We start from the raw sequence: 57,671 nt of genomic DNA on the forward strand, positions 1-57,671 counted from the left end.
CGGCTGGCGTTATCGGGTACTGAAGCGGAGCTGGTGCAAGGGCTGAACAGCGGCTTGCCGACCACCTTGCAGCACGCCGATGTACTGGCCCGCTGGTTGAGCCAGCATATTGGCATTTTTGCGGCGCTGTTTGAGCCTCCGGCGATGTATATTCGTCTGGTGTCGTTGCAGCAGGCCATGTGCCCCCGCTTCCATGTCGACCATGTGCCAGCGCGCTTGGTAGCCAGCTTGTATGGCCCGGGTACGGAATGGCTGGCCGAATACGGCGCTGACCGGCAGGCATTGGGAGGTAATCCCCGCGACCCATGCCAGATACCCGAAGCGATCCAGCAGTTGTCGTGCGGCGATATGGCGCTGCTCAAGGGTGAAGGCTGGGAAGGTAACGAAGGACGAGGTCTGATCCACCGCTCTCCCGTGGTGAGCGAAGGCGATAGCCGGTTGTTTTTCAGTATCGATTTTGCCGCTGCCTGAGCGTTAACCCCTGCGGAAGCAGGGGTTGATTGGGGGCCTGGTGGCAATGCAGGGGCAACCGGGTGCTTACTCGACGCGATGCCGCAACAGCACCAGGTTATCCAGCACGACATTGTCAGACCAGATAAAGCTGGCCCCCGCTGCGCCAAATTTCTCGCGGAAATTCATATAGGCTTTTTTGTTGTTTACCCCTATTTCGTCTTCGGAATAGGTGGTTGCCGCGGGCCATGTCCGATATTCCTGGCTGGTTTGCCAATCGGTTGGGATATCCCAGTGGACAGAATAGGCGCCACGGGCGTTATCCCTGCTAGCGGTGCTGCAGCGTTCTGACACACGGCGGGAGCCGATCTCTTCAAGGCAGCTCAGATCAAAAACCGGTGCTGTGTAATAAGTCTGGGCATACCAGTCGGGGCTGGTGAGGGTGCCATCGGAAAAGCTGGCAATAAATCCGCCATCCCCGGGATGAAAGGGTTTGCCACGATTGCTCTCACTGCCGAGTCCGGCATGTTCTTCCCAATCGACCAGCTTGATCGCAAGCTCATAGGGTTTGCTGACCTTGAAGCGAACGATATTGGCGTTAAAGGGGGTAAAGGGCACCGGATCAACCGCCACCAGTTGGCCATTCACATAGAGTTCAAAATAGTTGTCGGCAAAAATGTAACCGGTCACGACCTCGCCGTCCGGATCAATGCTGACGATGGGCACATCCTCAACGGACAGCTCGGCCAATGAACGCGGTGTGACGCCAGAACATTCATTATAAAGATCGGCAGCAAAGTAGCGCTCGTCATACTGGACTTCGGCGGGCACAACGAACTGTTTTTGACCGCTGGACTTGATACCAACCGGAGACAGGCGTGAATGGCCTCGTTCGCAGCTAAACAGGTTGTTCTGCTCGACCGTGGCTGCGCCCTGAATGACAGTGCCGGAGCCGGAATAGGTGTCTGCGGTAGCGCAGCCACTCAGACTGGCCAATGAAAAAATAATAACTAACGGGTGTTTGATGTGCATTTTGATGTCCATGATATGGTTTGTAATAACGCCGCGGCTTGGTTCGATAGATAGATAGGTGCCAGAAATAGCCACGCAAGACGAAGATACCAGCATTGTATTGTGTTCTGGCAAGTACTTGGCTGGCATGAATAGTGGTTTGCGAATACCGGTTTGTGGGTGGCAGTTTGTGGATACCGGTGGTCCGGTTGTTCGATGGGCACGGGCGGTGATGGCTTGCCACCAACCGCCCGGAGAATTATCCGTTTCCTCTGTTAATGCGACTCACTGTGTAACTGCTGCAGCAAGGAACGACGACTGGCAAGCCAGGCCGGTATCACCGCCGTGAGCAGGGAAATCAGCAGCAACAATCCCAGCCAGCCCAGTAACCGGGCATCGATTTTCAGCAAGGTCAGCTGGATACCTGTGATATGAGCCAGCCATTGACCAGCGGCCAGCAGGCCCAGCTGGGTTGTCAGCAATGCCAACAGCAAGGCGCTGGCGGTAATCAGCAATACTTCGATTTCAATCAGCGCAAATACGAACCAGGGGCCAGCCCCCAGTGAACGTAGCGTGCCAAGCTCCTGTTGCCGTTGCTGGATTGACACCAGCAGCAGGGTAATCATGCCCAGCATGGACGACAGCAACACCAGCGCGGCAATCGACCTCAAGCTGGTTTCGATCCAGCCCAGGTTTTCCCACAGCAAGGACAATTCGACGCCAGGCAAAATGGCCAGCAGGGCTTCGTCGTCAAATTCGTTGATCTGGCGTTGCAAGGTAAAGGTCTGGATGCGGCTGTTGAGGCCAACCAGCAGGGCGCTGATGGACTCAGGGTGTGCGCCCGGTTTGCCACCATGAATCAGGTCCATGGCATCAAGGCCAATCAGCAAGGTCTGGTCAATGGGAGTGCCGGTGGGTTGCAGCACCCCGGTAATGGTAAACGGATGGTCGGTATGGCGGCTGAAACTGGTTCGCCCCTGGCCATGAGCCAGCACCAGACTGTCGCCGAGGTCATAGCCCAGTTGTTGCGCCACCGATGAGCCAATGACCACATCGCTGGCCGTGGCAAAGCCTTGCCCATGCTGCCACTGTAGCGGGTGTTTCTGGCCATAATGAAAGTGTGTGAAAAAGTCACTGCTGGTGGCCAGTACGCGAAAGCCTCGATGAGAATCTCCCATTGACAAGGGCACGACCCAATCAACCGCAGGCTGTTGCCGGATTGTTTCAACACTGTCCCAGCTCATGTTGCGGGTCGGGCTGCCGATACCAAACAGGGAGTACAGCAGCAGGTTGCTGGAGCCGGTACGGGCACCCACGATCAGATCCACCCCGGAGACGGTGCCGGTAAAGGTATCGCGCACCTCGTGGCGAATATGTTCTACCGCCAGCAAGACGGCAAACGCCAGGGTCAGTGCCAACACAATCAGGCCGATGGTGATGCGCCGATGCCAGAGGCTCAAGCGAGCAATACGCCATAACATCTCAAATATCCTCTCTAACGACAGTAAGATCCTGCAAGGCAACCGATTGATCAAACCAGTCGGCCTGTCGGTGGTCGTGGCTGATCATGATCAGGGTGGTGTCGGGGGTCAGGTTTTGCAGTAACAAGCGAATAAAAGCAGCGGCAGAATCTTCATCCAGCGCCGAGGTGGGTTCATCGGCAAACAGCAGCGGTGGCTGGTTGATCAAGGCGCGGGCTATGGCCACCCGTTGTTGTTGACCTTGACTGAGACGGCCTGCGGTCTGATGGAACAGGTTGGCGGGCATGTCCAGTTTTTCTAGCAATTGGTAAATGTTGTTATCCAGCGCGGCGCTGGATTTTTTGGCCAGTACCGCCGCCAGGCGAATATTGTCAGCAACGGACAAATACGGCAGCAGATAAAACTGCTGCGAAATCTGGCCAATATGGCGTGCCCGGAAACTGTCCCGCTGCGAAGCCGACATGGTCTGGATGTCTTCTCCCAGGATGCGTATCTGGCCTTGTTGCGGTAACATCATGCCGGTTAACAGACGCAATAGCGTGGTTTTACCGCTGCCAGAACGACCGTGCAAAAACAGTCGTTGGCCATGATCAACCTGCCAATGGGGAATGTGTAAAGCATGCTCTGGCGGGGCGGATGGGTAGTGGAATTCAACGTCCCGTAACTCAATTGCCAGCATAGGTTTCTCTGGGGTTTGTGGTTTGTTATATAGTAACAAGCAAAGAGCATTAATTCTTCAGAGTACTGAGTACTGACTATGAATACAGGTTTGTTATCCGGCAGTTTGCTATTACTGCTCTTTATGGCTGGGTGCTCTGATTCATCTCCCGCTTCTGCAGCACCCGTGGTGCAAGCCGTTAGCCAGGAGCTCCGCGAAGTGGAGTGGATCGATCTGCTGCCCGAGGATGATTTGGCAGCCTTGATGGATCGCCCGGCGATACTCGACGGTATTGTGGAAGGATCGGCGGCAGATGATATGGCAAGCGGACTGGCCAGCCAGATTACCAGCGACACCTCACTGGAAGACGCCGCCCAGATGCAGCGTTATCAGGCAGCACTGGAGTCGACCCGCACGCGTGCAGAGTTGAATGGTGTCAGGGTACGGATACCGGGTTTTATTGTGCCGATCAATTTTGATGACCAACAACGGGTGATCGAATTTTTCCTGGTACCGTTTTTTGGTGCCTGTATTCATGTCCCACCCCCACCACCGAACCAGATTGTCCATGTCGAGGTGGAAGACGGATTTGTGCTGGAATCGATTTACGACCCGGTCTGGCTGGAAGGTGTTCTGTTCCTGGAGCAAAACGTCAATGGTCTGGGCCAGTCGGCCTATTCTCTCCAGTTGGAAAAGCGCGAGTTGTATTATGACTAGCGTGGTTGCTTTTTCAGATTTTTCATAAAGCCTGAAAAGTGCGGCCAAAGGTCGGCAAACAGTGGCTCGGAGCGATGTTTCATCATAACGCTGCCAAACAGCTTGATGCCCAGCCCCAAAGGCGCTGCTTGTTGCGGGCTGATATCGGATCGGTGCTGCAGTGTGTCGATAATCGTCAATAACTCATCATGGCTGGCAAAGGTAAATTCGAACGCTTGTCCGGCGGTGTCTGAACCGTCCGGGCTGATGTGATCAATGCGTATACGGTACTGGTGCGCTGCTTTCATGGTCATGATTCCGATGAACAGATGAATAAACACGAGTTGAATTGTGGTTGTCGATGGCAGCCCTGATGGTTCAGGGCTTGTGGCCGGGTCGGATGCCAGATCTAGCTTTTCAGAAAGCGTTCAAGTTTGGGTTTGATCGTCAGCGACATCATCAACATCAATACCAGCCCCAAAGGCAGGGCGGCGAGAAAACCGTCGAGCCAGCCATGCAGCAATGCTTCGTTATCCGCAAAACCAGTCGTATTGACAGCAGTACTGAAGGCCAGGATGGATTCCATCAGGCAGGCCATGATGCTTCCGGCGAGCAGGTTGCGTGTTAATTCCGTCTTGTTGGGCAGCCATAGCCCAATCAGCTTGCTGACCAAGCCCATCAGCAGAATACCTACTGGCATAATGACCAGCGCTGAGAGAAAAGCCCCTCGCCAGGCGGCCAGAAAGTCATCGGAATAACCGACGTTCATATAAGTCATGACCGCTGTCAGTGAGCCGCCAATCACACTCATGATGGCCAGGACTGTCAGTATCTTGTACAGCAGGAGCGTTTTTTCAGGTGCTGCTGCCAGAGAGTCGGGTGCCGTTCGTGTATTCATGGTGGTCTCCTGGCTTGAAGCCAGTTTCAATGTAGTTGATAATGGCAACCATATTGGTTTTTTTGGTTGATTTTATCAACTACTTTTTAGCTGCTTGTCAGGAGTTTTCTGGTGTCAGAAGAACATTTGTCGGAAGAATATTTATTGGAGAGTCTTTTCCATCTGATGCTCGCCGTAAAACGCCAGCTGCACCAGCAGGCAGAACAACTCGATCTGGAAGTCACACCGATGCACCTCCGGGTGATCAAGATTATTGACAGAAAACAGCCTTGCACGGCGATTGATATTGCCAGCTTTCTGGGGCGGGACAAGGCTCAGATAACGCGGCTGATTAATACGCTGATAGATCAAGAGCTGATCAGTAAAGCGCCAAACCCCAATGACAAACGCAGTCAGTATCTGCTGACGACCGAGAGAGGGGTTGCGGTTGTGGAGGAGCTCAATCGTATGGATGAATGCATTGTGCAGCGCATGACCAGAGGTCTTCAGCCCTCAGAAAGGGCTGAATTCCAGCGGCTTGCTCGCTTGATGGCTGGTAATTTTCAGGGTGAGGAGCAGAGCTGACACCAGAGCCACCGAGGACGATGGCGTCAGCTGATGATCAGGCGGGTAGCCGGATTCAGGGCCGTGGCAGCAGGATGGGCTGGTCGCTATCGAAGCTGTCTGCGCCTTGTTGCTGTTCGGTTATCCACAGCAGCTGCAGTGTTTCGATACCGGGGAAAGTGGTGATCAGTTGGGAGTCCAGGGTGATGGCTCCGGTTGAGGGGCATTGGAAGTCCCAGACGACGGTCAGATCGCTATGGCCGTGTTCATCGTGGTCATGTTCGTCGTGGTCATGTTCGTCATGGTCATGCTCATCGTGGTCATGTTCATCGTGGTCATGTTCGTCATGGTCATGCTCATCGTGGTCATGTTCGTCGTGGTCATGCCCGTCATGGTCTGGCCAATCAAACGACGCCTGTTGCAACTGGCACTGAGGAGCCTGAATCATTTCCGAAGTAAAACGCTGCTTGACGTTAGCCAGAGCCTGGCGCTGCTCTTCGGTATTGGCGCGACCTTCAAATCCGGCGAGGTTCATCAAGGGTGAATGTAATTCAACTTGCAGCCTGGTGTCGGACAGGGCGACTTGCAGGGTCGCGACGCCATGTTGGTGGGCGGGGGCCGCGTGCGTCAGCCAGGCGGTGGTCAGCAGTATCCCGGCGGCATAATGTAGGTGTGGTTTCATGGGTTGGCTCTCCTGTAGTTTTGTTATGGTATAACAAAACCACAGGGTGGATAACTCTTAATCCTTTAAATCCCGCTGTCCTTTTATTCGTCTTTTTATAGGTTCTTTTACACGTTTTTTAATGCGCCGGTTTTTAAGGTGATCGTCGTCTGATTGGCTGGGTCAGCACGGCCCAGCAGCATCACGGCCTAGCGCTATTACCACTCACCACTGGTTGCGCTTTACGACGAGCAGCTCAACATCACCAGTCCTTTGGTGTCCGGGGCACGACGCCATTGCTCAAAACCAGGGTGTTCATCAAACGGGTTCTGCAAAATGGCGAGCCAGTCATTGAGCGGCTGGTAATCCCCTTCTTCAGCACGATCGATCAGGTGCTGGGCAACATGGGTACGCAGGGTATAGGCCGGGTTAACGGCCAGCATGGCGCTGCGCCGGTCGGCGGCATGGCGGCTTTCCTGTTGCAGCCGTTGGCGGTATTGCGGCAGCCAGTCGTTGAGCATGATTTGCCAGGGGGCGAGGTCGAGATGGTTCAGGCCGGGTTGGCCTTCGTCATCTTGCTGGGCTTCTGACAAGGCCCGGTAGAGCGGGTTGTAATCAGCCTGATGCTGGGCCAGCAGGTTGCGCCAGCGTTGAATCAGCTCGTCATCCCCTGGCTGGGGAGTCGCCAGTCCGAGGCGGGCAGACATGCGTTGCCGATAGGCTGTTTCATAATAACCAGTGAACTGTTCCAGTGCGTCTTTCAGGTCGTCGATTGGCACCAGTGGTGTCAGTGCCTGCCCCAGTGCAGACAGGTTCCATTGGATAATACCGGGCTGCTGGTCGAAGGCGTAACGGCCTTCCTGGTCGGTGTGGTTATAGACGGCGTTTTCTTGCCAGCGATCGATAAACGCAAAAGGGCCGTGATCAAAGGTTTCGCCCAGAATCGACATGTTGTCGGTATTCATTACGCCGTGCAGAAAACCATAGGCTTGCCAACCGGCGACCATCTCGGCGCTGCGTTGGCTGATTTGCAGAAACATGGCCAGGTAAGGGTTTTCGGCCGATTGGCAGTCGGGGTAATACCGGGCGAGGCAATAGTCGGCCAGTTGTTTCAGGCCATCAAACTGGCGGGTGTAATACAGGTGTTCGAAGTGACCAAAACGGATATGGCAACGGCTGACCCGTAAGATTGTTGCCGCCAGTTCGACCCGTTCGCGCTGGATCTTCTGGCTGCTGACACAGACCGCCAAGGCCCGGGTAGAGGGGATGCCGAGGTGTGTGAGTGCTTCGCCAATCAGGTATTCCCGCAGGCTGGAGCGTAAGACCGCCCGGCCATCGCCCATGCGGGAGTAGCGGGTTTGCCCGGCACCCTTGAGATGCAGGTCCCAGTAGTCGCCATCGACGGGCAGTTCGCCCAGCAGTAGACCGCGGCCATCACCCAGTTGCGGGTTGTAGACGCCAAACTGATGGCCGCTGTATTTCATGGCCAGTGGTTTGGCGCCTGGTGGCAAGGTGTGGCCACCGAGCCAGTCTGCCAGCGCTTGTGGGTCGAGGCTGCAGGGGTTGATCTTAAGTTGTTCGGCGACCATCGAGTTAACACTGATAATGCGGGGGTTCGGCAAGGGGGTTGGTTCGATGGCGTGATACCAGGATGCCGGCAGGTCGGCGTAATGGTTGGTCAGAGTCAGTTCGTCCAGATTTTGCCAGGTTTTCATGATGTTCTCCCCCAGGCGCTGGCCAGAATGGCCAGGCCTCGTGTGGTGTACCGGTTAGCGCGGCAGTTCAAACGGTGTCATTTGCTCACGCGGCAGGCGGTTGATGGGTTGCCAGTCTGGCACAGGGTCGCCCTGGGTAAACAGTAACCAAGGAACCTCGGCCTGTAAAATCAGGCGCTGATACAGCGCCTGGATTTCTGCCAGTGTCAGGGATTCGACTTCGCTGGCAATGGCGCGGCTGGTATCAAAACCGGTGCGCTGCAGGTCAATATCACGCCAGAACAGGTCGGCTTTTTCGCTCATGTTGCGAGCCGGTTGCAGCAACAGGTTGATCAGGCCGTCTTTGAAGGCGGCAAATTCATCATCACTCATATTGGCCAGCGAGTCTTGATAGCTGTTCCAGAAGGTCTGGCTGTGGCTGAGCAGGTCGCTGGGGGAGTGCTCCGGTGATTGTACAATAAAGACCAGTCCGGGCACGCTGCGCTGTGGATAAACGGTGGCAAAGACGATGTAACCCAGCTGCTGTTCGGTGCGCATGTACTGGTAATACGGGGCGCTGATCATCTGGCCGAGCAGGGCGATGCGGGCACGGTTGTGATCGCTGGTGTCTTGTCCTTGCAGGTACAGCACCATGACCTTGTCTTTGTGATCGAGATCGAGCGACTGCTGGAATTTACCCGCCGGGAGCTTGAGTACGGACAGCTCGGACTGTTGCTCCGGATTGGCCGGGTAGACTTCGGCTACCTGGTGGGCGACGGCTTCGGCGTCGGCCTTGCTCATGCTGCCGTGGATGTACATACGGGTGGCGGTCTGGCCTTTCAGGGCGTTGGCGAAGGCTTCGACATCGGCGCGACTGACGGAGCCCAGTTCAGCCAGCAGTTGCTGTTCGTTAAAGCTGGGGGAGTAAATCTGGCGTTTCAGCTCGGCGATGCCGCGTTCGTAGGGCTTGGCCTTGAGCTGGTTTTCCAGATTACGCTGCAGCGAGGCTTGATAGCGCTGGAACTGGTCATCGCTGATATTGACCTGTTGCATGCCTTCGAGTACCCGTTTGAGCAGCTCGGGCAGTTTATCCTGGTAGCCGGACAGCATCAGTTGCAGACCGCGAGTGTTGGCACTGAGGCCATAGCTCAGTCCGGCCAGATGTGCCGGGTAACTGTAGGTGTTCAGGGCTTCATTCACGGCGCGGGTATACAGCTGGGCCAATACCATACCGCGCGGGGTGGCGATATCGGCGTGTTGCAGCTCCAGGGTAATGCGGCTGCGTGGTTGCAGGAACTCGTGTTCCGGGTAATACCAGAGCTGTTGTCCGGGCTGGTCGATCAGTATTTCGGGTACGGTTTGTTCTGCTTCGCTGTTGAGGCTGAAGTCTTGCGGGATAAAGGGGTTGGGCGCTGGCAGGTGAAGCTGCTCAAGACCATCGGTCGCGACGTCGGTTGCGCGATAGTTGGATGGACGAATACGCATCGGGGTGTTGTACCAGGGGTCGACCATCTCGGTGGTAACGCCAGGGGCAATCAGGGTACGCAAGACGTTATCCATGTTCAGTGCATCGAGGAAAGGAGCAAGTTCGGGTTGCGCGATAGGCCGCCATAAATAATCACCATGGATCACTTGTTCGGGCGGGTAAACCTGCAGATTGCTGCTCAGGCGTACGGCGTAGTCTGACAGGCGGCCGTGTTGCTGGAAGCGGAATGACATTTCGCTCAGTTGCTGCTGTTCGGTCATCAGGTAGGCAGGAATCGGCTGCGCTTTCAGCAGGTCAACGTAGTGTTCGAGTATTTGCGTGATGTTGTCGACATGCAGCAGGCCGCTGCGGGTCAGCTCAATCTGGACGACCAGGTTGGATTCAAACCGGGTGCTGATGGAGCGTCCGGCACTGAGGCCTTCAGCCCAGCCTTTTTCTTTCAATAAGGCGAGGATGCTGCCTTCGCCTTCATGGCCAATCAGGTTGGACAGTAGCTGCAGCGGTTTGTATTGATACAGCGACTGGGTTTCTGGCATCGGGAAGGTAAATTGTAATCGGCGGATTTCTTTCACCGGCTCGATATTGACGTCGAGCGGTAACTGTTCCGGTACAAACATCGGCGGCCGTGAGTCGGCGAGCTGGATATCGCGCTTGGGGACGGCGCTGAAGTGGTTTTTGGCCCAGTCCTGCAGCTGTTGTAGCGGGTAGTTGCCTGCCAGTACCAGGGTCATCTGGTCGGCGCTGTAATGCTGTTGGTAAAACTCGATCAGGTCATCACGAATTTTGCGGTCAGGGCGATCTGACAGGGTGTCGAGATTGCCGGTCGCAAAACCAGCATAAGGGTGGGCCGGGTTCATGGCCTGTTTTTCAGCCGAGAAAATACGGCGGAAATCGTCTTTTATCTTGGCGCTGTATTCGGCATGAACGGCGTTTTTCTCACGATCGACATAGGCTTCGTCAAAGCTTGGGGAGATAAAAAATGGCGCAAAACGATCCAGCGCACCACTCATGGCGTCGTTGTCGATAGAGAAAAAGTAGGTGGTTTGCTGATGAGCGGTGAAGGCATTGTGGCTGCCACCGTGGCGGCTGATAAAGGCCTGGTATTCACCCGCTTCCGGGTAAGGCTCGGTGCCCAGGAACAGCATGTGCTCCAGGAAATGCGCCAGACCTTCGCGACCGTCAGGGTCGTCACCACTACCGGTGGCGACGGTCATGGCGGCGGCGGCCTTGTCGGTACCGGGCGTGGATACCAGCAGGACACGCAGGCCATTGTCGAGCTGGACGTATTCATATTTGAACGGGTCTGACGGGCTGACAATAGGACTGGTGTCCCCGTCTTCCCGGCAGTTCCAGGGAGTGGCGTCATTGCAGTCAGAGACGACGGCAGACGGTGGAGCAGAAGCGGGTTTGAGCATGGAATATCCGATGGCGGCCAGAACAATAACAATAAAAATCCAGTAACGGGGCGATAACATACCTGCTCCTACTACAAGTCGCGGTCAATCTGGGTGAGTTGCCTGAAGTCTGACTTCAGGCCCGTGGTCAGTGTGATGTGCCCCGGCTTTGGGCAATCGCCTGGGCATCGCCCAATGTGCTGGTGCCGGGATCCAGCTCACTAATGCGGTTAAGACGCGCGCGGCTGTCTTCCAGTTCCGTTAGTACCAGAGCAAATTGTTGCTGGAAAGCAGCATCAATGGTGCCGTATAGCTCGGAGATGGCATCCGAGCTGCTGGCGCTGGTGTTGCGCAGGGATTTCAGGCAGGCCAGAGCAATCTGGTGATAGGCTTGGTCTTTGTTCACAGGGGTTCCTCCGATTAGCCGCTCATCATACATGAGAAATCAGTCATTGATGGCAAACCAGTACAGTTGGGCGGCGTTCACTTTACGTGACAGGGCATCACCACTCATCCAGTCGATACCGCTTTGATGTGCTGCCGCCAGTGCTTCGGTCGAGTCGATGCCATGGGCATAGATAATGAGGCCATCCTGCTGCAGCCGCTGCAGTAAGGGCTGGCCTTGATGTAACGCCTGGCGGGCATGGGAGATCATGCAGGGAGGCAGGCTGAAACCGTCCACATCCATGGCCGAGAGGCTCTGATAGCCAGGCAGGCGTTGTTGATGTTGAGGGTCCGTGATTTCGAATATCAGCAGTATATCCAGTTGCCGCAATGCCTCCTCCAGCCTGGGGGTTGGTTCTTCTGGCGTCCATGGCAGAACAATACACCAGACCGGGGCTGGCTTTCCGGCCTGCTGGGGCCATGCGGCCAGGCAGCTGGTCAGGTGTTGCCTGCAGTGATCGGTAAGGTCGGCGACACGGAGAATAACGTACATCGGCTGGAGGAAATGTTGCTGCCAGGTGATGTGCATATCTTCCAGCCAGCGGTGACACAGATCGGGCTTGGCCATATATTCGGGCAGCAGCTCCAGTCCGGCGAGTGCGCCTTGGGAATCGAATATCGGGGTAGCGTGAAAATCACTTTGCTGGCGCTGTTGCGTTGGCAAGGTCGTGGCGGACAGAGCCGATTTGTACGGTTGTACCTGTTCGAGGGACGGGGTGTCGGGGCCTTCCAGCCCCAGATGCTGGCGGATATGTTTGAGTGATGTTGCTGCGTCCGGTGTGTGTTGTGTTGATTGTCCCCAGCTGCAATTAATGTCGGGGCTGAGCATGACGGCTTGCTCTTGATGCGACAGCGGCTGGAGGAACCCCTGGGCGATGGCTTGGCACAGGCCCTGGGTACAGGGGTTGGCAGGGTCGGCGATAACAGGAACCAGAAACAGATGATGTGCTGGCTGGAAGATCGGTGACGGTGAGGTAGTGGCTTCGGCAATGCGCTCATAACAGAGGCGGCTCAAGCCAGTATCAAAGACCTGATCCGGATCGAAACTGATCAGCAGGATACAGGTGATGCCATCGGACTGGGTCAGATAGCTCTCCATCTGATTCAGCTGGTGCAGACCGGCATAACGCTGGGTGTCGTTGTCGGGATTGGTGTGTCGTTCGGTCACGCTATCGAGCAGGCTGCAGATACAGAGCCGGAAGTCATCACTGATCGAGGTTATCGCCATCCAGGTGGGCTGGATGCGACGTTGCTGGACTATCAGGTTAAAGTAACCCAGCCAGGTTTGGTTGGCTTCGGTTTGACGGGTGATTTCTGCTTCCAGAGCGACCGGCATGTGGCTTATCGTGCCAGTAAACAGGTTGCGGCCGAGCAGTTGCTCTTCGTTTACCTGCAGGGCATCACAGATTGGTTGGTTGGCAAGGCGAATAACCCAGTTGCGATCTGTCAGTAATACGGGCTGCTGGGTATTGAGGGCGGACTGCAGAGAATGAGCCTGCTGCATCAGGTTGGCCTGTCGCGCGCCCTCGATAATATCACGTATCAGAACCAGGTTATTCCAGGGTGTGGCAATCAGTTTATGGATGGCACCTTGCTGGCGTGCCTGTCGCAGCCGCGCTGAATCCAGTTGGTTGGTCAGCAGGATGCGATAGCTGCCAGGGCTGATCTGCCGTGCTTGCTGGCACAGTGACAGTTCATCCAGCTCTGGTGTCTGGGAATCAATAATCAGTACGTGTACTGGGTAGCTGGCCAGATAATCAAGCGCTTCTGCTGTACCGGTTGTGGTCTGTACTGCGATGTGTTCACTGAGTAGTAATCTGGAAATTGAGTGCAAAATACCGGCTGCGTTACCAACCAATAATACCTTGAACGTCATTGTTATTCCTTTCCTGGGGCTGATCGTGTAAGAGTGCACTTTCTACTATCACGCTCCGGTGCCTTGGCGACAGCATACTGTTTCAGTCTTGCAATGGCCAAAGGCTATCTATACTGAAACCAATGTATTTATTGGTTGGGTGATGTTGTGAGAGGAAAACAGGTACTGACGACCGGTGAAGTGGCGAAATATTGTGGCGTCAACTTCAGAACGGTTATCCGCTGGATCGAGCGCGGTCATCTGGAGGCTTACAAATTGCCGGGACGAGGTGATAATCGTGTTCCTGTGGCCGGGTTTGTCCGGTTTTTGCAGAGTAACGAGATGCCTGTGCCGAATGAGTTGCAGGATCAAAGCCGCGGCTTGCTGATCCTGGCAGAATCGGAAGTGATGGCGGCGGAACTGGCTTCAGCCGCCCGGCGGGCGGGATGGGATCCACAGGTGGCTGTTGATGCGATGCAGTTTGGCTATTGCTATGCAGAGCAGATACCGGCTGCTATGGTGCTTTCCAGTGAAGTATGGATAGCTGCTGTCGATAGGATTCGCCGCGAAAACGTGTCGCAAGCAGTATTGTGTATAGTGGCAGGGGCCAATATCACAGAGAATGACAGCCATGACGGCTGGCACCGACTGTGTTGGCCAACAGAGCAGAAGCGTTTCGTTGAGTTGCTGAATATGAATGACTCGTCATGCTAGCCCAGGGTGTACCGGATAAGGGCTGGTTCTGCTTGCAAGGAGAGCTCAATAGCTCAATAAGGTGGCTATGGCAGATATTTTTTCAGAAAACAACATCGCATTATGGGTCATCCTGGTTCTGTTGGTACTGGCGGTGGTGGTGTTGCTGCGAGCAAAAAGCCGTATGCACCAACAGCTGGATGACCTGACCCAGTGTAATCAACAACTGCAACAGTGGTGGGTGCAATCCCCCAATGTGCTGGTGCGCGTCGATGCCGATGGCGTCGTGCTGGAGGCCAACCGGACTCTGGCTGGACAAACCTTGAGTCGCGGTAAAAAACTGACCAACTGGCTTCCCTTGTCCGATCGGGAAGCCTGGCTGGCGATTCTGCGCAAGGTGCTGGACAAACATGCCAGCGGCGCAGAGATGACGATGGAAGTGCTATCAGCCTCGGGGCCGGTTTATTGCTGGCAGCTACAGACAGCCGCCGATCCACAAAACGATGATGAAGCCCTGGTGTATTTTCATGATATATCAGACCTGGTCCGGCAACGGCAGTCGCTGGAGAAAAGCCGCGATTATGCCGATCGTTCCAATCTGGCCAAGAGCCGTTTCCTCGCCAATATGAGCCACGAAATCCGCACCCCGATGACCGGCCTGCTGGGGATGGTGTCGTTGATGGAACAGACCCACCTCGACGAAGAACAGCGCGGATTTCAACGGGTTATCCAAAGCTCATCCGAGCATTTGCTGGCCATTATCAATGATATTCTCGATATTTCGAAAATCGATGCGGGCAAGCTCAGTATTGAAGCTGAAGTATTCGACCTGCCGGAATTGGTACAAAGCCTGTTGGAGATGGTGTCTTGCCGGGCACAGGAAAAACAGCTGGTGATGCAATCGTTTGTGGATGAAAAACTGCCCTCGCAGTTGATCGGCGACCCGGTACGGATTCGTCAGGTACTGATGAATTATCTTAATAACGCCATCAAATTCACCGAGTCCGGCCATGTATTGCTGCGGGTGGTCAAAGTCCGCAACATGGTGAGTGAAGTGCAGCTGAGATTTTCGGTTGAGGATTCCGGTATTGGTATTAGCGCCAGCAAAGTGGTGGCTCTGTTTGAGGAATACAGCTTTGTGCATGGCCGGATTTCAGTTGAAGCCGGTGGTACCGGGCTGGGGTTAAGCATCTGTCGGCGGCTGGCCCAGCTGATGGGTGGGCATGTCGGGGTCGTCAGCACCCCTGGTGTCGGTTCCAATTTCTGGTTCGACGTGACCTTGCCGGTCGCTGTAACAGCGATGGAAAACGACGGTGCGATTCCGCTGTTGGGCGAACAAACCCTGTGGGTCTGTGATGAGCTGCAAGTGAACCGTACCTTGCTGATGTCCATTGCTCGTCAACTGGGCATGGTGTACCGGGAGTTTGACCGGGTCTCGGATTTGCTGCTTGCCCTGGAGGAAACACAACCCACCATTCTGGTGATGGCCTACCGCACCTGGCAAGAAGGTGACGATTATCTGCGTCAACTGCTGGCCGACACACCGATACGATTGGCCCTGTCCTCCATGGATGTACTGACCACGGGGCGTGATGAACTGCTGGCGCAAGGTGTGGGTGCACACTGGGACTGGCCAATCAGTCAGAGCAACCTGCGTGATTTGTTGGGACGTTTGTTACAGCAGCCCGCCCGACCACAATTGATGATTACCCGCACCAATCGTTATCAGGGAACGGGGATCGCGATTGCTGAAGAAAACACCCTGCTGAAAAACTGTCGGGTACTGTTGGCAGAAGACAATGGCGTCAACCAAAAGGTCGCCTCCCAGATGCTGATACACCTCGGCTGCGTTGTCACCTTGGCCAACAATGGCCGAGAAGCCGTGGAAAAAAGCGCCAGCGGAGAGTTCGATCTGATCCTGATGGACTGTCATATGCCGGTATTGGACGGACTCGCCGCCTGTCGCGAAATTCGTCAGCGTGAGCAGCAACAGCAGCTTCCGGCGGTACTGATTGTGGCATTGTCTGCTGATGTGATGGTTGACCGGAAAGAAGAGTGCGAAGCCGCCGGTATGAATGGTTATCTGGCCAAGCCCGTCCGGCTGGAAGATCTGCGCCGGGAGTTGCCCATGTTCCTGGCACTGTCGAACAACGACCTGGGGCCGGCAGCGGTAACGCCGGATTCGTAACGCCGGTTTGTACTTCCGGGGGCTTGCTCCGGCCGCGTTGGCTGACCTGGTATCAGAGTGCGCTGCCGTGAGGGATATAGCGGTTATCCGTCAGAGCCTTGATCGCCCGGACCTGTTCCTTGCTGGCGGGGGTACCCTGTTTTTTCAGATAACGGAAGATCCAGATCGCCGGGTTGCTGCTGCCGCAGTGCCAGCCTTCCAATTGTTGTTCAGCGCTGGCAAAAAAAGCCGCCAGTGGCAGTAACTGATCGGTGTCCATTGCCGTCAGGGCCGCTTGCCAGGCCGCCTCATCCAGCTTGATCCAGGATTGCACGGTTTTCAGCGCCCTGGCGTCCAGTTGATCGCTGTTAATGACCGTGGCTTCCTGGGCTGTGGGTAGAGCCGCAAGCAATTGCTGCAGCGTGTCGGAATCCGGTGTGCCGGTTTGGCTGGAAGCCGGTTGCCACTGCTCAATCATCGGGTATCTCCTCAAAAATCGTCAGTACGGTGTACTGAGCTGAAATTTTATGGGCTTAACGGTACCACATCCGGCAATGTGCCTTAACAGAAACACTTTGTTCAGGCATCATCCCCGCGCCTTTCATTGTTGAATCCAGATAAGCCAATGCCTGATCGTTACGCTGATATCCGCCCCTACCAGGATGATGAAGTTGCCGCTGTACTTGAGCGAGTGAGTCAATCCGACACCTTGCACCGGGCGCTGTTGAAATACCGCCTGCCCATGTTGCCGCACTGGTTGCGGGAGTGGCTGCTGCCAGTGGCGCGCTACCTGCTGGATCGCCAGTTGGCGAATGTGAATACCGTGCACGACTTCCAGATGTGGATGGAAGGCTGGGTCGAGCGGTTACTGGCCAAAACCACCACCGACGTTGTGGTACGGGGGCTGGATAGCATGTCTCCGGATCAGGGGCATCTCTGGATTTCCAATCATCGCGATATTGCCATGGACCCAACGCTGATCAACTACTCGTTGTATCAGGCCGGCTGGCCAACCAGTCGCATTGCGATTGGTGATAACTTGCTCAGCCATCCGGATATTGCCGACGTGATGCGGCTTAATAAATCCTTCATTGTTCGACGAAACATTACCAATAAACGCGAAAAGCTGACGGCACTGCAGCAATTGTCGGGCTATATTCGCTATTCGCTGGCACAGCGTGAATCGGTCTGGATTGCCCAGCGGGAAGGCCGCGCCAAAAACGGCGTCGACCTGACCGACAAAGCGGTACTGAAAATGCTGGCATTAAACGGCCGGGAACATAAAGAAACCTTTGCCGAGACCCTGTCGGCCTTGCGTCCGGTGCCTGTGTGTATCCAATACGAGTGGGACCCCTGTGATCTGATGAAAGCCAGAGAGCTGGTGGCTCGGGCGAAATACGGCAGTTACAGCAAGGAAGAAGGGGAAGATACCCGTAGTTTGTTGACCGGTATCGTGGGCCAGAAAGGCACGATCCATGTGGATTTTGGCCAACCGCTGAGTGACGACGATCTTGCCAGTGCCGAAACCATGGCGGCCGCGATTGATCGCCAGATCCGGGATATGACCGAAATCCTGCCCGTGCATCATGCCGCCGTGCGCCTGTTACAGCAGCGTTTTTCCTGCTATCTGCAGGCCCGGGCCGGTGACAGCAGTCGCCAGATCCAGGATACCTTGTGGCAACGGATTGAAGGCGAAGCACAAGACGTACAAAAGCAGGTTCTGACTGGTTACGCCATGCCGATTCTGCTGCAACAAAATATGGCCGATGGTTGATGGTTAAGACCCCGGCGTAACGGGGGTCGCTCTAACCTGACTGAACGGGTTGTTCCGTTGGTTACTGACCCGATGACAGAGAATTTGAACCTATGCGTTGGATAATACGGTTGATATTGCCGCTGATGGCCCTGGCACTGTCAGGCTGTCTGGAGCTGGGGCGAACCTGGGATGACCAGGTAGAAACCCGGCTGGTTGATTATTACAAAGAGCAATGCGACTCCGATAGCACCTCGCTTTGCTTCCGCATTCGGGAAGACAGCAGCGACAGCTGGGAAGTTGTCGAGGAATCGTTCAGCGGCTTTGATGACTTCGTCTGGGGCAACCGTTATGAAGTCTACGTCACCGTCTCGTTTGATGATGATGGCGACCCCAGCAGTTATGTTTTCAACAGCATTATTTCTACCGAAGCGGTTGATGACAGCGAAGATACCTTCTCCATATCGTTATACACCGACGTTGGCATTCTGTATGAACTGGATGACGCCACCTGGGAGCTGGCCAGCGAGATCGACTTTGCCTGTAACGAAGCCTGTGATGACCTGACCGCGGCGGTGGCCAACAGCTATGTAACCCAGCTGGAGTTCAGTGTCGACGATGAAGGCACCATTGCGCTGGAATACGTGCTGTGCTCTGCCGCCGAAGACGACTTTGACAGCACGTGCGAAGGTGACAGCGATGCCTCCTGGTATATCGGTTGGTTCCAGAGTGACTGTGGTCTGGCCGATGCCGCCATGTGTCTGCTGTACAAGGTAAACAGCTCTGATGAATACGAGCTGCTGCAACTGGAAGACGATATCGACGGTTTTACTCCGGTATGGGGTGAGCGTCCTTATATTGATGTGGTGGTGACCACCAGTGATGGCGGCAGCATTACCGCTGTTGAACTGGATGAGGACGACAGCAGCCCGGATGACCGCATCGGCAGTAGCTACGATTTCAAGATGATTGTGCGTGGCAGTGAACTGTCCGAAAGCAGTGGCGGTTCCATCGACCTGTACGACAGCGCCCCGGATCTGGATTGCAGCAGTTTCAGTCAGTGTAGTGATCTGAACGATGCCATTGACGATGATGACTGGATGCTGATCGAAGGCTATTACGATGGTATTGATATTGTGGTGACCGATCTGGAATGCAGTCGATCAAGCCTGTCGTCTTTCCGTAGTAACTGTACCGATGACGACGATGATGTGAACTGGGGTATCTGATTGCCCGGTGGGCCTGTGGCTAGTCAGGGCACAGGCCTGGAACGCTGCTGGTTGCTGCTGGTTGCGCCATTCTTTGCCAACTCATAGATACCGCCAGTTCAGCGATAGCGCCTGGTACTGACGGTTTCTTTTGTTCCCAGTCTGGATATACTGTACAAAATCCCAGTTGTACAGACATTACATGCGCCTGTTTATTGCTGAAAAACCTTCCCTTGGTCGCGCCATTGCGGCGGTACTGCCCAAGCCTCACCAAAAAGGTGAAGGCTTTGTGCGCGCTGCCAATGGCGATGTGGTCAGCTGGTGTATCGGCCATTTGCTCGAACAGGCCGAGCCTGAAGCCTACAACCCGGCCTTCAAACAGTGGCGGCTGGATGTCTTGCCAATTGTACCTGACAGCTGGCAACTGCAACCCAAAAGCCAGACCCGCAAACAACTGACGGTGCTACGCAAACTGGTAAAAGAAGCCAGTCAGCTGGTGCACGCCGGTGACCCGGACCGCGAAGGACAACTGCTGGTGGATGAAGTGATCAGCTACCTGAATGTTCCGAGTGCCAAACGCCAGAACATGCAACGTTTGCTGGTCAGTGATCTCAACCCCAAGGCCGTAAGCCGGGCGCTGACGCAACTGCGTTCCAACCAGGAGTTTATACCGCTGTCGACTTCGGCCCTGGCGCGCAGCCGGGCGGACTGGCTGTATGGCATCAACCTGACGCGGGCCTGTACCCTCAAGGGGCAGCAAGGAGGGTTAAAACAAGTACTGTCGGTCGGTCGGGTGCAAACCCCGATTCTTGGTCTGGTGGTACGACGGGATGAAGAAATCCGGCAATTTGTCTCCCGGCCCTTTTATGAAGTCTGTGCGGCGATTCATCTGCAGGCCGACCAGCCACTGTGCTTTTATGCCAGCTGGCAACCCAGTGATGCCTGTGCCAGTCATCAGGACGAAGAAGGCCGGGTACTGAATCCCCGGCTGGCCAACAACGTCGCCACCCGTATCCGGCAACAGGAAGCGCGGGTTACTGCGACGGATCGCAAGGAAAAACAGCAAGCCGCGCCCTTGCCTTACAACTTGTCGGCCCTGCAGATCGATGCTGCCAAAGCCTTTGGCCTGAGCGCCAAACACGTGCTCGACGGCTGCCAGTCGTTGTACGAAAAATATCAGCTGATCACCTATCCTCGTTCCGATTGCCGTTACTTGCCGATGGATCACTACAGTCGCCGGGAAGCGGTGATTCAGGCGATTGGGCAACATCAGCCCGAGCTGGCCAGCGTGGTGCAGGGAGCCAATCTGGGGCTACGCTCGAAAGCCTGGAACGACCGCAAGGTCGAAGCCCACCACGCCATTATTCCGACCGAAAAAACCACCGGAGCAGATCGTCTGACGCTGACGGAAAAACAGCTCTACAGCCTGATTGCACGGCAGTATCTGCTGCAGTTTTATCCCCCATATCGCTACGCGGATCGCCGGATCGAACTGGAAATTGCCGGTGGCCGGTTTGTCGCCAACGAACGCGAGAACCTGGAACCTGGCTGGAAAGCCGCCATGCCACCTGGCAAACAGCGGCCAGCTGCAGACGGGCCAGATTCACAATCGCAGCCATTACCGGCGTTATCTCCGGGTCAGCTGGTCTGGAGTGGCGAGCCAAGGGTTGATGAAAAACACACCCAGCCTCCGGCGCATTTTTCCGATGCCAGCTTGTTGGCGGCGATGACGGGCATCAACCGTTTTGTCAAAGACCGGCAGCTGAGAAAAATCCTCAAGGACACCGACGGCCTCGGCACCGAAGCCACCCGGGCCAGCATTATCGAACTGCTGTTCAAACGCGGTTTTTTACACCGCGAAGGCAAAAGTATCCTGGCGACGCCACTGGGGTGTGCGCTGATCAATACCTTGCCAGAAAGCACCACAGTGCCGGATATGACCGCGCACTGGGAGCGTCAGCTTAACGATATCAGCGAACGAGCGCTGAAATATGACGGTTTTATGCAGCCCTTGCTGGAGCAGCTGCACAACCTGGTCGGCCAGGCTTGCCAGCTGAATACCCAGGCGTTCAGTGGGCTACCAAGCCATAGCCCGGTCAAGGGTAAATCCCGTCGTCCCCAGCAGCGTCGGGCAGGCACTGGCAAGTCTCGCAAGAGCAGCTCGACAGGTCGCCGCCGTCAAACAGACTGAACGGATCGTGCCCTGATACCGAGTGCTACCAATAGCCGTCTGGTATCCGACAATCGTTTCTACTTATACTGCAGGCCCTCTATAAAGGAGGGACTTTGGGGGTGGTATGTCCATTTTGATCGACACGGTTTTTCCGATCTTTCTGATTATTCTGGTTGGTTTTCTGGCCGGAAAATTCAGAATCTGTGGTGGCGATGCGGCCAAGGTCCTGAATGATTTTGTCTTCTGGTTTGCCATGCCATGCCTGCTGTTCAAGGCCATGGTGGTGGTTGATCCGGCCGAGCTGCTGAATCTGGACTACCTGATCCTGATTGCGATCAGCGCCATTCTGACCATGGCGGTAGGGGTCTTGATGGCGAAATATCTGCTGGGTAAACGGCTGGATAGCAGCGCCTTGCTGGGGCTGAATGCGGCCTATGGCAACACCGGTTACCTCGGAATTCCGCTGGCGTTTGCGAGTTTTGGAGATGCCGCCAGTGTGCCGGTGATCCTGTATGTGGTGGTCGGGTCACTGCTAACCGTGACCATTGCCATCATCATGATTGAACTGGATAACAAAGTGGCGGCCAGCCCGGCGCAAATTACCATGGATATTGGTAAAGCCGTGTGTAAAAACCCGATGTTACTGTCGCCACTGGCGGGCATTCTGTATGCCATGTTGCCAGTGGAATTGCCTTCCATGGTATTTAACTTCTGCGATATGTTGGGCGATGCCGCGGGGCCGTGTGCGTTGTTTTCGCTGGGGTTGTTTCTGGTTGGCAAACCCCTGTTCGGGGATATTTCTGCCATTTCAACGACGGCATTACTGAAACTGTTGGGGCAACCCTTGCTGACCTGGTTTTTGGCCAGTTATGTCTTTTCGTTGTCGCCGCTCTGGACCAGTGTGGCAATCCTGATGGCCAGCACCCCAACAGGGGCGGGCAGTTTTGTATTGGCACAAAAGTACAATATTTTTGTGCAGGAAACCTCGACCACCATTATCTGGACCTCGATGGTGTCGCTCTTCACCATCAGCTGGGTGCTCAGCTCCGGTCTTTAGGCGAGCGGATGCCCAGTTGAGACTCTTTGCCGGTTTGTCCGGTTTTCCTGATTCGTCTGACCCTGGTAAATAGCGTGAACGGTCTTCCTCTGCGTGTCATCAGGCTTCGTTCCGTGTGAACCAATTCACAATATCTGCATAAATCTCTCTCCTTGTTTTTTATGAACTATCCTCAAAACGTGCCTGGCTAGCCGATAACCACGCATTTGTCACCCCTAATTGTCATGAAATACCCCTTTAGAGGTGACTCTAACGGGGCAATGTCGATATCTATGGTTGTTTGTAGACTGATGATGATTTGCTGACGGTTAATTGCAAACTTGTCAATAAGCTTTCTGCCACGAACCAATGAGTGCAGTGGCGATATTGATACAGGATGTGCTGAAGCTCAGGTGCTGTTTGATTTTCATGGTTTGAATTGTTTGATTAAGAGGTAATGGATGAAAGTTATTTCCCGTTGTGCGTTGGTATGGCTGCTGGCATTGACTGGCCATGTAGAAGCGGCGACCGAAAAACAGTGCGAAACCGTACGAATTGGTGTGGTGGACTGGACTGACTTGCATGTGGTGAACGGCATTGCCCAGTCACTGCTGGAAAAACTGGGTTATCGGGTAGAGCTGAGCATGCAGCCTGCGACCCCGGAAGTCTTTAACCAGATGAAGCAGCGTAATATCGATGTATTCATGGGGTATTGGACACCGGCCATGGTCGAAGTGGCCGCTCCCTATTATGGTCAGCAAGAGGTCAGCACCCTGACCGCCAATCTGGATGAAGCCCTCTGGACCCTGGCTGTCCCTGAATACGTATATAACCAGGGAGTGCGTGACTTTGCCGATATCGCCCGTTTTCACGACAAATTTGGAGGGCGTATTTACGGTCTGGAAAAAGGCAGCAGTGGTAACGAAGCCATTCACGACATGATTAATGCCGATGCCTTTGGCCTGAAAGATTTTGATCTGATCGAAACGTCAGAACGACTGATGATGGCCCAGGTGAATGGCCGCGTCCGCAAGGGCGAGTGGATTGTCTTTATGGGCTGGAAGCCGCATCCAATGAACCAGCAGTTTGCCATTCGCTATCTCAGCGGTGGGGATGACTACTTTGGCCCGGATTACGGCAAGGCCACGGTAAACACCAGTATCCGCAAAGGGTTGGAGCAAGAATGTCCTAACCTGGCCCAATTCTTCAGCAATCTGAAATTCAAGGCCGCGCTGGAAGAAGAAATCATGCAAAAAACCAGCAATGAATTTGTACCGGTGGATCGTGCCGTGCGGATGTGGATGCACAGCAACCCGGGTCAGGTCAGCGCCTGGTTGCAAGGGGTCAAAACCCTGGATGGCCAGTCGGTTGATCCTCGTGCCATTGCCGAAGATATGGAATTGACCTTCGGTCGCTAGTGGCCGGATTGGTAGCAGTTGGGTCGCTAGCAGTTCTAGCAGTTGGGCTGATAGCGGCCGGGCCGAGATGCCAGCCCGGCTGGCTCTCGAACTTTATTGGCGTTTTTTCATGCGGTAGGCCAGTGCCGGGCGTGTCAGCCCCAGCTGTTTTGCTGCTTCAGTAACGACGCCCTCGCTGTTTTTCAGCGCCTTGTCGATCATCAGGGTTTCCAGCTCATCCAGACTGGTACCGGATGAGATAAGAATGTCAGCCAGCTGGTCGGTCGATAATCCCGGTATCAGGTTGCTCGCGTCACCTTCCGGGGAGGTAATTTTCCCCTGGTGATTAATGATATTAAGCGGGTGTGTCGGCTCCGTCAGTGATGGAAACAGATGCTCCAGCTCGATCACTCGGTGGTTGTCCGTCAGGATAACACCGCGTTCGATCATGTTTTCCAGTTCGCGGACGTTACCTGGCCAGCTGTAGTCGGCCAGCATCGACATGGCGCGGTCAGTCAGGCCGATGATTTTCTTGTTGTATTCGCGCTGGTAGCGGTCGAGAAAATGCTCGACCAGCAGCGGAATATCCTCCCTGCGCTCACGCAAGGGTGGGATACGGATCGGCAGCACATTCAGACGGAAGAACAGATCTGCCCGAAAGCGTCCGTCCTGGACGGCCTGTTGTAAATCTTCGTTGGTGGCGGCTACGACACGTACGTCTATTTTACGGGTCATGGTATCGCCCACCCGTTCCAGTTCACCTTCTTGCAGGACTCGCAGCAGCGTGGCTTGTGCGCGGGGCGTCAGTTCAGCCACCTCATCAAGAAAAATGGTGCCATAGTCCGCCCGTTCAAACTTGCCTTTGCGTGACTGGTGCGCTCCGGTGAAGGCTCCTTTTTCAACCCCGAATAACTCGGATTCAATCAGGTCCGGTGGGATGCAGGCGCAGTTGACGGCGACAAAAGGCTGCTCGGCCCGGTCACTGAGGCGATGGATATTACGCGCCTGGACTTCCTTGCCGACACCGGTTTCACCCAGCAACAGCACGCTTACCTTGCTGGCCGCCGCCCGGCTGATCATATCGCAGGCCTGTTTGAAGGCCGGGGAGTTACCGACAGCGGAAAAGGGTGTCCAGTCAGCCTGAGCCTGGGCTTCGTAGCGGCTTTTTAATTCGGTGTATTCGTGCTGCAGCAGCTCCAGTTCGTCGATTAATGGACTGGGGCGGAGGTATTTCTCCAGTGCTTCGCGGTCGGGCCATTCATGGGCCGGGCGGCCGATATTAACGCAATGACTGTCACCACAGGCGCAGCACTGGGTTTCCTTAAACAGAATCTGTCGTCCCATATAGTAACTGGTGTAGCCACTGGCATAGCCGAGCAGAGTCCAGCACACGGCTTCTTTGCTGGGGCCAATCTCCTGCAGGTGCTGCTCTGCTTCCCAGGAGTGATGCCAGTCAAATTCGCCGTAATAGGCACCGCTGGCCATATCAAATTCCAGCCGGATCGGCGTCACTTTGACCTTGCCTTCCAGCTTGTGCAGCTGTGGCCCGACAACAAAAGAATCCTGGGTACTGAGATCAGGGCGCAAGCGTTTGGCCAGCTCGGCATCAAGGCGGCCAGAGGCATAACCAAAACGCATCAGCACCCCCTTGGCCCGCTCCCAGCCAAGAATATCAATCAGATCCTTGCGTAACTGGCCAAACACTGCGGCATGGGTCAGCAGCATGCGATTTTCGTGCAGCCAGATATGGCCACTATCCGGGTCGAAGCGCAGTTGATGAATCAGATCATCATCGCTGGGAGTGGGTAACGGTGTGCGATGGCTCATGGCGGCTTGGCTCATTGTTATTATCTTTTTGTAAGCAGTAATCTGCTTGATCATATAGTCAATTGCATAGATCACAATCACCATATCATTAACTACAAACGGGATCTGGTCGTCCCGCTGTTGGGCTGAAACGTGGTTTAACGAGCAGCTTGTATCTAAAAAATCGTTTAAAAACAATGGCTTGAATTTTCAGTGCAGGCGCAAAGTCCAGTTTGATGCGCTGGCATGGCCATTGCTCTTACCTGTTATGTGATGAGATAACAGTCAGGTCGGTTATGTGTTTGTTCTTCATATCCACCAACCGGATGAACAGGCTTAACACATTTCTTGCTGGTGCCACCAAATTCAATACCGGTGGAATCCGCTGTTTGATCGAAAACAAATAACAATAAAACAGGAAATAGCTATGAAATACGGTGTAATGCGTCCTGGACATGTCCAGATTCGGGTTCTCGATATGGCAGATGCCCTGAAGCACTATTGTGACTTGATGGGATTGATTGAAACCGGCCGTGATGATCAGGGACGTGTTTATCTGAAAGCCTGGTCAGAAGTAGACAAGTATTCAGTGGTGCTGCGGGAAGCAGACGAAGCGGGGATGGATTTTTTTGGTTTCAAGGTAGTGTCCGAAGCAATGCTCGATCTGCTGCGCGGACGACTGGTCGAGTATGGCGTGGAGGTTGAAGATATTGCCGCTGACGACCTGCAAGACTGTGGCCGCAGGGTACGTTTTGTGGTGCCAACCGGTCATTCCTTCGAATTGTTTGCTACCAAGGAACAAACCGGCAAATGGGGCATTTCCAATATCAACCCGGAAGCCTGGCCTCGTGGTCTGAGTGGTATGGGCGTGGTGCGGTTTGACCATTGCCTGCTGTATGGCCCGGATGTTCCAGCCACGGCAAAACTGTTCGAGGAAGTGCTGGGCTTTGGTATGGCTGAGCAGGTCGTGGCACCGGATGAAGACAAAACCCTGATCGCTGCGTTTCTGAGCTGTGGCATGAAGGCGCATGATATAGCCTTTATTGAAAACCCCGAGCCAGGCCAGTTCCATCACTCGTCTTATTATCTGGAAACCTGGGAAGACGTGCTGCGTGCTGCGGACCTGATCTCCATGACCGATACCCCGATCGATATTGGCCCAACCCGCCACGGCCTGACTAACGGTCGTACGATCTATTTCTTTGACCCTTCCGGCAATCGCACCGAAGTGTTTGCCAACGGTAACTACCACTATCCGGACCACGAGCCGGTTACCTGGACTGCGGATCAACTGGGCAAGGCGATTTTCTATCATGATCGTGTTCTGAACGAACGCTTCTTGACCGTTACTACCTGATCAGCAGTAAAACGTGGCACCACACGCTGTTGTGGTGTTACGTCTGTTTTGTTGATCGATACCAGGGAAACAAGGCGATATCCTGACAGTGCATCAGCCAGTGTGTCAGCGTCGGTTATGGCCGACGTTTGGGGAATAACCAGAATCCGAACCAGCGTGTCATCCGGGGCATGGCCACATAAGACATCAGGACCATGACCACCGCCGTCACCAGCAGGGTGCGGAATATCAGCGGGATCTGGGCGAGGGGTTCACCAAACAGAAAGAACACCAGCGTGACAATCGGATACAGAGCCATCCAGCTGACAATCGTCATCTTGTATTTGGCCGGTGGTGTCTGTGGATTGGCGGCAGGTTGCCCTGGCAAATCAAACCAGTTGGCGATGCCGTAGGTGATCTCCCGCTGGGTCGGGGATGACAGCAGAGCCTCAATCGAGCCGAGTAGTTGCGCCCGCTGGGTGGATGCTTCCCAGACATTCAGTGCAGCATGGGAGGTAAAGCGGAAGATGATCCGGTACTCTGGGTCGTCGCTACTGGCTGGTCGGAACAGGTTGGTACCGAGATAGCCTTCGAAGCGTGAAGCGGCGAGGGTCATATCGGCGCTGAGTTGTTCGAACTCGGATTCCTTGCCAGGAATAACACGGCGGGAAATAACAACCGTAACCGGGCTGTCTGTATCGCTATGGGGTTCCATAACTACTCCAATAATAAGAATATTAAAATGCTAGCGCGAATAGAAAACGAGGTCAGGTGTTGTTTTTTATTATGCTCGGGAATTCAGAATGTCATATATGGGTGCTCAATGAATTATCAGGATTTGTATTTCTTTGTGAAGGTGGTCGATAAAGGCAGTATCGTGGCCGCGTCGCGTTATTTGAATGTTCCTACCTCCACTCTGAGTCGTCGTATCCAGTCGTTTGAAGCCGAACTGGGTTACAAACTGATCCATCGCAGCGCCAAAACCTTTGGTCTGACAGAATCCGGCCAGCGTTTTTATCAGAGTGTTGTGGATACCGTACAAGACCTGGAAACCCGACTGGAAAACGTTAATAGCGAACTGTCCTCGATGTCGGGTGATATCAAAATCACCGCACCAGTCAGTCTCGGACATTATTACGTCAAACAGTGGGTATTCGATTTTATGAAAGAAAACCCCCGTATTACCGTGGAAATGTTCCTCAGTAACGAGAATGTCGACCTGGTTAAAAACAGCATTGATATCGCCTTCCGCATGGGTAATGTGACACTGAACGAATGGGTATCCCGGTCGCTGTTCCGTTCCAGCAACCTGATCTGCGCAACGCCCGCCTTTATGGCGCAATTCGACAGCCCGCAACGGCCACAGGCATTGTCACGAATGCCACTGGTAGCGCTCAAGCGTAACCCGGTCTGGCGCTTCTTTAATGCCGCTGGTGAAGCCGAAACCTTTGTCCCGAAACCCACCCTGCGTACCGATGAAATCCAGTTTGCCCTGGATGCGGTACTGGAAGGCGTCGGAGCGGCCTGTTTGCCTTGTTATATCGCCCGCGAAGGGCTGGAAAACGGCGACCTGATCCAGTTATTGCCAGACTGGCGCATGGAAGACCGCGAAGTGAATATCGTCTTTCCTCATCGTCAGAACATGCCGGTCAAAACCCGCGCCTTTATTGATTTTATTATCGCCAAGGCAGCCCAGCATGCCGTCAATCTACGCCCTGCAGGGTAATCCCCCGGGGCGAAGGTAATTGTGTTATCCCTCGCCGACCGGCTCCCTGGCCGGTGCTGCTGGTTTTCATGGGTTTTTCTGGTTTTCACGGATGGTGCCGGTTTCTGGTTCTCATGGCTGGGAGAGCGCCGGTCAGAGAGGTGATTGAAGGAAAGGAAAGAGAAGGAAATGGCCTGCAGGCCGGGCTAACAGCATACTGACATCCGCACTGAATCCCGTAATCGGGATGATCAACTCTCGAAAATATCGGTTTTAACCCCATGGGCCAGCCATATACTGAAGCTATGGAAATCCACGGCTGGCACAGCAACCCAATAACAATAAACCGTGATTCTGAACGGCGTAATGACGCTGCTTGCTGCGCAAATACATGATCAAACAGGTGATATATGAAAGAGTTTCGACACTTTATTAATGGTGAATATGTTGCATCTCTGAGCAACCGGACATTTGAAAATCGTAATCCGGTTGATAACAGCCTGATTGGCCTGGTGCACGAAGCCGGAAAAGAAGAAGTAGACGCCGCCGTTAAAGCGGCCAAAAAAGCACTCAAGGGGCCATGGGGCAAATACACCCAGGCACAACGTATCGAGCTGCTGAACAAGGTAGCCGATCGCATCAACGAACGCTTTGATGAATTCCTGCAAGCCGAATGTCTGGATACCGGCAAGCCCCACAGCATTGCCAGCCATATCGACATTCCGCGAGGAGCCGCCAACTTCAAGGCCTTCTCCGAAACCCTGGCCAACCATCCGACCGAAAATTTTCATCTGGATACCCCCGATGGCAAAGGCGCCATCAATATGGGCCACCGTACCCCCAAGGGCGTGATTGCCGTTATCTCCCCCTGGAACCTGCCCTTATTGCTGATGACCTGGAAAGTAGGCCCGGCACTGGCGTGCGGTAATACCGTGGTGGTCAAACCATCAGAAGAAACCCCGGCCACCACCACCTTGCTGGGTGAAGTCATGAACGAATGTGGCGTTCCTGCCGGTGTCTTTAACGTGGTTCATGGCCTGGGGCCAAACTCCGCGGGTGAATTTCTCACCACCCATCCGCTGGTCGATGCCATTACCTTTACCGGCGAAACCCGCACCGGCGAAATCATTATGAAAGCCGCCGCCTGTGGCCTGCGTAATATCTCGCTGGAATGTGGCGGCAAAAATGCCGGTATCGTTTTTGCCGATTGCGATATCGAAAAAGCCGTCGAAGGCACCATGCGTTCCGCCTTCGTCAACTGCGGTCAGGTGTGCCTGGGCACCGAACGGGTGTACGTCGAACGGTCAGTGTATGACCAGTTCCTGACCCGTATGAAAGAAGAAGTCGCCAAACTCAAGCTGGGTCGCCCGGAAGACAAGCAAGCCAACTTCGGCCCGCTGGTTAGCCTGGAACACCGCGACAAGGTTGCTTACTACTACAACCTGGCCAAAGAAGAAGGCGCGACCGTAGAAATTGGTGGCGGTATCCCGGATATGGGCGCAGCAATGAACGACGGTGCCTGGATTGAACCGACCATCTGGACTGGCTTGCCAGACGATGCCCGAGTGGTACGTGAAGAAATTTTTGGCCCTTGCTGTCATATCCGCCCCTTCGATACCGAAGAAGAAGTGATCGAACTGGCTAACGATACCGTATACGGCCTGGCCGCCGCGATCTGGACTGAAAATACCTCGCAAGCCATCCGGGTAGCAGAACAGATGGAAGCCGGTATCGTCTGGGTCAACTCCTGGTTCCTGCGTGACTTGCGTACCGCCTTTGGTGGTGCCAAACAGTCAGGTATTGGTCGGGAAGGCGGCGTTCACGGTCTGGAGTTTTATACCGAACTGAAAAACATCTGCATCAAACTGTAAAACCCAAAACGGCACCAGCAAGACAACGTACTTGTTGATGCCGACAATACCGCCACAACGAAGGAATCATTATGCCGATTATTCAAGTCAGTATTATCGAAGGTCGCCCGGATGAGATGAAAGAACAATTGATTGTTGAACTGACCGAAGCGGCGGTTCGGGCGTTGGATGCACCGCGAGAGAGTGTGCGGGTATTGATTAGCGAAATGCCCAAACAGCATTTTGGTATTGGCGGTGTCTCGGTAAAAAAACTGGGACGCTGACGTTCACTGGTTGCTCGGCGATCAACCACTTGCTTGCCCGCATACTATGCGGGCTTTTTTATGGGCTATTACAACCTGCAGCGGCCACATATGGCGAATAGTGGTATCAGCCCTCTCGCAGCAGAAGAAAAACTTAACACTGTGTCCGGGATTAGTTGACCACTACAAAGTGACTCTCACCTCCACAGCTTACCTCCAGTCCGCTGCTGATTGAATCGCGCTGGATTTGCTCTTAACCTTCTCTTAACCCCACCTTAACCTTGGCTGCTCTAGCATGGCCGACCAGATTCCCGCGGAGTATCTTTTATGCCTTTTCCGGCATTCCCGTTGCCCCTGATTCCACGAACAGCCCGGCTGCTACCTGTCATGTTACTGGCGGGGTGTGCCAGTTTGTCTGGCGAGCAGCAAGCGGTACAGCAAACCTTGATGGATGAACAGGCCAGCGTTCAGCAGTGGCAAGCCACTCCCGTGACTTCTGTGGCAGGGGAGGAAGCGGTCGAGTCCAACAGTCTGCTGGCGCTATTGCCAGACGAGCAGTTAACCCAACTGGTCAAACAAAGCCTGGCCGCCAATCCCGGATTGCAGCAAACCTGGCTGACGTTGCAGGTTTTGCGTAGCAGCCAGCTTGGTGTGGAAGCCAATCAGTTACCGGAAGCCGATCTGTCCTTGTCTGGCAGTCGTAGCGAAGACGATGGCAACAGCTTTACCACTGAGCTATCGGTCAGCTGGGAGCTGGATTTATGGGCCAGGCTTGCCGATAGCAGCTCGGCGGCGGCGGCGGATGTGGCCGAGCAGCTGGCGTTATACCAGTCGGCCCGAGACACACAGGTGGCGGAGGTGATGTCGTCCTGGTTGCAACTGATCCAGCTGAACAACGCCATTCAGGTGCAGGCGTTATTGCTGGATTCGCTGCGCAAAAATGAAGACGCCATTATCCAGCGTTATCGTCGGGGGGTGGGCGATCTGGATGACCTCGACAGTGCCCGTTCCTCATTGGCCAGTGCCGAGTCGACCCAGGCGGATAACTACTACCAGTTAGCGGCGGCCAAACGCAGCCTGCGCACCTTGCTGGGACGTGTAACGGATACCGCCGAGGATGACGCGGAAGTACCGATTCCGACAGATTATCCTGCGGTGTTATTGCCACTGGTGGAGCTGCCGGAGCAGACGCTGGCGCGTCGGCCGGATTTGCAGGCTGCCTGGCAGGCGCTGCAAGCCGCCGATTTGCGTACCCAGGTTGCCTATAAGGATATGTTGCCTTCCCTGAGCATTTCTGCAGCTCTGTCGGATACCGCGACGTCGCCGTCCTCTTCTTTGTTGACAGATCCGGTCTGGAGTCTGCTGGGACAGCTTACCGCGCCTTTGTTTCGGGGTGGGGAGTTAAAAGCGGCGGCTCGTACCGCTGAATTGAATGCTGCGGTGGCGGCCCAGTCCTACCGTGAAACGCTACTGACGGCGGTCGTAGAGGTTGAGAATGCTCTCGATCAGGAGGCTACCCTGGCGCGGCAGCAAGAGGCGATTCAACGTGCGTTAGAGAGCGCCCGCGCCAATGAAACACGTTACGTGCGGCGCTATCGTTCCGGCCTGGTGGATATGCTCGATCTGTTATCGGTACAACAGTCCCGTTACAGCCTGGAAGACACTCTGAATACATTGACTTATCAACGCTTGAGCAACCGCATTACGCTGGGTTTGGCACTGGGATTACCGGGTACCGTAACCCTGGAGAACCTCACCGCATCACCTGCCCAAGCGGTATCCGAATCCTTACCTGCATCTTCATCTGACTTATCTGCGGAGACCCTCTGATATGAGCGCTAACCCGTCCATTTCGACTCACACTGGCTGGCGCAAACTGATCTGGCTCGGCCTTGCTGTCGTCTTTTTAGCTGCTGTTGTGGCCTGGAACCAATACCAGATGGCGCAGCAAAATAGCCGCCCAATGCCCGGGCAGGCTGCCGGGAAAGGGGGTGCTCCGGCAGCTGGCGGCCAGCAAGGCGGGGCGGGTGGTCGGCCTGCTGAAGAAGCCGTGGTGGCCGCGTCTGTTCGAGTGGTGGAGGTGACTGCCGCTACGTATCAGGCGGAGTTATCGGGTTATGGATCTGCCGAGGCACATTTTCAGTTAAGCCTGACTGCCCGGGTCGCCGGTAATATTGAGCGTATAACGGATCTGTTCGACAGTGGCCGCCGGGTCGCTCAGGGGGCGGTGCTGGCGACTCTGGAAAACAGTAGCTATCAGGCTGAGGTGGCGGAAGCAGAACAGGACGTTGCCGATGCCCGGCTGGCGTTGCTGGAAGAACAGCGCGAAGTCGAGCAGGCACTGGATGAATGGCAAGCTGCTGGCCTGTCTGGTGAACCGGACTCACCCTTGTTGCTGCGTGAACCACAACTGGCCGCCGCGGAAGCTGCGTTAAAAAACGCCGAGGCGGCATTACGCTCAGCGCGCAAACAACTGTCCTGGACTCGAATCACAGCCCCGTTTGATGCCCTGGTTGTTGAGCGTCTGGTCAGCCCGGGAGAATACGTCAGTGCCGGTGGTGATATTGCGACCTTGTACAGTACCGACCGGGTTGAGGTGTCGGTGGCGTTGTCGGAACAGGAATGGGCCATGCTGCCTGGTATAGAGACGTTGCTGGATGGTCAATGGCCGGTAACGCTGACGTCGGTGGAGTCCGATGGGCAGTGGCAAGGGGTGGTGCTGCGGGCCGAGCAGCATATGGACGAAGAGACGCGTCAGCGTGCCTTGATTGTGGCGGTAGAAAAGCCTCTGGATCAACAACCGATGTTACAACCCGGGTTGTTTGTGAAGGTATCGCTACTGGGTAAATCGGTTGATCAGTTATGGAAATTACCGGCTTCGGCCTTGAGCCAGCGTGGCGAAATCTGGCTGGTGAATGACCGCGATCTGTTGGAAAAATACGTCGCGGATACCCTGTTCAGCGATGCCAACTTTATTTATACCTCTGTGCCGGAAGGGTTGAGTGGAACGCATAAGGTGGTGGTGCAACCCCTGTCGAGTTATGTCGAAAAAAGCCTGGTCAAGCCGGTTGTGTTGACGCTGGGCAAGACCGGAATTGTCGACGCCCAGACCGAGGAAACAACGTATGAGTAACCTCAGCAAGCCATCGTCAGGAGGGATTATCGGCTGGTTTGCCTGTAATCCGGTGGCGGCCAACTTGTTGCTGGGGTTGGTGATTATTCTCGGGGTGTTGCAGGTCACCGAGCTGCGCAAGGAGGCGTTCCCCAGTCTGGAGCCGAATGAAGTCACGGTGTCCGTGAGCTACAGCAGTGGTTCGGCGGTACAGTCTGAGGAAGGGGTTGCGATCAAGATCGAAGAAGCGCTGGAAGGCGTGATCGGTATCGATAGCGTTACCTCAACGTCCACCGGCAGCAGCGTCAGCGTGACCGTTGAGCGTAAATCCGATTACGACCTGGATACCCTGTTGCGGGATGTGCGTGCCGAAGTCGACAGTATTTCGACTTTTCCGGCCGATGCCAAAAATCCGGTGATTGCCAAGGCGCAGCGGGAAGAACATGCGCTCTGGCTGCAATTTTATGGGGATGTGGATCGCCACACCTTGCAGCAACTGGGTACCGAACTGAAATCCGATTTGTTGGCGCGTACTGAGATCAGCAGTGTGTCGAAGTCGGGTTGGCGTGATCCGCAAATGGTGATCGAAATCGATGAGGGGCGCTTGCAAGCCTATGGCTTGAGCTTGTCGGATGTGGAAGATGCGGTCAATTCCGGCTCGGCTACCAGCATGACCGCCGTATTAAAGAGCAAGAACCTGTATTTGCAATTACAAGCCTCGGAGCAGGCTTACGATGTTACCGATTTTGAGCAATTGCCGCTGATCAGCCTCGACAGTGGTCGTCAGCTGTTATTGGGCGATGTGGCTCGGGTACGGGATACCTATGATGAAGACACGGTGGTGTTATCGCGCTTTCAGGGGCAGAACAGTATTGCCTTGCAGGTGATTACGACGGGTCAGGATGATATTTCCGACTCGGTGATCGCCGCCCGTGCGGTGGTGGAAGAGTGGCAGCAAAGTGGCCGCATTCCAGACTCGGTGCAGTTGGAAACCTGGTATGACCGCAGTGAATCGATCAACAGCCGGTTGGCCTTGCTGGTCAAAAACGCCGTGACTGGTGTGTTGATGGTGTTTGTACTGCTGGCGCTGTTTTTGAACGTCAGTGTTGCCTTTTGGGTTGCTATGGGGCTGCCGTTTATTTTCTTCGGCACCATGTACTTTATGGGTGATGGCTGGGCCGGGATGTCGCTGAATTCGTTTACCACCTTCGGTTTTATCATGGCACTGGGGATCGTGGTCGATGATGCGGTGGTGGTGGGGGAAAGTGTCTATACCGAGCGAAGTCGGCACGGCGATACCATGAAAAATACCATCGCCGGTACCATGCGAGTGGCTATTCCGACCATGTTCGGGGTATTTACCACGGTGGCGGCATTTTATTCGTTATCCCATATCGAAGGTCGCCTGGGGCAGGTGTACAGCCAGTTTGCCGGCGTCGTCACCATCTGTCTGTTGCTGTCGCTGGTGGAGTCGAAGCTGATCTTGCCAGCGCATTTGGCGCATCTGAATACCCACAAACGGCCACGCCGTCATCTGTTGGCTCGCGCCTGGGGCCGGGTTCAGCACGGCTGTGACTCCGGGTTGCAGTGGTTTAGCGAGCGCCTGTATCGCCCATTGATTGATACCGCGCTGGCGCAGCGTTATGCCGTACTGGTGGTATTTGCGGCCTTGTTTGTGCTGGTGGTGGGGATGCCGTTTACCGGAGCGGTGCGGGTCAGCTTTTTCCCGGATGTGGAAGGCGATACCGTGCGGGCCTCGCTGTCGATGGAGCAGGATGCCAGCTACGGCCTGACCCACAGCCATTTGCTGACGCTGGAGCAGCAGGCTTATGAGATTGACCAGCGGCTGGGGGGCGGCGGGATTGCCAATCTGCAAGTGATGTCCAGTGCTGACCAGTCCGGCTCCCTGACGATTGAACTGGCTGCCGATGCGCCGTACCGGATCACCGAGTTTACTCGTCAATGGAAGGCCTTGGCCGGGATGCCGGAAGGGGTCAAAACCCTGCGTATCCAGAGCCGTCGCGAGTCGATATCCGCATTGCGGGTGGAATTGCGCGCCAGTGCCGATGATGTGCTGGAAGGGGCCGGTGCTGCGTTTCGTACCAGTCTGGCGGCGATTCCCGGTGTCAGTGGCGTCGAAGACAATCTGGACCCGACCCAGCCACAAGTCAGCCTGTCGCTGAATGCCCAGGGTGAGGCTCTGGGCCTGACCACTTCGATGCTGGCGCAGCAGATACTGCAGGCTTTCAGTGGCCAGGTGGTGCAACGTTACCAGCGTGGCAGTGATGAAATTGAAGTGACGGTACGTTATCCGTTGACGGATCGTCAGAATCCAGCCGATGTACTGAGTGCCCGGGTACGGACGGACGATGGCACCGTGGTACCGCTGGCGGCTGTGGCGACCATTAGCTATGGCTATTCCCGCGATACCATTACGCGTATTGATGGCAAGCGGGCGGTCTACCTGACCGCTGATGTCGACAAGGATATTCTGTCGGCGACGGAGCTGGTCAGCTTGCTGAAGCGTGATGTTGCCCCACAGCTGGAAAAACAGTATCCGGGGCTGGATATACATTTTGCCGGTGAGGCAGAAGAGCAGGCCACCACCCAGTCGAGCATGACGGCGCTGTTTATTGTGGCCATGCTGGTGATTTACATTTTGCTGGCCGTGCCGCTGCAGTCGTATTTTCAGCCGCTGATTATTATGGTGGCGATTCCATTTGGCATTATGGGAGCAATTCTGGGGCACTGGATGACCGGCCTGTCGCTCACCATTCAGTCGTTTTTTGGCATTATCGCCCTGAGTGGGGTTGTGGTGAATGACAGCCTGTTGCTGGTGTCCCGCTTTAATGAGCTGAAGCCGGATGCGGCGCATTTCAACAGCGCGATCAGTCTGGCCTGCCGGGATCGTTTGCGGGCGGTATTGCTCACCTCGGTGACGACCTTTGCGGGTCTGGCGCCGTTGTTGGGGGAAACCGACCGTCAGGCGCAGTTCCTGATTCCGGCGGCGGTGTCGTTGGGTTACGGTATTTTGTTTGCTACCGTGATTACGCTGATTCTGATTCCAGCCTTGTTGGCGGTGCAGCATGATGTGATTGATCTGCTGGCGGCCTTGCGGCAACGGCTCGGATGGCCGTCTGACGATAAGGATGCTGCCCCTACCACAGGAGACAAGCCGTGCTGAGCGTGTTACTGGTCGAGGATGATCTCGACCTGGCGGCCACTCTGGTTGATTACCTGTTGCTGGAAGATATCCAGTGCGATCACGCCAGCAATGGTGTGGCCGGGCTGACGCTGATGGCAGACAATGAGTATCGCGTGCTGCTACTGGATCTGAACCTGCCCCGGCTGGATGGCATCAGTATTTGCCAGCGATTACGGCAGTTGGGCAACGATACGCCGATCCTGATGTTGACGGCCCGTGACCAGCTCACCGATAAGCGGGATGGCTTTCAGGCTGGCACCGACGACTATCTGGTCAAGCCGTTTGAAATGAGCGAGCTGGTGATGCGGGTAAAGGCATTGGCTCGCCGTCGTAGTGGCCAGGTGATGCGGCTGGATTGTGGTGATTTGGTGATGGATCTGAGCAGTCGTGTGGTGACACGGGGAGAACGCGAAATTCATCTGTCGCCCACTGGCTGGATCTTGCTGGAAACCCTGTTGCGGGCATCTCCTGCGGTGGTCAGCCGGCGTCAACTGGCACAAGCGGTCTGGGGCGACGAAGCCCCGGACAGCAACAGTCTTAAAGTACATCTGTTTAATCTGCGCAAGTCTGTGGATGGTCAGGCCGACGTGAACCTGATGCATACCCTGGCGGGGCAGGGGATTGCGCTGCGCGTACCGGATGTCAGTAACGAGCCATCGTCCTGATGCGTATCAGTCTGAAGTGGTTGTTGATTCTGGCCTTCCTGCTACTGGGGTTACTGCTGACGGTGGGTTATTCGATGCTCAGTGTGCAGTATATGATCCGCGGCATGGATGTGGTGATGGTGCAGGATATGGAACACACGCTAAAGAAGCTGACCTCTGCTACCCATCCTCCTGATGCTGGCGAATACGCCGATTTTTATATTGCGCCGGACTGGGCACAACAGCCCGCGGTGATACAGCGGGTATTTGAACAGGCACCCAAGACGGCGGGTGTACTGTACAAGCGCCGTATTGCCGAACAGGGTGACGAGCACCCCAATATGCACTTTGTGATGCGTTATCGACTGGGCCGGGAAAATGACGGGCGGGACTGGTACATCAGCCGAACCCTGGAACACTCCACCCGGTCGGAACTGGTCAGCACCCAGATTGACAGCAGCCGTCGACGGCTGCATTGGATTCTGGCATCAACCCTGGTGCTGATCGTGACGATCGCAGTGTTATTGTTCCGTTTTTTATCGCGTCCGGCAGGGCGTTTGCTGGACTGGACACGAGAGCTGGATGCCAGCGAGCTGGCACAACCGGTGCCGGATTTTGGTTATTCGGAGCTGAATGAACTGGCCAGCCTGATGCATGGCAGTTTGACCAGCGTGCAGCAAACGCTGAATCGCGAACAGGCGTTTTTACGCCATGCCAGCCATGAATTACGTACACCGATTGCCGTGGTGCGTAATAACACCGAGCTGTTGCGACGACTGACGGAACGCCACACGCCGCTGGACGACACGCGGGTGCTGGCCACGGTGGCGCGGCTGGAACGGGCGGGTATCACCATGGCCCAGTTGACCGAAACCCTGTTGTGGCTGAGCCGGGATGATATCGCCAGTTTGCCGGTGCGACAGATTGCGCCTAGCGACCTGTTGCTGCAACTGGTGGATGAGCTGACCTTTTTGCTGAACAACAAAACGATCGAACTGGTGGTGGAAACCGATACCGACTGGCAGACCCGTCTGCCGGAAACTCCGCTGCGGATTGTGCTGGGGAATATTATTCGCAATGCCTTCCAGCACACCTGGGAAGGCCGCGTGGAAATTTATCAGCAAGGCAGCCGGATTGTGGTGAATAACTACGACAGCACAATGCCGGGCGAAAATACCTTGCTCGCCAGCCAGAATGCCGCTGACAGCGGTCAATATGACCAGGGCTTCGGGCTGGGATTGCAGCTGACCCGGCAATTGACGAAGCGATTGAACTGGGACTATCACAACCATGCCGAAGCGGATGGTCATCGGGTTATTCTGGATATTGGCGCCGGCGATGGACCGTCACAGCCCAGCTGACCGGCCATGTGCCTGAGTGGCTAATTTGCGAGCAGGCCTCGACCGGGCCTGCTTCTCTGGCATAATCAGCCGATCATGTTAAAGGCTGGTACTTATGTCTCTACAACCCGATGCCATACTGATCCGACGTGCGGCCATGGCCTCCATTGCCACAGCGGTGATACTGCTGGTGGCCAAACTCGGTGCCTGGAGCGTCAGTGACTCGACCAGTGTGCTGTCGTCGCTGCTGGACTCCCTGATGGATATCGCCGCTTCTGTGGTGAATTTTTTTGCCATCCGTTATGCCCTGATGCCTGCGGATGATGAGCATCCCTTTGGTCACAGCAAGGCCGAAGGTCTGGCTGCACTGGTGCAGTCGGCCTTTATTCTGGGGTCGGTGGTCGCGTTATTGCTGCACGTCACCGATCGTCTGCTGGACCCTCAGCCGCTCAAGGCGTTGGGTGAAAGCATCGGCGTGATGTTGTTTTCGACCGCACTGACCACGGCGCTGGTGCTGTATCAACGCTGGGTCGTCCGCAAGACTGGCTCGCTCGCAGTAAAAGCGGATTCCGCTCATTATTACGGCGATATTCTCACCAGTCTGGCGGTCGTGGTTGCGCTGCTTGGGGCCTGGTTTGGCCAGTATTGGCTCGACCCGGTGATTGCGCTGGTGATTGCGCTGGTACTGGTGCGCAGTGTGTATGAAATCATCCAGGAGGCGCTGGTGGTGCTGATGGATCAGGCCATGCCAGAAGCAGAAGAGACGGAGTTGCATCAGTTGATCAAGGGCGTTGATGGCGTGCGTGGTTTTCATGATATGAAAACCCGTCAGGCCGGTGCCGTGCAGTTTATCCAATTTCATCTGGATATGGATGGCGACCAGACACTGAACCGTGCCCATGCCATTGGTGATCAGGTCGAGGCGGCGATTCTGGCGCGTTTCCCCCGTGCCGAGGTGCTTATTCATCATGACCCGGTCTGACCGGGCCAGTTGGGCCGGGAGTATTACCATTGCCGCTCTCAGCCTGCAGCTTGTACCGGCGCAGGCACTTACAACGGAGCCTTATCTCCGCGCTGGCCAGGAAACCTTGCAGGTGGAAGAAACGGATACCGTCGAGCCCTCTTATGAGTCAGAAACCCTGATTTCAGGGGAGATGGTGGAGCGCTCACGGGAATGGCTGGCCAACCATCTGGACAATTTGTCGGGCGGTCTGGACAGCTTTTTTGTTGATACCTTTTTCAGTGAAGATATTTTTGACGATGACGTCAAGGGCAGCCGGGCCAAACTGTCGCTTTATACTCGCCGGGAGCTGGGCGATCCGGTGGATTACAAATTTGGTATCAGTGTCAATCTGGAGCTGCCACACATCAGTGAACGGCTGAACCTGTTGCTGGAATCGGAAGAAGAAGAAGCGCGGGAAGCGGACCCGCTGGAAAGTATCGAAAACAATAATTATTCGGCTGCCTTGCGGTTTATTCTGCAGGAGAGCGAGCGCTGGAAAACCAATATTGATGCCGGTATCCGCTGGGGATTACCCCCGGACCCGTTTGTCCGTCTCCGGGCCAGGCGTTACAGCTACTTTGCTGAATGGGAAATGAAAGCGACCCAGAACTTTTCGTATTTTGCCAGCGAAGGCTGGGGCGAATACACCAGCGTACAGATGAACTACCCACTCAATATCGAAAAATTGTTTCGGGTGAATGCCAAAGCCAGTTATTTGCTTAACGATGATTACTTCAAGCTGTCTTACAGTGGTGGCTTGTATCACGAACTCAGCCAGCGTGCCGCGCTGGGTTACGTTGCCGGTGCCAGTGGTGATACAGAAGCCAGCGCCAGTTTCTATAATTACAGCGTCAGTGTCCGGTATCGCCGCCAGATTTATCAGGACTGGGTCTTTGCCGAACTGGCTCCGGAACTGGTGTGGGAGCGGGACAAGGATTACGAAACCACGCCGGTGATCATGTTCCGGATCGAGAGCGTGATTTCCAAATAACGCAGCCAGTAATCAAAAATCCCACTGATAGCCCGAAGACAGGTCGATGCGAGGCGTGTCGTCGAGGTAATACCCTCTATTCTGCAGTTCATCAATCCGGTCATCAGCGGCGCTGCTGGTGATATACAACAAGTCTATGCCCCAGCCCTGATAACCGGCGCGGGTACCCCAGCCGATACCCAGCGTCAGGCCATTAAAGGATTCATAATCGCTTTTGCAGTAGTAGCCATTGCAGGTACTGATCTCCAGCACCGTATTGGTACCGTAGAGCACAGTCAGACGCCAGTCACGATGATTCGAAAAAGCCGTGGAAGGATAGAAGCGTGCCCCGACTTCCCATCCTGCTCCACCCTGGTTAAGACCCAGAGCCGCCAATGTATCGATATGGTCGTGGAGCTGATAGGAGAGATTTGTTCCCAGACTGCCTCCGTATGGGGTTCCCAACCCGAGACCGAAGGACAGGTCATCGGCGAGCACGGCAGGAGTCGCAGTCAGAGCCGCGATGGCGATCAGTAGAGTTGGAGAAGAAACAGGTGTCACAATTCAGATCCTTGAAAAGACGAAATGGCGGAATCCATAGTCTGTTGTAAGGCCCAAAGAAAAACAACTGGCTGTCGGTGTCGGTGTCGGTGTCGGTGGTGTGGCTGGTGTGGGTGTGGCGGGAGTAGAGGAGCAGCCATGGCAACCATGGCTGTGCTCCTCTTGCTACGACGGCTTACTTGTCGAAGAAGCCATCAAACAGGGGCGAGGTCAGATAACGCTCACCGGAGTCAGGCAGGATTACCACAATTTTCTTGTCTTTAAACGCGTCTTCAGCGGCCAGGCGCAAGGCTGCGACCATGGCGGCACCACAGGAAATACCGGCCAGAATCCCTTCTCCCGACATCAGTTTGTGGGCCATGGCCATGGCTTCGTCATTATCGACGGCTTCAACCCGGTCGAGGATATCCAGGTCCAGATTGCCTGGAATAAAGTTGGCGCCAATTCCCTGGATTTTATGTGGGCCAGGGGTCAGGTCTTCCCCTTTCAGCTTCTGGGCAATAATGGCAGAAGCCGAAGGTTCCACCGCTACCGAGGTAATGGCTTTCTGGCTTTTGAGGTAGCGGGAGATACCGGAAATGGTACCGCCAGTACCAACACCCGCCACCACAACATCCACTTCACCATCGGTGTCACGCCAGATTTCCGGGCCGGTGGTTTGTTCATGAATCGCCGGGTTGGCCGGGTTATTGAACTGTTGAAGCATGATGCGGTTTTCTGGTGCTTCGGCCAGCAGTTCGGCAGCCTTGTCGACGGCACCTTGCATCCCTTTTGGACCTTCGGTCAGTACCAGATTGGCACCCAGTGCCATCATGACTTTGCGACGTTCCATGCTCATGGTTTCCGGCATGGTCAGCGTGACCTTGTAGCCCCGGGCAGCACCGACATAAGCCAGTGCAATCCCGGTATTACCACTGGTTGGCTCAACGATTTCCATACCGGGTTTCAGAGTGCCGTCTTTTTCGGCTTGCCAGATCATGTTGGCACCAATACGACATTTGACGGACTGGGCCGGGTTGCGGCTTTCCAGTTTGGCGTATACGTGCGGGTGATCGGTCAGGGTACGAATACGTACCAACGGGGTGTTACCGATCGATTGACTGACATCTTCAAACACATTCATTGCATAAGCTCCTTGTTCATTCAGTAGCGGTGACCGCAGCATAGGTGCCGATGGGTTTGTCTGGCAATGGCTGTTCGCGGTTTTGACGCGCAGTTCTGCTGCTGTACCGTGACCAGGTCTGTCCGTCAGACATGGGAAACGTTCATTTTACCGGTCTTCCCGGTGATGGCCTGGGTAATGGTGTGGGTGATTAGTCAGAGGCGTTTGGTGGGCGATGAGACAGGTATTCCAGCGTGTCATCCTTGTCGAGCCACAATTCATGTACCCATTGCTGAAAGCGGTTACGGAAGTCGATGTCGTTCTGGTAGTCACCGCTGGACAGTCCGGCCGGGATGGGGATCTGGCGGATAATGACCTGGCAGCGTCGCATCTTGCCACTGAGAAACGACCAGAATGTGGGTACGCCATCAGGATAATGAATGGTGACATCAATCAGAGAATGGAAATTGTCTCCCATAATATTCATGGCAAACGCCATGCCGCCAGCGCGAGGTTGCAGCAGGTGGCGGTAGGGTGAGCGTTGTTGTTGCTGTTTGTCCGGGCAAAAACGGGTGCCTTCAAGAAAATTCATCACGCTGGTGGGAAGGTGCTGGAATTTTTCGCAGGAGCGGCGCGTGGTTTCCAGGTCCTGACCGCGTTTTTCTGGATGGCGGGCCAGATAAGCTTTGCTGTAGCGTTTCATGAATGGAAAATCGAGGGCCCACCAGACGACTCCCATAATCGGTACCCAGATCAGCTCTTGCTTGAGAAAAAACTTGAGCAGCGGAATACGGCCGTTCAAACAATGTTGTAGCACCAGGATATCTACCCAACTCTGGTGATTGCTGACAACAAAGTACCAGCCATCAGAATCGAGCTGTGATGGCCGTTCTATGTGCCAGTCCATTGCCTGGGTCAGTTTCATCCAAAGGGAGTTGCCAGAAATCCAGCGGTTGGCACAGCCATCGATCAGGGGGCTGATCACGGATCGCAGTGCCGGAATGGGCAGCAGCAATTTCAGCAGGGCCAGGACGATCAATAAGGGTGCCCAAAACAGGGTATTGATGATCAGCAACAGGCTGGCAGCCAGTCCGGTCAGAAGTGCGGTCATATGATATGAGCTTTTTTCGCTATCGTTATGGAAAGTCGGAATTCAATATCGAGCTGCATAAAACCCTACCGGTTTGTGTGGGTCAAGCCAGGAAAGTGGCTTCCGGTGCCGGTAACAACTCATTGCCAGTCAATGAGTCAGGTTATTCAGGATAAGTTTGAGAAGGGTCTCAGCACTTTGGCGTGAATTGTCCGATTGTCTACTGAAATCGAATTTCAGGCCATAGAGAAAGTCACGTCCTTGAGGGGATTTTTGAATCACCTCTGCGGTTACTTGCTGCAAGCTGTGGTGGCGGTTGCCCAGCGAGATCAGCAGGTGTTGTCCGATGCGAAGTTTCAGGGGCGACAGAATCGATACGCCTCCCAGGGTGATTTCCAGTGCCATGGCATGATGGGGGGCTTGCCATTGACCCAGCCAGCTACGCTGATACAGCTCCAGCTTGAGTGGAGCTGCATCATAGCGTTGACTGAAATGACGTTCAGTCACACTCACATCAGTCTTCCTGTGTGTTGGCCTTGAGGTCGGTCTGGACATCCGGGTCGAGCTGATCAATCTTGTTAAAGCTGATCATGCTGCGGATTTCCTTGATGTACTCGTGGCCGCGTTCGGAATAGCCTTCCAGACCACCGGCCAGATTGATGCCGGTCGGATAACCCTGGGTCGCCATTTCGGTATTACGCAAATCGCGCAATTTCTGATAGGTCGGATGGCTGTTCAGGTTGCGGATATAGCTTTCGACGGATTCCAGCGGATCATCAAATTTGGCCACTTCATGACCAGCGCCATCATTACGCTGGCTCGGCACAATGCCGCAGCCTTTGGAGAAACACCATTGGCCAAAAAAGTTATTACCCTGACGAGCAAAACGAGAGGTGCCCCAGGCGCTCTCATTGGCCCCTTGTGCCAGTACCAGTGACGGTGGAATAACCTGGACGCGTTTTAGCAGGCTGGCTTTCTGGTCGCTGGTCGACAGTGTGTCGTCGACCCGGTATTTCTCAACCAGAGCGCTGATAGCCGGGCTTGCAGCGCTGTTACCATCCCATTGTTTGATGATGTCTCGTTCTTTGAGGACGTTGGCATTGGCGTGCTTGACCAGCTTCAGCATGTAGCCAAAAAAGGCTTCTTTTTTCTGTTTGACGTCGGTGTAGCTGGCAAAGTCAGGCAAGGTAACCGTGCCGGTATGTTCTGGCTCAGCCGGTGACTGAACGGCCTTGACGGTTTGCGGAGCGACTTCGACCGTTGGCATTTCGGATTCTGGCGCCGCTTCGGATGCCGCTGACTCGGGCTGTGCTTCCGGTGTTGGTGCCGGTTCTTGTGGCTGTGTTTGTTCTTGTGCTTGCTCTTGCGGCTGTACTGGCTCTGGTGCAGCCGGCTCAGCGGATTGGTCACAGCCCGTCAGTACCAGTGCCACCGTGGTGGCCAGTACACTCAGTGGCAGTAAAGGCAGAGAGGTCCGTGAAGTCGTTGGTCGCGACATGTGTTGCTCCTTGGTCACAATGATTGGTTTGCAGTGTATATGAGGATGGGGTTTGACCTCAAAAAATAACCGATGGATCAGGCTTTCTGATTCGGCACAGTAACGGTAGTGCTCATTTCTGCTATTTTTATGTCGCAGTGTGTCTGGTTTGTCCTTTATGGTGACTCATTGTCAGTATTGATTCACAGCCCCCGGTGTCTCTGAATATGAATAAATCCCTGACTGTTTTGATCGCCTCTGCCAGCCCGTCTGATCAGACCCTGCTGGCGTCTGTATTGCCCGCTACCAGTGATGTGATGTCTTTGAACTCACTGGCGCAGCTGGAAGCGTGTTTGTTGCAATTTGGGCGTTACCCCTCGTTGTTGATTCTGGCGATGGATCTGCCGGGACTGGACTTCGCTGCTTTTATGGCACAGCGGGCCGAAGACCCCTTGTACCGGTATATGGAAGTGGTCGCGGTAGGCGCAGCGAGTGTTGATCAGGAAATTATGGCGCTGGATGCTGGTGCTGCACTTTATCTCAAGCAACCGTTACAGGTACCGCTGGTAGCCGCCCGGCTGGGCGTACTGGAGCGACAGTATCAGCGTATACGGCAGCTGAAAGCCCTGTCCATGACTGATGGGTTAACCGGAATTGCCAATCGGCGGCGGTTTGATGAGTTTTTGCTGGCGGAGTGGCGTCGGGCGCAACGACAGCAAAGTAATCTGGCGGTGATGATGGTGGATGTGGATGCCTTCAAGGCGTTTAACGATCGATACGGCCATGTACAAGGGGATGAGGCCTTGTGTCAGGTGGCCAGGGCACTGAACGACAGTGTCAATCGTTCCCACGACCTGGTTGCCCGCTACGGTGGTGAAGAATTTTCTATTGTACTGCCGTTGATCGAGCCGGAAGGGGTCGCGATTGTTGCGCAGCGAATGCTGGCAGCGGTGGCTGCCTTACGGCTGGAGAATAAAGGATCACCCGCAGGGCCATGGCTCAGTATCAGTATTGGCAGTGGCTGGTTTCAACCCATGATGAGTGATCCGGTTACCATGGCCATTGAGGTCGCTGACAAGGCTTTGTACCAGGCCAAAAACACTGGTCGTGCCCGCCATCAGGCAGCTGCGTTACCCCGCTAGTCTGCCACTTGATGGCGAGCCGCGATCAGTTCTGACCGTCGGTTTTGGTGAAGTGGCGCAGGTAACGTTGGTTGATGTTGTCGCGGCTCAGCAAAATCAGGGCATCGGCGACATTAAAGTCTTTATCCAGACAGGGTTCGCCACAAACCTTGACACCAATACGCAAATACGCCTTTAACAGCGGTGGCACCAGCCTGGCACCATCCATCTCAACGTCGATGCTGGGCATATGGACGCGGGGTTCGGCGCGGGCATCGGCTGCCGAGAAATGCTTGTCTCGCAGGTAATTGATGATGGCGATGGCACGTGCATAACCGTCATTAAGTGAGATACTGGCACAGCCCATCAGGTAATCAATCTGGTGAGCCGACATAAACTGGGCAATCCCTGACCATAACAAGCCAATCACCGCACCGCTGCGAAAATCAGGATCAACACAGGTACGGCCAATTTCCATATAACGGTAACCGGGTTTGACGATGTTGCTGAGGTCAAATTCGGTGGCGGAGTAGAACCCGCCCGCCTGCTCTGCCAACTCGTTGGTGAGGATACGACTGTAACCCACCACCCGGTCGTTATTGACATCTTTCACAATCAGGTGCAGGCAAATATCGTCAAAATGGTCACGGTCGATACCCGCTTCACCACTATCGATATTGGCTCCCATTCCTTCGGCAAACACTCGGTAGCGCAGCGCCAGTGCCTGACGGATTTCAGCGGGGTCCTGGGTAACTCGGGCCACGAGGGGGGAGTCGCTGCTGATGGCTATCTGGGAGGCAGTGGCTTGCTGCATAGTGACACCTGATGGTTGAGTTAATCCGGCCAAATTTACGGCTTGGGTATGACATTTGGGTGACATATCCGACATTCGTTCCAAGGGGTGTGATGGTATTGGGAGTCATGCCATTCGTGAATCATTTATGACAAAAATATTTCAAAATTGAGACGCCTTAGAGGTCGGACAGAGGCAACGGAGGCGTTATACACGACGGAATCGGCGTATGGGTCAGAATGCAGACTTTGAAGGAGTAACGAGGCCGGAGTTCCTTGGCAGGCGCGGAATATCAGCCAGAGGGGCTTACCAGTCAGCCAGACGAGTCCGTAACCAAAGGCCTGGCAAGGTGCTCAGCCCTTGATCGGCAAAACGGACGGCGCCGTTTTTATCGATAACGTAATAACTGGGATATCCTTGAATATTCAACTTTTTGGCCGTTGCCGGATCACCCAGCAGCGTGGTGCCGGCGTAACCAACGGATTGGACCATATCGGTCACTTCTGACTTTTGGCGCCAATCCAGAGCGATGGCAATAATACGAATATTGTCGCTTTCGACCCATGGCAGGGTCGGCATACTGACTCGGCAAACACTGCACCAGGGCGCAAACAAATACACCAGCGTGGTCTGGGGTGGCTGGGTGGTATCCGGGAACGGTACGGGTTGCCCGTGCAGGTCAGACAGGTAAATGTCGGGGAACGGGGTATTCCGGTCGAGCAGGTGACGGCCGAGCCATTGGCTGAGCAAGGTCATCACCACTACCATCAATAACAGTTCCAGCCCCCAGCGTTGCCACCGGGGCCTGGCCTGATAGTTTTGTCGCCAGCGGGATTCAGATCGCTTTGGAGAAGCGTTGTTGCTCATGTTGGTAAATATACTCGTCAAATGCCATGCAGGCATTACGCACCAATAGCTGGCCTTTGTCACGAATGGATACACCATCGGCGCTAATACTGACCAGACCATCGTTCACCATGGGCTCCAGGCGTTGCAGCGAAGACAGCAGATAATCATGGCTGTTAATGTTGAATTCGGCGTCGATGGCGCTGAAGTCGACCCGCAGGTGACAGAGTAATTCGCTGATAACCCGACGGCGGATCTGGTCATCGCGGGTGACCTGGCAGCATTTGCTGGATGGCAGTTGCTGGTTGTCGAGGGCGGCGCAGTAGTCATCCATACGTACCTGGTTTTGCAGGTAATAATCGCCAATCTGACTGATGGAAGAGACGCCAAAACCCAGCAGGTCGCAGTCACCATGAGTGGTGTAACCCTGGAAGTTGCGGTGCAAGCTACCATTGGCCTGAGCCAGTGCCAGCTCGTCATTCGGGCGGGCAAAGTGATCCATACCGATATAGTGATAGCCAGCGGCAGTCAGGCGCTGGATGCAGTGCCCGAGAATGGTCAGCTTTTCCTGAGCGGATGGCAGGTCGTCGGCATTGATGCGACGCTGTGGTTTGAAGCGTTCAGGCAAATGAGCGTAATTGAACACGGACAAACGATCCGGGTTTAACTCGATCATGGTGTCCAGCGTCTGGTCAAAGCTGTCACGGGTTTGGTGTGGCAGACCATAGATCAGATCAATATTGATGGAGCGGAAACCCAGTGCCCGTGCTTCCGACATAACCGACCGGATCATGGCTTCAGGCTGCAGGCGGTTAACCGCTTGCTGGACGTCGGGCTGTAAATCCTGCACCCCATAACTGAGGCGATTAAAGCCCAGTTGGCGCAACAGCGTCAGGGTACCGGGGCGCAGTTCGCGCGGGTCGATCTCGATGGAATAGTCCGCGTCTTCAGCATCACTGAACTCGAATGTGTCGCGCAGGAAAGTCACCAGATCCTGCAGTTGCTCATCACTGAGAAAGGTGGGCGTGCCACCGCCCAGATGCAGCTGTTCGACAGGGGCCAGGCGACCGTTATTCGCGCTGGCCAGCAGCGCATGTTTACGGCGGATTTCTGCCTTGAGATAGTCGAGGTAAGGGGCTGCCCGGCTCATGTCCTTGGTCACAATCTTGTTGCAACCACAGTAGTAGCAAACGTGACGACAGAAGGGGATATGCAGGTACAGGGACAGCGGCCGCTGTGGATCACGCCTGGCATAGGCTTCACGTTCGAGAGTGTCGTTTTCGAGCGGCAAGAACTCCACAGCCGTCGGATAGGAGGTATAGCGTGGCCCCGGGCGATTGTAGCGCTGGATCAGCAGGGGATCCCAGGAGACGGTGTGATTCATGCTGAAGTTACCTCGTGATGGCTGGCGGTCTGCAGGGAGGGTGGTCATCGGGTGTGTGACTGGCTGGCAAGCACCGGTGTGGCATGCTGTCGCATCATCAGCCCAACAGCCTGACCCAAGGCAGTGCAGTAAACTGTTACATGAACGAATGATAAATAAGTTGGCAAGCGCTTGAATTGCCTTGTATCAATAGAAGAACGGAGTCAGGTCGTTATGCTTGCCGGAGCATCTGTTTCATCGCTGCCCCGCCTAGCCATGCAGAGTCAGATTAATGGCCCCAAGCATGCCAATACGACGTTTCGCTAGTTAGCCTGACTTGATTTGATGTTGGTAGTCGTTAACCTGATGTGTTTGGTACTCGGGTATAAGCTTGAACCCGCCCGTCCTTTTTATAGTAACGACCAGGAGTCGTCATGCCCAAGAAGCCATTTTCAGCGGAAGAAATCGCTCATCAACGTGAGCGCATTATGGATAGTGCTGCTTCCATCATGGCCGATGTCGGTTTTCATTATCTCTCCATGCGTAAATTGGCGGCTGAGTTAGGGATGACAGCCAGCAATATTTATAACTACTTCCCCAGTAAGGAATCCTTGCTGCTGCATATCCGTCGCCGGGGTTTTGAAATGCTGTTCCAGAATACACGACTGGCGCTGATGGATAGCCAGGATGCAGTGGATTCGCTGCATCGTCTGGCCCATCAACTGACCTGTTTCGCCAGAGACTATGCTGGTTATTACCAGCTGATGTTTCAGCCGCCACGGATTCGTCCGGGTTCGACAGGGGACGACGATGGAGGTGTCACCCGGCAGCTGGCGCGGCTACTGGACGAATGGCAACACCAGGCCCAGATGTTATTGACGGACGCCATTGACGGCCTGGCACAACGGACGGACGTCGAGCGTCAGCGAGTGACGCTGTACTTCCTGACAGCGATTCATGGTTTGGTCGACTGTTATCAATATCAGGCCCTGCCACAGCTGCTGGAAGGGGTGGATCTGATCCCGGAAGATATGGTGCGAACCCATACCGACTGGCTGGTGGAAGCGGTCAAGGTGCGGGTTGTTGATCTCGTCTGAGGCTTGGCCTTACCGGAGCAATGGCAGCTTTATTGCTTGGTGCACAACGTAGAAGAACTGGCAAAATACGGTCAGCCCTGCCAGCAAGAGCAGCGCGGCAGGGCGAAGACCGTATTAACGCAAGCATGAAAAGCATGATAAAACCTGGCTGAAGTCAGGTTTTTCTACAAGCTGGCTGTGTAACTAAAGGAGCGTTGTGGTGGAGTTGAGACATGTTGCAAACAAGGTTATTCATGGGTTAGAGGTCAGAACCGATAACGCAGCGGAAATGAGTCCTGATAAAGGTAAAATTCCTGCTTTATGGCAAGCATTTGATGAAGCTGTGCCAGTCGATTATAAAAATGGTGAAAGAGTATACGGTGTATATTCCGATTATGAGTCTGACCATACTGGAGAATTTACGGTGCTTGCCGGTTTTGATGGTCAATCACTGCCGCCTGATGTGAATTTAAAGCAGAGAGTTATTCCAGCGGCCAAATATTTAGTGTTTTCTCACAAGGGAAATATGCCTCAAATAGCTATTGATGCATGGACGGAAATTTGGGAATATTTTTCCAACCCTGATTCTGAATATAAAAGGGTTTATTCAACTGACTTTGAATATTACCCCAGTGCCGATGCAATTGAAGTTCATATAGCCGTGCTATAGCTGTATAGTTGGCACGGGTGTTTGTTGTTCTGTATTAATCATTGTCAGAGCCAGCTGTCGTCGGTTATCTGACGGTCTGGCTTACAGGCAGCAAAACCTGAAATACAGAATTAACAAGCGATTGTGGGTTAAAACGGGCAATCGGAAATAAACAACAGAGAACGAGCAGGTGGCGGGAAAGACTACCTGAAATCAGGTTTTTCTACAGGCTCGTTATGAATGTCTGTACTTTTGGTGATCAGGAATTTATTTTGTTCAAACTTTATTACTACCCAAACAATGCGAGCCTGGCTCCTCATTTTTTACTTCATCACTTAAAAGCAGATTATGAGTTGTTGTTGGTCGATAAGACGTCAAATGCTCAAAAATCTGAAGATTATCTCAGGCTCAACCCTGTAGGGCGAATTCCGACTCTGGTTGTTAATGAGCAGCCCGTTTTTGAAAGTCCGGCCATTTGCATTCACATCTGTGAATTACACCCTGAATCAGATTTGATGCCATCTCCAGGTGATCCGAACCGCCCCTTGTTTTATCAGTGGCTCGCGTTTCTTAATAATACGCTGCAAGCTGAACTTATGGTTCACTATTATCCTCATCGCCATACCAATGATGAAGCTACCATTCCAAATGTTGTAGCGGCCCAGGGCGACAGGGTTGCAGACGCCTTATCCATTATCAACGACCAGCTAGAGGGCAATGAATACTTGCTTGGTGGGACGCTAACAGCATGTGATTATTTTTTGTTTATGCTTGCGGAATGGTCGTTGCCACTGGAAAAATCCCCTCTTGAATTTGAGCATCTGGCTGCTTATTTAAAGCGTCTTTGCTCAAATCCAACTATTAAGGCGGTTTGCGATATTGAAGGTATAGACCTCAAACCCTTTGGGTCGTACTCATAACAATCAATTTAAGGAAGCTCTGAAAAAGCCCATCGATTGCCTGTCTTTATGCCAAACCAGCAATCTGAAACAACCCGATACAGCCCATAATTCCCAGTAAATTGGCAACCCTGATCTGCAATGTTCATCACCATGGCGCCGCTTTTCAGCAGGTGCCAGGTTGTGAACATTCGCGGCGGTGGGTCAGGCTCATAGCTTCATCAACGCCAATGGGCATCTTCATCCCGGACTTTAATTTGTTGCCGTTCTTCGTTTGGTGCCTTTCTTGCGATAGATCAGTTCTGAGGCATCACGCTTTTCCTGCCCGGGTTCCATACCTCTAACCTGAGTGATGCCGGGTGCCTGCGTCGGGAGAGATCCTCCATCCTGATGGCTACTGCGTTTGGCAAAGTAGGAGGTGATATTGCTCCAGGTCTGGCGTGCGTCTCATGAACGAAGCAAATTGGTCGAAGGACCCATCCGGGTCAAGCCACAGTCCACAGGGTTTTTGTATATAATGCGCCCGCTTTTATGCGCAATGGCAATTTCCGGGGTTTGAATGGCAAATCGTTATACCGATAACAGTGTGTCCCTGAGTGCGAGTGAGTTGTACTGCGAGCGTGATGACCGGGTGTTATTCGAGCGTTTGAACCTGACCGTCAAGAATGGTGACTTGCTGCAACTGGCGGGGCCAAACGGTGCCGGGAAAACCACCCTGTTACGATTGCTGGCCGGACTGAACCGGGATTTTGACGGCGATCTGCTCTGGCATGGCGAGCCATTGACCCAGGTGTTTGCCGATTACGCCAGCCAGCGCTTGTATCTCGGCCATCTGGCGGCGCTCAAGCGTGCGCTGACACCGCTGGAAAATCTGCGCTGGCTGGTCAGTCCATGGATGTCCACGGAATCCGCGTCGGTGATTACCGATGATGATCTGTGGCAAGCACTGGAAGATGTTGAGCTGGGCGGTTATGAAGAAACGCCCTGTAATCAGCTTTCGGCCGGGCAGCAGCGCCGTGTCGGTTTGTCGCGGTTGGCGATTGTGCCCGCGCCGCTATGGATTCTGGATGAACCCTTTACCGCTCTGGATGTTGCTGGGGTGGCCTGGTTGGAAGCCCGCATTCAACAGCATGTTGCCCGCAACGGTGCGGTCATTATTACCAGTCACCATGCGTTGCAGAATATTCCGTCACTCAAGCGTCTGGATCTGGGTGAACTGGCCTTGGGCGGAGGACTCTTATGAGCCTGGTGATGGCAACGATCAAGCGGGATCTGCTGTTGGCTGGGCGTAATCCTGGCGAGTGGCTTAATCCGTTGATGTTTTTTCTGATGGTGGTGGCGATGTTCCCACTGGCGGTGGACCCGGACCCTGAATTCTTGTCCCGGATCGCTGGTGGGGTGATCTGGGTCGGTGCTTTATTGGCGACGCTGTTGTCACTGGATGCGTTATACAAAGCTGATGTTGAAGACGGCACATTGGAACAATGGCTGGCATCGGGGGAATCTCTCTATATGCTGGCGCTGGCCAAGGCCCTGGTGCATTGGCTTTGCAGCGGTTTGCCTCTGACGTTAATGGCCCCGGTGCTGGGATTAATGATGGCGCTGCCTGATGACGCTTACATCGGTATGTTACTGAGCCTGGCAGTCGGAACGCCGATTCTGAGCCTGCTGGGATCTGTGGGGGCGGCGTTGACGGCCGGGGTGCGCAGTGGTGGATTGCTATTGAGTCTATTGATTTTACCTATGTATGTACCGGTGTTGATCTTTGCTGCCAGTGCGGTTTATCACGCCGGACTGGGGATGGCATACAATGGCCAGATCGGTTTTCTGGGCGCCATGTTGGCGCTGTCTGTGTGTTTGACGCCCTTCGCTTCGGCAGCGGCACTGAAACTGAATTTATCGCGCTAGGCGCACGTTTTTGATCGGGGATTTTATGTGGCAGTGGATTGTACGGCTGTATCACCGCCTGGGTTCGCCCAAATGGTTTTATGAACTGACATCAAAATGGATCTTTTGGTTGGCTTTGCTGTCTGTGGTGGGCTGCGTGGTTGGGCTGGTGCTTGGCTTGCTGTATGCACCGGCTGATTATCAGCAAGGCAACAGCTTTCGCATTATTTATATTCATGTGCCAGCGGCGTTGGTGGCCCAGAGTGCGTTCATCATGATGGCGGTTGCCGGCGCGGTGTTCCTGATCTGGAAAATGAAAATGGCGGCCTGGGTGGCGCGGGCGATTGCGCCGATTGGTGCCAGTTTTTGCCTGATTGCCCTGTTGACCGGCGCGATCTGGGGCAAACCGACCTGGGGGACCTGGTGGGTATGGGATGCACGTCTGACTTCGATGTTGTTGCTGCTGTTCCTGTATTTTGGCGTGATGGCATTACAGCGGGCGATTGAGTCGGAAGAGGCCAGCCACAAGGGCGCGGCGATTCTGGCGCTGGTTGGGCTGGTGAATATTCCCATCATCAAGTATTCGGTGGAGTGGTGGAATACCTTGCACCAGCCAGCGACCTTGAAGTTGACAGAAAAACCGAGCATGCACCCGGATATGTTATTGCCGTTGCTGATCATGATTCTGACAACGTATGTACTGTTTGCCTTGCTGGTGATTTTACGCACCCGTAATGAAATTCTCTGGCATGAACGCAAGCGCAGCTGGGTTCAGGCGTTGCCGGAAATGCTGGGTGGAGGTCGCTAATGGAATTTCACAGTGTCGGCGAATTTCTCGCCATGGGACGTCATGGTTTGTATGTATGGCTGTCTTACGGCCTGAGTGCGCTGGTAATTATTGCCAATCTGGTGCTGCCAATGTTGCAGCGCCGTCGTTTGATTCGGGAACAAGGGCAACGTGTACGCCGTGATCGTCGCGGACAAGCGGCCGCTGACCGAACCGTAGTTAACGAGGAGAAAAACTGACATGCATCCACAACGGAAGAAACGGCTGAAGCTGATTCTGTTTTTGGTGATCGGCTTTGGCGTTGCGGTGGGGCTGTTGATGTATTCCCTTAGCCAGAACATCAACCTGTTCCAGACTCCGACCCAGATTGCCAATGGTGAAGTGCCGGTAGGGCGCACCATTCGTGCCGGTGGTCTGGTGGTTGACGGTAGCGTACAGCGCGATGAAGAAGGGCTGGCGGTTACGTTCCAGGTCACGGATGGTGCCGCCACGGTGCCGATTCATTACGAAGGTATCCTGCCCGACCTGTTCCGTGAGGGACAGGGTATTGTGGCACTGGGCAAGCTGGATGAGCATGGCGTGATACAGGCATCCGAAGTATTGGCCAAGCACGATGAAAACTACATGCCACCGGAAGTGCAGGATGCTCTGGAGCAGGCACACGAAGATGGCAAACAGGCCATGCAGGGTGCATCGGCAACATCGAGCAGTTACTCAATTTCCGAATCGATCAAAAATGACGGAGCCTATTAATGTTGACCGAAGCTTACGGCGCCTTGTCGTCGATTCCGGAGTTTGGCCAACTGGCGCTGATCATGGCGTTTGTGGTGGCGGTATTCCAAACCGTCGTGCCGTTGTGGGGGGTACATCGCAATAATACGCTGATGATGGCCTACGCCCGGCCACTGGCGGCAGCCCAGGCGCTGTTTTTGCTGATCAGTCTGGTGGTGTTGGCCTGGTGTTTTGTGGTGGATGATTTCTCGGTGACTTATGTCGCTACCAACAGTAATAGCGCCTTGCCGACGCCGTTTAAAATCAGCGCGGTGTGGGGTGCCCACGAAGGCTCGTTATTACTGTGGGTGGCTTTATTGGGTTGCTGGGGCGTAGCGGTTGCCTTGTTCAGTCGTTCGTTGCCGCTGGATATGCTGGCGCGGGTGCTGGGTATTATGGGGCTGATCTCGACCGGTTTTATTCTGTTTACGCTGGAAACCTCCAATCCGTTTGCCCGCACCTTGCCCTCGGTACCGTCAGAAGGCGGTGATTTGAATCCGCTGCTGCAGGATTTTGGTTTGATCGTGCATCCACCAACCTTGTATATGGGTTACGTTGGCCTGTCCGTGGTGTTTTCGTTCGCTGTGGCGGCGTTGTTGGGTGGGCGTCTGGATGCCGCCTGGGCACGCTGGTCTCGTCCATGGACAACAGCTGCGTGGATTTTTCTGACCATCGGTATCGCCTTGGGCAGTTGGTGGGCTTATTACGAACTGGGCTGGGGCGGCTGGTGGTTCTGGGACCCTGTTGAAAATGCGTCACTGATGCCCTGGCTGGTGGCGACTGCGTTGATGCACTCGCTGGCGGTGACAGAAAAACGCGGCCTGTTCAAAAGCTGGACCGTGTTACTGGCGATCATTGCGTTCTCCCTCAGTCTGCTGGGAACCTTCCTGGTACGTTCCGGCGTACTGACTTCTGTACATGCGTTTGCTTCTGACCCGGAACGAGGGGTGTTTGTACTGGCATTGCTGGGTATCTGCGTGGGTGGCTCGCTGCTGATTTATGCACTCAAGGCGCCCACGGTGGCATCGGTTGGGCGTTACGACTGGTTATCCCGCGAAAGCTTTTTGCTGATGAACAATCTGCTGTTGCTGGTGGCGGCCTTTGCCATTCTGCTGGGCACCCTGTACCCGTTGCTGATTGATTTCCTTGGCATGGGCAAGATCTCCGTCGGAGCGAGTTGGTTTAACGTGATGTTTGTACCGGTGAGCGTCATGTTGACACTGATTATCGGTATCGGTGCGGTATCGCGCTGGAAGACGGATCAGACCAAGCGTCTGGGGCGGGAACTGGGCCTGGCGGCAGTGGCCGCTCCTGTGCTGGGTATCGCCACCCCCTTGATTGTTTCTGGGGAGCTGAATGGCCAGGTTATCCTGGGGATCGGTATTGCCAGCTGGTTGATACTGGCCAGCCTGCTGGATGTCTGGAAAAAATGCCGGGGCCAGTTGCAGCGGATTCCATCGTTGAGTCTCAGTTTTAACGGCATGATTCTGGCGCACATCGGTGTTGCCGTGACGGTGGTCGGTGTGACCATGGTGGCCAACTACAGCCAGGAAGAGTCAGTCCGGATGTCGGTTGGTGACAGTCATACGCTGGGGGATTACCGCTTTGAATTTGTCGAGGCGGGGCAGATTCGCGGCCCTAACTACCACGCCGATGCCATCCGTTTCCGGGTCTACGACAACGACCGGCTAATCGGCGAGCTGATGCCGGAAAAACGCCGCTACACGGCGCGGGGTTCGGTCATGACCGAAGCCGCCATCGATGTCACGCTGTTCCGTGACCTGTACGTATCCATGGGTGAGCCACTGGAAAACGGTGCCTGGGGGATGAGGATTCAGGTCAAACCCTTTATGCGCTGGGTCTGGCTGGGAACCATCTTTATGGCGCTGGGCGGGCTGATGGCCATGTTTGATAAACGTTATCGCCAACCACGGCGGTCGGCACCTTCTCCATCTGCAATCGCGGAGGCAACTGCATGAACCGGTTTATTCTGTTTGTCCCTCTGGTTGGCTTTACCATCTTGGCGGGGCTGTTTTTTCTCACCATTGACCGTAAAGACAAGGATGTTTTGCCTTCGCCGCTGGTCGGGCAACCATTTCCGGAATTTGAAATGGTATCGCTGGAAACCGGAGAAGTGGTAACCCGCGATGACTTGCTGGGCAAACGTGCGCTGGTGAATGTCTGGGCTACCTGGTGCCCGACCTGTAAAGCAGAGCATTCTTTCCTTAATTTGCTGGCTGCGGAAGGCATACGCATTTACGGCATCAACTATAAAGACGAAGAGCGCAAGGCGATTCAATGGCTGGCGTCCTACGGC

At 54.6% G+C, this 57,671-nt stretch carries 53 protein-coding genes (2 of these 53 cut by a window edge); 32 read left to right on the forward strand and 21 right to left on the reverse strand.

The window, feature by feature from the left end:
• Positions 1-471 carry the 3' portion of a DUF1826 domain-containing protein gene (locus tag Q4551_RS09185; protein ID WP_303433274.1) on the forward strand. It extends 207 nt beyond the left edge of the window, so only the last 471 of its 678 coding nucleotides appear in the window; its start codon lies beyond the left edge, outside the window; it ends in the stop codon at positions 469-471.
• 66 nt (positions 472-537) lie between these two features.
• Here the strand turns inward: Q4551_RS09185 and Q4551_RS09190 are convergent, their stop codons facing one another.
• From Q4551_RS09190 to Q4551_RS09200, 3 genes are all read right to left on the reverse strand, one after another.
• Positions 538-1,482 (reverse strand): hypothetical protein, encoded by a 945-nt coding sequence (locus Q4551_RS09190; protein ID WP_303433275.1) that lies wholly within the window; start codon positions 1,480-1,482, stop codon positions 538-540.
• Positions 1,483-1,736: 254 nt separating this feature from the next.
• A complete protein-coding gene (locus Q4551_RS09195; RefSeq protein ID WP_303433276.1) occupies positions 1,737-2,942 on the reverse strand; it encodes an ABC transporter permease in 1,206 nt (401 codons plus the stop codon).
• Between the two features lies 1 nt (position 2,943).
• Complete coding sequence (locus Q4551_RS09200; RefSeq protein WP_303433277.1) at positions 2,944-3,621, reverse strand: ABC transporter ATP-binding protein; 678 nt, start codon at positions 3,619-3,621, stop codon at positions 2,944-2,946.
• Between the two features lie 78 nt (positions 3,622-3,699).
• Between Q4551_RS09200 and Q4551_RS09205 the strand changes: the two genes are divergently transcribed.
• Positions 3,700-4,317, forward strand: coding sequence for a DUF3299 domain-containing protein (locus Q4551_RS09205; protein WP_303433278.1), 618 nt, complete (start codon positions 3,700-3,702; stop codon positions 4,315-4,317).
• Here Q4551_RS09205 and Q4551_RS09210 read toward each other — a convergent pair.
• Positions 4,314-4,604, reverse strand: coding sequence for a DUF3861 domain-containing protein (locus Q4551_RS09210; RefSeq protein ID WP_303433279.1), 291 nt, complete (start codon positions 4,602-4,604; stop codon positions 4,314-4,316). The two genes, Q4551_RS09205 and Q4551_RS09210, sit on opposite strands and share 4 nt — an antisense overlap.
• 101 nt (positions 4,605-4,705) lie before the next feature.
• Positions 4,706-5,194 (reverse strand): DUF2798 domain-containing protein, encoded by a 489-nt coding sequence (locus Q4551_RS09215; protein ID WP_303433280.1) that lies wholly within the window; start codon positions 5,192-5,194, stop codon positions 4,706-4,708.
• Positions 5,195-5,305: 111 nt separating this feature from the next.
• Between Q4551_RS09215 and Q4551_RS09220 the strand changes: the two genes are divergently transcribed.
• Positions 5,306-5,758: a MarR family winged helix-turn-helix transcriptional regulator gene (locus Q4551_RS09220; protein ID WP_303433281.1), complete on the forward strand. Its 453-nt coding sequence runs from the start codon at positions 5,306-5,308 to the stop codon at positions 5,756-5,758.
• Positions 5,759-5,813: 55 nt separating this feature from the next.
• Here the strand turns inward: Q4551_RS09220 and Q4551_RS09225 are convergent, their stop codons facing one another.
• From Q4551_RS09225 to Q4551_RS09245, 5 genes are all read right to left on the reverse strand, one after another.
• Entirely contained in the window at positions 5,814-6,419 is a 606-nt protein-coding gene (locus Q4551_RS09225; RefSeq protein WP_303433282.1) for a DUF2796 domain-containing protein, read from the reverse strand.
• 221 nt (positions 6,420-6,640) lie between these two features.
• Positions 6,641-8,113 carry a YdiU family protein gene (locus Q4551_RS09230; RefSeq protein ID WP_303433283.1) on the reverse strand — a complete coding sequence of 491 codons (1,473 nt, stop codon included), beginning with the start codon at positions 8,111-8,113 and terminating at the stop codon, positions 6,641-6,643.
• Positions 8,114-8,167: 54 nt separating this feature from the next.
• Positions 8,168-11,053, reverse strand: coding sequence for an insulinase family protein (locus Q4551_RS09235; protein ID WP_303433284.1), 2,886 nt, complete (start codon positions 11,051-11,053; stop codon positions 8,168-8,170).
• A 67-nt stretch (positions 11,054-11,120) separates the two neighbouring features.
• On the reverse strand, positions 11,121-11,378 hold the full coding sequence (locus tag Q4551_RS09240; protein ID WP_303433285.1) for a hypothetical protein: 258 nt from the start codon (positions 11,376-11,378) through the stop codon (positions 11,121-11,123).
• Between the two features lie 39 nt (positions 11,379-11,417).
• Positions 11,418-13,292 carry a response regulator gene (locus Q4551_RS09245; protein WP_303433286.1) on the reverse strand — a complete coding sequence of 625 codons (1,875 nt, stop codon included), beginning with the start codon at positions 13,290-13,292 and terminating at the stop codon, positions 11,418-11,420.
• Positions 13,293-13,439: 147 nt separating this feature from the next.
• Here Q4551_RS09245 and Q4551_RS09250 point away from each other — a divergent pair, with 147 nt between their 5' ends.
• Together Q4551_RS09250 and Q4551_RS09255 are read left to right on the forward strand one after the other, a co-directional pair.
• Positions 13,440-13,985 carry a helix-turn-helix domain-containing protein gene (locus Q4551_RS09250; protein WP_303433287.1) on the forward strand — a complete coding sequence of 182 codons (546 nt, stop codon included), beginning with the start codon at positions 13,440-13,442 and terminating at the stop codon, positions 13,983-13,985.
• A gap of 67 nt (positions 13,986-14,052) precedes the next feature.
• Positions 14,053-16,152, forward strand: a complete 2,100-nt coding sequence (locus Q4551_RS09255) for an ATP-binding protein (RefSeq protein WP_303433288.1) — start codon at positions 14,053-14,055, stop codon at positions 16,150-16,152.
• Positions 16,153-16,204: 52 nt separating this feature from the next.
• Here the strand turns inward: Q4551_RS09255 and Q4551_RS09260 are convergent, their stop codons facing one another.
• A complete protein-coding gene (locus tag Q4551_RS09260) occupies positions 16,205-16,609 on the reverse strand; it encodes a hypothetical protein (RefSeq protein WP_303433289.1) in 405 nt (134 codons plus the stop codon).
• 147 nt (positions 16,610-16,756) lie between these two features.
• Here Q4551_RS09260 and Q4551_RS09265 point away from each other — a divergent pair, with 147 nt between their 5' ends.
• The 5 genes from Q4551_RS09265 (at position 16,757) to Q4551_RS09285 (ending at position 23,719) form a co-directional block, all read left to right on the forward strand.
• Positions 16,757-17,905 (forward strand): 1-acyl-sn-glycerol-3-phosphate acyltransferase, encoded by a 1,149-nt coding sequence (locus Q4551_RS09265; protein WP_303433290.1) that lies wholly within the window; start codon positions 16,757-16,759, stop codon positions 17,903-17,905.
• Positions 17,906-17,997: 92 nt separating this feature from the next.
• Positions 17,998-19,113: a hypothetical protein gene (locus tag Q4551_RS09270; RefSeq protein ID WP_303433291.1), complete on the forward strand. Its 1,116-nt coding sequence runs from the start codon at positions 17,998-18,000 to the stop codon at positions 19,111-19,113.
• 181 nt (positions 19,114-19,294) lie between these two features.
• Positions 19,295-21,283 (forward strand): DNA topoisomerase III, encoded by a 1,989-nt coding sequence (locus tag Q4551_RS09275; protein ID WP_303433292.1) that lies wholly within the window; start codon positions 19,295-19,297, stop codon positions 21,281-21,283.
• A 106-nt stretch (positions 21,284-21,389) separates the two neighbouring features.
• The gene (locus Q4551_RS09280) at positions 21,390-22,322 is read left to right on the forward strand and encodes an AEC family transporter (RefSeq protein ID WP_303433293.1); all 933 of its coding nucleotides are present in this window, start codon (positions 21,390-21,392) and stop codon (positions 22,320-22,322) included.
• Positions 22,323-22,762: 440 nt separating this feature from the next.
• Positions 22,763-23,719 (forward strand): glycine betaine ABC transporter substrate-binding protein, encoded by a 957-nt coding sequence (locus Q4551_RS09285; RefSeq protein ID WP_303433294.1) that lies wholly within the window; start codon positions 22,763-22,765, stop codon positions 23,717-23,719.
• Between the two features lie 93 nt (positions 23,720-23,812).
• Here Q4551_RS09285 and Q4551_RS09290 read toward each other — a convergent pair whose 3' ends face one another.
• A complete protein-coding gene (locus Q4551_RS09290; protein ID WP_303433295.1) occupies positions 23,813-25,540 on the reverse strand; it encodes a sigma-54-dependent Fis family transcriptional regulator in 1,728 nt (575 codons plus the stop codon).
• Positions 25,541-25,931: 391 nt separating this feature from the next.
• On the opposite strand from Q4551_RS09290, the gene Q4551_RS09295 reads away from it, so the two are divergent.
• A complete protein-coding gene (locus tag Q4551_RS09295; RefSeq protein ID WP_303433296.1) occupies positions 25,932-26,861 on the forward strand; it encodes a catechol 2,3-dioxygenase in 930 nt (309 codons plus the stop codon).
• A 115-nt stretch (positions 26,862-26,976) separates the two neighbouring features.
• On the opposite strand, the gene Q4551_RS09300 is transcribed toward Q4551_RS09295, so the two are convergent.
• Positions 26,977-27,555: an antibiotic biosynthesis monooxygenase gene (locus tag Q4551_RS09300; protein ID WP_303433297.1), complete on the reverse strand. Its 579-nt coding sequence runs from the start codon at positions 27,553-27,555 to the stop codon at positions 26,977-26,979.
• Between the two features lie 108 nt (positions 27,556-27,663).
• Here Q4551_RS09300 and Q4551_RS09305 point away from each other — a divergent pair, with 108 nt between their 5' ends.
• From Q4551_RS09305 to Q4551_RS09350, 10 genes are all read left to right on the forward strand, one after another.
• The gene (locus tag Q4551_RS09305; RefSeq protein ID WP_303433298.1) at positions 27,664-28,566 is read left to right on the forward strand and encodes a LysR family transcriptional regulator; all 903 of its coding nucleotides are present in this window, start codon (positions 27,664-27,666) and stop codon (positions 28,564-28,566) included.
• A gap of 389 nt (positions 28,567-28,955) precedes the next feature.
• Positions 28,956-30,416, forward strand: coding sequence for a 2-hydroxymuconic semialdehyde dehydrogenase (locus tag Q4551_RS09310; RefSeq protein WP_303433299.1), 1,461 nt, complete (start codon positions 28,956-28,958; stop codon positions 30,414-30,416).
• Positions 30,417-30,487: 71 nt separating this feature from the next.
• A complete protein-coding gene (locus Q4551_RS09315; RefSeq protein WP_303433300.1) occupies positions 30,488-30,679 on the forward strand; it encodes a 4-oxalocrotonate tautomerase in 192 nt (63 codons plus the stop codon).
• Positions 30,680-30,985: 306 nt separating this feature from the next.
• Positions 30,986-32,488, forward strand: a complete 1,503-nt coding sequence (locus tag Q4551_RS09320; protein ID WP_303433301.1) for a TolC family protein — start codon at positions 30,986-30,988, stop codon at positions 32,486-32,488.
• Between the two features lies 1 nt (position 32,489).
• Positions 32,490-33,791 (forward strand): efflux RND transporter periplasmic adaptor subunit, encoded by a 1,302-nt coding sequence (locus Q4551_RS09325; protein WP_303433302.1) that lies wholly within the window; start codon positions 32,490-32,492, stop codon positions 33,789-33,791.
• On the forward strand, positions 33,784-36,954 hold the full coding sequence (locus tag Q4551_RS09330) for an efflux RND transporter permease subunit (RefSeq protein ID WP_303433303.1): 3,171 nt from the start codon (positions 33,784-33,786) through the stop codon (positions 36,952-36,954). Before Q4551_RS09325 ends, Q4551_RS09330 begins: the two co-directional genes overlap by 8 nt.
• On the forward strand, positions 36,948-37,640 hold the full coding sequence (locus Q4551_RS09335) for a response regulator transcription factor (protein WP_303433304.1): 693 nt from the start codon (positions 36,948-36,950) through the stop codon (positions 37,638-37,640). Before Q4551_RS09330 ends, Q4551_RS09335 begins: the two co-directional genes overlap by 7 nt.
• Complete coding sequence (locus tag Q4551_RS09340) at positions 37,640-38,980, forward strand: HAMP domain-containing sensor histidine kinase (protein WP_303433305.1); 1,341 nt, start codon at positions 37,640-37,642, stop codon at positions 38,978-38,980. The genes Q4551_RS09335 and Q4551_RS09340 overlap by 1 nt, the downstream gene beginning before the upstream one ends.
• Positions 38,981-39,074: 94 nt before the next feature.
• On the forward strand, positions 39,075-39,941 hold the full coding sequence (locus Q4551_RS09345; RefSeq protein WP_303433306.1) for a cation diffusion facilitator family transporter: 867 nt from the start codon (positions 39,075-39,077) through the stop codon (positions 39,939-39,941).
• Entirely contained in the window at positions 39,928-40,953 is a 1,026-nt protein-coding gene (locus tag Q4551_RS09350) for a hypothetical protein (RefSeq protein WP_303433307.1), read from the forward strand. Before Q4551_RS09345 ends, Q4551_RS09350 begins: the two co-directional genes overlap by 14 nt.
• Positions 40,954-40,965: 12 nt before the next feature.
• Here the strand turns inward: Q4551_RS09350 and Q4551_RS09355 are convergent, their stop codons facing one another.
• From Q4551_RS09355 to Q4551_RS09375, 5 genes are all read right to left on the reverse strand, one after another.
• Positions 40,966-41,493, reverse strand: coding sequence for a hypothetical protein (locus tag Q4551_RS09355; RefSeq protein ID WP_303433308.1), 528 nt, complete (start codon positions 41,491-41,493; stop codon positions 40,966-40,968).
• 175 nt (positions 41,494-41,668) lie between these two features.
• Positions 41,669-42,616, reverse strand: coding sequence for a cysteine synthase A (gene cysK, locus Q4551_RS09360; protein WP_303433309.1), 948 nt, complete (start codon positions 42,614-42,616; stop codon positions 41,669-41,671).
• A 190-nt stretch (positions 42,617-42,806) separates the two neighbouring features.
• Positions 42,807-43,706 (reverse strand): acyltransferase, encoded by a 900-nt coding sequence (locus tag Q4551_RS09365; protein ID WP_303433310.1) that lies wholly within the window; start codon positions 43,704-43,706, stop codon positions 42,807-42,809.
• Between the two features lie 129 nt (positions 43,707-43,835).
• A complete protein-coding gene (locus Q4551_RS09370) occupies positions 43,836-44,198 on the reverse strand; it encodes a PilZ domain-containing protein (RefSeq protein ID WP_303433311.1) in 363 nt (120 codons plus the stop codon).
• Position 44,199: 1 nt separating this feature from the next.
• A complete protein-coding gene (locus Q4551_RS09375; RefSeq protein WP_303433312.1) occupies positions 44,200-45,183 on the reverse strand; it encodes a glucosaminidase domain-containing protein in 984 nt (327 codons plus the stop codon).
• Positions 45,184-45,389: 206 nt separating this feature from the next.
• On the opposite strand from Q4551_RS09375, the gene Q4551_RS09380 reads away from it, so the two are divergent.
• Positions 45,390-46,304 (forward strand): diguanylate cyclase, encoded by a 915-nt coding sequence (locus Q4551_RS09380; protein WP_303433313.1) that lies wholly within the window; start codon positions 45,390-45,392, stop codon positions 46,302-46,304.
• A gap of 25 nt (positions 46,305-46,329) precedes the next feature.
• On the opposite strand, the gene Q4551_RS09385 is transcribed toward Q4551_RS09380, so the two are convergent.
• The 3 genes from Q4551_RS09385 to hemN form a co-directional block, all read right to left on the reverse strand.
• Complete coding sequence (locus tag Q4551_RS09385) at positions 46,330-47,097, reverse strand: GNAT family N-acetyltransferase (protein WP_303433314.1); 768 nt, start codon at positions 47,095-47,097, stop codon at positions 46,330-46,332.
• 285 nt (positions 47,098-47,382) lie between these two features.
• Positions 47,383-47,943, reverse strand: a complete 561-nt coding sequence (locus Q4551_RS09390; RefSeq protein ID WP_303433315.1) for a TlpA disulfide reductase family protein — start codon at positions 47,941-47,943, stop codon at positions 47,383-47,385.
• Positions 47,912-49,306 (reverse strand): oxygen-independent coproporphyrinogen III oxidase, encoded by a 1,395-nt coding sequence (hemN, locus tag Q4551_RS09395; RefSeq protein ID WP_303433316.1) that lies wholly within the window; start codon positions 49,304-49,306, stop codon positions 47,912-47,914. Before hemN ends, Q4551_RS09390 begins: the two co-directional genes overlap by 32 nt.
• A 413-nt stretch (positions 49,307-49,719) precedes the next feature.
• Between hemN and Q4551_RS09400 the strand changes: the two genes are divergently transcribed.
• The 10 genes from Q4551_RS09400 to Q4551_RS09445 all read left to right on the forward strand — a co-directional run.
• Complete coding sequence (locus Q4551_RS09400; protein ID WP_303433317.1) at positions 49,720-50,382, forward strand: TetR/AcrR family transcriptional regulator; 663 nt, start codon at positions 49,720-49,722, stop codon at positions 50,380-50,382.
• Positions 50,383-50,578: 196 nt separating this feature from the next.
• Positions 50,579-51,031: a GyrI-like domain-containing protein gene (locus Q4551_RS09405; RefSeq protein WP_303433318.1), complete on the forward strand. Its 453-nt coding sequence runs from the start codon at positions 50,579-50,581 to the stop codon at positions 51,029-51,031.
• A gap of 251 nt (positions 51,032-51,282) precedes the next feature.
• On the forward strand, positions 51,283-51,930 hold the full coding sequence (locus Q4551_RS09410; protein ID WP_303433319.1) for a glutathione S-transferase family protein: 648 nt from the start codon (positions 51,283-51,285) through the stop codon (positions 51,928-51,930).
• 538 nt (positions 51,931-52,468) lie between these two features.
• Entirely contained in the window at positions 52,469-53,152 is a 684-nt protein-coding gene (ccmA, locus tag Q4551_RS09415) for a cytochrome c biogenesis heme-transporting ATPase CcmA (protein WP_303433320.1), read from the forward strand.
• Positions 53,149-53,817, forward strand: coding sequence for a heme exporter protein CcmB (ccmB, locus tag Q4551_RS09420; protein ID WP_303433321.1), 669 nt, complete (start codon positions 53,149-53,151; stop codon positions 53,815-53,817). The genes ccmA and ccmB overlap by 4 nt, the downstream gene beginning before the upstream one ends.
• A gap of 25 nt (positions 53,818-53,842) precedes the next feature.
• A complete protein-coding gene (locus tag Q4551_RS09425) occupies positions 53,843-54,604 on the forward strand; it encodes a heme ABC transporter permease (protein ID WP_303433322.1) in 762 nt (253 codons plus the stop codon).
• Positions 54,604-54,822, forward strand: a complete 219-nt coding sequence (gene ccmD, locus Q4551_RS09430) for a heme exporter protein CcmD (RefSeq protein WP_303433323.1) — start codon at positions 54,604-54,606, stop codon at positions 54,820-54,822. Before Q4551_RS09425 ends, ccmD begins: the two co-directional genes overlap by 1 nt.
• A 1-nt stretch (position 54,823) precedes the next feature.
• Positions 54,824-55,336, forward strand: a complete 513-nt coding sequence (gene ccmE / locus Q4551_RS09435; protein WP_303433324.1) for a cytochrome c maturation protein CcmE — start codon at positions 54,824-54,826, stop codon at positions 55,334-55,336.
• The gene (locus Q4551_RS09440) at positions 55,336-57,333 is read left to right on the forward strand and encodes a heme lyase CcmF/NrfE family subunit (protein WP_303433325.1); all 1,998 of its coding nucleotides are present in this window, start codon (positions 55,336-55,338) and stop codon (positions 57,331-57,333) included. The genes ccmE and Q4551_RS09440 overlap by 1 nt, the downstream gene beginning before the upstream one ends.
• Positions 57,330-57,671, forward strand: partial view of a DsbE family thiol:disulfide interchange protein gene (locus Q4551_RS09445; RefSeq protein ID WP_303433326.1) — the 5' portion only. Its footprint extends 180 nt past the window's final position; 342 of the gene's 522 nt are visible here — the first part of the coding sequence; it begins with the start codon at positions 57,330-57,332; its stop codon lies off the right edge, out of view. Before Q4551_RS09440 ends, Q4551_RS09445 begins: the two co-directional genes overlap by 4 nt.

This window comes from Oceanobacter sp. 5_MG-2023 (genome assembly GCF_030548165.1).
GTDB lineage: Bacteria > Pseudomonadota > Gammaproteobacteria > Pseudomonadales > Oceanobacteraceae > Oceanobacter.

Coding starts and splice junctions, on each gene's coding strand:
- ccmD (WP_303433323.1), top strand. CDS start 54,604: ATGGAATTTCACAGTGTCGGCGAATTTCTCGCCATGGGACGTCATGGT.
- Q4551_RS09375 (WP_303433312.1), bottom strand. CDS start 45,183: ATGTCGCGACCAACGACTTCACGGACCTCTCTGCCTTTACTGCCACTG.
- Q4551_RS09320 (WP_303433301.1), top strand. CDS start 30,986: ATGCCTTTTCCGGCATTCCCGTTGCCCCTGATTCCACGAACAGCCCGG.
- Q4551_RS09315 (WP_303433300.1), top strand. CDS start 30,488: ATGCCGATTATTCAAGTCAGTATTATCGAAGGTCGCCCGGATGAGATG.
- Q4551_RS09425 (WP_303433322.1), top strand. CDS start 53,843: ATGTGGCAGTGGATTGTACGGCTGTATCACCGCCTGGGTTCGCCCAAA.
- ccmB (WP_303433321.1), top strand. CDS start 53,149: ATGAGCCTGGTGATGGCAACGATCAAGCGGGATCTGCTGTTGGCTGGG.
- Q4551_RS09310 (WP_303433299.1), top strand. CDS start 28,956: ATGAAAGAGTTTCGACACTTTATTAATGGTGAATATGTTGCATCTCTG.
- Q4551_RS09440 (WP_303433325.1), top strand. CDS start 55,336: ATGTTGACCGAAGCTTACGGCGCCTTGTCGTCGATTCCGGAGTTTGGC.
- Q4551_RS09295 (WP_303433296.1), top strand. CDS start 25,932: ATGAAATACGGTGTAATGCGTCCTGGACATGTCCAGATTCGGGTTCTC.
- Q4551_RS09330 (WP_303433303.1), top strand. CDS start 33,784: ATGAGTAACCTCAGCAAGCCATCGTCAGGAGGGATTATCGGCTGGTTT.
- ccmE (WP_303433324.1), top strand. CDS start 54,824: ATGCATCCACAACGGAAGAAACGGCTGAAGCTGATTCTGTTTTTGGTG.
- Q4551_RS09400 (WP_303433317.1), top strand. CDS start 49,720: ATGCCCAAGAAGCCATTTTCAGCGGAAGAAATCGCTCATCAACGTGAG.
- Q4551_RS09325 (WP_303433302.1), top strand. CDS start 32,490: ATGAGCGCTAACCCGTCCATTTCGACTCACACTGGCTGGCGCAAACTG.
- Q4551_RS09385 (WP_303433314.1), bottom strand. CDS start 47,097: ATGCAGCAAGCCACTGCCTCCCAGATAGCCATCAGCAGCGACTCCCCC.
- ccmA (WP_303433320.1), top strand. CDS start 52,469: ATGGCAAATCGTTATACCGATAACAGTGTGTCCCTGAGTGCGAGTGAG.
- Q4551_RS09300 (WP_303433297.1), bottom strand. CDS start 27,555: ATGGAACCCCATAGCGATACAGACAGCCCGGTTACGGTTGTTATTTCC.
- Q4551_RS09365 (WP_303433310.1), bottom strand. CDS start 43,706: ATGACCGCACTTCTGACCGGACTGGCTGCCAGCCTGTTGCTGATCATC.
- Q4551_RS09340 (WP_303433305.1), top strand. CDS start 37,640: ATGCGTATCAGTCTGAAGTGGTTGTTGATTCTGGCCTTCCTGCTACTG.
- Q4551_RS09205 (WP_303433278.1), top strand. CDS start 3,700: ATGAATACAGGTTTGTTATCCGGCAGTTTGCTATTACTGCTCTTTATG.
- cysK (WP_303433309.1), bottom strand. CDS start 42,616: ATGAATGTGTTTGAAGATGTCAGTCAATCGATCGGTAACACCCCGTTG.
- Q4551_RS09230 (WP_303433283.1), bottom strand. CDS start 8,113: ATGAAAACCTGGCAAAATCTGGACGAACTGACTCTGACCAACCATTAC.
- Q4551_RS09195 (WP_303433276.1), bottom strand. CDS start 2,942: ATGTTATGGCGTATTGCTCGCTTGAGCCTCTGGCATCGGCGCATCACC.
- Q4551_RS09215 (WP_303433280.1), bottom strand. CDS start 5,194: ATGAATACACGAACGGCACCCGACTCTCTGGCAGCAGCACCTGAAAAA.
- Q4551_RS09265 (WP_303433290.1), top strand. CDS start 16,757: ATGCCTGATCGTTACGCTGATATCCGCCCCTACCAGGATGATGAAGTT.
- Q4551_RS09305 (WP_303433298.1), top strand. CDS start 27,664: ATGAATTATCAGGATTTGTATTTCTTTGTGAAGGTGGTCGATAAAGGC.
- Q4551_RS09350 (WP_303433307.1), top strand. CDS start 39,928: ATGACCCGGTCTGACCGGGCCAGTTGGGCCGGGAGTATTACCATTGCC.
- Q4551_RS09260 (WP_303433289.1), bottom strand. CDS start 16,609: ATGATTGAGCAGTGGCAACCGGCTTCCAGCCAAACCGGCACACCGGAT.
- Q4551_RS09290 (WP_303433295.1), bottom strand. CDS start 25,540: ATGAGCCAAGCCGCCATGAGCCATCGCACACCGTTACCCACTCCCAGC.
- Q4551_RS09210 (WP_303433279.1), bottom strand. CDS start 4,604: ATGAAAGCAGCGCACCAGTACCGTATACGCATTGATCACATCAGCCCG.
- Q4551_RS09190 (WP_303433275.1), bottom strand. CDS start 1,482: ATGCACATCAAACACCCGTTAGTTATTATTTTTTCATTGGCCAGTCTG.
- Q4551_RS09280 (WP_303433293.1), top strand. CDS start 21,390: ATGTCCATTTTGATCGACACGGTTTTTCCGATCTTTCTGATTATTCTG.
- Q4551_RS09200 (WP_303433277.1), bottom strand. CDS start 3,621: ATGCTGGCAATTGAGTTACGGGACGTTGAATTCCACTACCCATCCGCC.
- Q4551_RS09390 (WP_303433315.1), bottom strand. CDS start 47,943: ATGAGCAACAACGCTTCTCCAAAGCGATCTGAATCCCGCTGGCGACAA.
- Q4551_RS09345 (WP_303433306.1), top strand. CDS start 39,075: ATGTCTCTACAACCCGATGCCATACTGATCCGACGTGCGGCCATGGCC.
- Q4551_RS09270 (WP_303433291.1), top strand. CDS start 17,998: ATGCGTTGGATAATACGGTTGATATTGCCGCTGATGGCCCTGGCACTG.
- Q4551_RS09235 (WP_303433284.1), bottom strand. CDS start 11,053: ATGTTATCGCCCCGTTACTGGATTTTTATTGTTATTGTTCTGGCCGCC.
- Q4551_RS09255 (WP_303433288.1), top strand. CDS start 14,053: ATGGCAGATATTTTTTCAGAAAACAACATCGCATTATGGGTCATCCTG.
- hemN (WP_303433316.1), bottom strand. CDS start 49,306: ATGAATCACACCGTCTCCTGGGATCCCCTGCTGATCCAGCGCTACAAT.
- Q4551_RS09285 (WP_303433294.1), top strand. CDS start 22,763: ATGAAAGTTATTTCCCGTTGTGCGTTGGTATGGCTGCTGGCATTGACT.
- Q4551_RS09225 (WP_303433282.1), bottom strand. CDS start 6,419: ATGAAACCACACCTACATTATGCCGCCGGGATACTGCTGACCACCGCC.
- Q4551_RS09275 (WP_303433292.1), top strand. CDS start 19,295: ATGCGCCTGTTTATTGCTGAAAAACCTTCCCTTGGTCGCGCCATTGCG.
- Q4551_RS09380 (WP_303433313.1), top strand. CDS start 45,390: ATGAATAAATCCCTGACTGTTTTGATCGCCTCTGCCAGCCCGTCTGAT.
- Q4551_RS09245 (WP_303433286.1), bottom strand. CDS start 13,292: ATGACGTTCAAGGTATTATTGGTTGGTAACGCAGCCGGTATTTTGCAC.